Raw genomic sequence first — 41,826 nt, forward strand, 5'->3', positions numbered from 1 at the left:
TTCCGTTTGGACTACGCCCTGCAGGACGGCCCGCTGAAAGGCCTGGGTTTCTCCTGGCGTAATGCGACCTTCCGCAGCAACGCCGCGACCGATCTGGACGAGAACCGCCTGATCGTCAGCTACAGCCTGCCGCTGCTCTAAGGCCGGCCTGCAATAACACATCCCAGTGTGTACCGGCCTGACCACAGGCCGGTTTTATTGACGCTTTATCCTGACCTGAAGTGCCCGTCCACGGGTCGACAGGCGACAACCCCAAGCAGAGGAAAGGACCATGAGTCTGTTCAATCTGCGTCGGGGGCTGACCGCCCTGTTTGTGGCGATTCTGCCTGCCGGCGCCTATGCCGAAACACCCAAAGAAGTCCGCCTGGACTACGCCTATTACGCCCCCACCAGCCTGGTACTCAAGCAACAAGGCCTGCTTGAAAAAGCCCTCGCGCCGCAAGGCATCAGTGTCAAATGGGTATTCAGCCAGGGCAGCAACCGCTCGCTGGAATACCTCAATGGTGGCAGCACCGACTTTGCCTCCACTGCCGGTCTAGCCGCTGTACTGAGCCGCGCCAATGGCAGCCCGATCAACACCGTCTACGTGGCCAGCCGTCCGGAATGGACCGCCCTGGTCGTGCCCAAAGATTCGCCGATCAACAGCCTGGCTGATCTGAAAGGCAAGAAAATCGCCGCCACCAAAGGCACCGATCCCTTCCTGTTCCTTCTGCAAAGCCTGCAGAAAGCCGGGTTGGACAAGAACGCCGTGGAAATCGTCCACCTGCAGCACCCTGATGGCCGCACCGCCCTCGAACGTGGCGATGTCGACGCCTGGGCCGGGCTTGATCCGCTGATGGCCGCCAGCCAACTGCAAGCCGGTTCGCGCCAGCTGTACCGCAACCTCGATTTCAACAGCTACGGCGTGCTCAGCGTGACCGAGAAATTCGCCGCCACTCAACCTGAGCTGATCAAGCAGGTGATCGCTGCCTACGAACAGGCCCGCGAGTGGGCCATTGCCAACCCGGATGCCCTGGCCCAGCTGCTCGCCGACGAAGCCAAGCTGCCGCTGGAAGTGGCCAAGCTGCAACTGTCGCGTACCGACTTCAGCAACTCGCAGCCCGGCGCCGAGCATATCGCCGCACTGAAAGCCGCCGCGCCGATCCTGCTGGACGAGCAACTGGTTCGCCCAGGCACTGACGTGGCCAAGGTGGTGGATCAACTGATCAGCCCGCAACTGGCTGCCAGCGTGATCAAGCAAGCCGTCGCCAAGGCGAGCCACTAAGTCATGGGTACCCTCAACCTCAGGCTTAGCCGTTGGGCCGAGCGCTTACCCAGCCTGCGTCCATCGCTGGCCAATCTGCGTGGTTGGGCGGTACCCCTGGCGCTGCTGCTTGGCCTGGAAGCGCTGGTGCGTTTCGGCGTGTTGCCCTCGCACCAGATGCCCGCCCCCACTCAAGTGGCGCAAACCCTGTTCAACCTGGCCGTCAGTGGCGAATTGCTGCGGCATATCAATGCCAGCCTGCTGCGGGTGGCTGCCGGCTTTCTGATCGGTGCCAGTCTGGCTATCGTGATTGGCACCTGGGTCGGCCTTAGCCGCCGCGCCGAGGCCTACCTGGAGCCAACCTTTCAGGCGCTTCGGGCGATTCCCAGCCTGGCCTGGGTACCGCTGCTGCTGCTCTGGCTGGGCATTGATGAAACGCCCAAGGTGGTGCTGATCGCCCTGGGTGCATTCTTTCCGGTGTACCTGGCGCTGCTGGCCGGTATCCGCAATATCGACCGCAAGCTGGTCGAGGTCGGCCAGCTGTATCAGCTCAGCCGCTTTGCCCTGGTGCGGCGGATTCTTCTGCCGGCCGCTCTGCCCAACCTGTTTACCGGGCTGCGCGGGGCGCTGAGCCTGAGCTGGATGTTCCTCGTGGCGGCCGAGCTGATTGCCGCCACCCGTGGCCTTGGCTACCTGCTCAGTGATGGCCGGGAAACCTCGCGACCGGACCTGGTGATTGCCGCCATTCTCCTGCTGGCGGTGTTCGGCAAGCTTAGCGACAGCCTGCTCAAGTACTGGGAAACCCGCGCCCTGAGCTGGCGCGACAGTTATCAGGGCGGGGAGAACTGAGCATGAGCGCACTCCTGCAACTGCAGAACATTCACAAAGCCTACGACGGCCTGCGCGTACTCGACGATGTCAGCCTGAGCCTGGCGCCCGGCGAAATCGTCAGCCTGCTCGGCCCCAGCGGTTGCGGCAAAAGCACCCTGCTGCGCATCGCCGCCGGGCTCGATCAGGACTTCAGCGGCGCGCTGGAATTCAACCCACTGCTGCAGTTCGGCCGTGGCACCGGCATCGGCGTGGTGTTTCAGGAGCCGCGGCTGATGCCCTGGCTGAATGTCGCGCAGAACGTCAGCTTCGCTGATGGCTGGATTGCCGATGAAAAATGGGTGCAGCAACTGCTGCGCGATGTCGGCCTCAGCGGCCATGCCAACGCCCTGCCCAAACAGCTTTCCGGCGGCCAGGCGCAGCGCGCGGCGATTGCCCGCGGGCTGTATGGCAGGCCTCACATATTGCTGCTCGATGAGCCGTTCAGCGCGGTGGACGCCTTCACCCGCATGAAACTGCAGGACCTGCTCAGCGAGCTGGCCGAGCGCTATGAAATCGCCGTACTGCTGGTTACCCACGATCTGGACGAGGCGTTCTACCTGAGCGACCGCGTACTGATCCTCGGCGGCACACCCAGCCGCCTGCAACGCGAACTGGCGGTGCCGCTGGCGCGGCCACGGGATCGGCGCTCGGCCGAACTGGCCTACCTGCGTGGCGAGGCCCTGACCGAGCTGTACCAGTCCCACGCGATATAACCAGATTCCTCAGGTGGAATATTTACCGGGCGCATGCCCGGTTTTTTTGTCTGCGTGCCCATTAGGTGTTGCACAGCGCTTTTGTAGGGTGGGTTAGCGGCGCTGGGGTTGGTTATAGGGGCACCACGCAATTGAGTGCCGCGTAACCCACCATCGTGGTTTGCCGGTAGATCGCCATGGTGGGTTATGGCGCGTTGAGAGTCGATGGTGTTTGTCTGATCCCGGTTCGCGCCTGGCCCACCCTACGCATTACTGCCTCACCAATCGCATATTCTTTTAAGTGCTAAATAAATGGTTATTTATTCTTTTTAAAATCTAAAAAGCCTAAGCATAGTGAGCACCACGTAACGACCTACCCAAGGAGAACACACATGACCATCCGCCTCGGCGATATCGCCCCCGACTTCGAACAGGACTCCAGTGAAGGCCGCATTCGCTTCCACGAATGGCTGGGCAATAGCTGGGGCGTGCTGTTCTCCCACCCGGCTGACTTCACCCCGGTGTGCACCACCGAACTGGGTTTCACCGCCAAGCTCAAAGAGCAGTTCGCCGAACGCGGCGTCAAGGCCATTGCCCTGTCGGTTGACCCGGTGGACTCGCACCTGAAGTGGATCGACGACATCAACGAAACCCAGAACACCAAGGTCAACTTCCCGATCCTGGCCGACGCTGATCGCAAGGTCTCCGACCTCTACGACCTGATCCACCCGAACGCCAACGACACCCTGACCGTGCGCTCGCTGTTCATCATCGACCCGAATAAGAAAGTGCGCCTAACCATCACCTACCCGGCCAGCACCGGGCGCAACTTCCACGAGATCCTGCGGGTGATCGACTCGCTGCAACTGACCGACAACCACAAGGTCGCCACCCCAGCCAACTGGGTGGATGGTGATGAGGTGGTGATCGTGCCGTCGCTCAAGGATGAGGACGAAATCAAGCAGCGCTTCCCCAAAGGCTACCGCGCCGTGAAACCTTATCTGCGTCTGACCCCGCAGCCGAACCGCTAAGAACCTGTTTACGATCTGCTGCGCGTCGGCCCTGCTGCGTTAAAAACAGACTCGGAATGCTCATGTACAAAAGTACACTCCGCGTCCTCGCCTGTTTTTGCCTTGCATTGCTCTAGCTCGCGAGATCGTAAATAGGCTCTAAGGAGCCCGAATAATGCTGGTCGTATCCCTGGGCGGCAGCCCGAGCCTGAAATCACGCAGCAATATCCTGCTTGATCGCGCCAAACACTGGTTACAACTGCGCGGGGTTGAAGTGATCAGCTACCAGGTGCGTGATTTCAATGCCGAAGACCTGCTGTTTGCCAATTTCGGCAGCCCGGCCGTGCAGCAACTGATTGAACAGGTAGAGCGCGCCGACGGCGTGATCGTCGCCACACCGGTGTACAAGGCGTCGTTTTCCGGCGCACTGAAGACCCTGCTCGATGTGCTGCCCGAACGCGCGCTGAACCACAAGGTGGTGCTACCCATTGCTACCGGTGGCAGCAGCGCGCACATGCTGGCCGTGGACTACGCGCTCAAGCCGGTATTGGCGGCGCTGAAAGCCCAGGAAATGCTGCACGCGATCTTTGCTGACGACAGCCAGATTGCCTACGGCGAGAACGGCGCACCGGCGCAACTGGCACCGGCCCTGGAACAGCGTTTGGATGATGCCTTGCAGCACTTCCAGCAGGCCCTGGCGCGCCGTCCGGCACCGATTGATCCAGGCGTGCTGAATGATCGGCTGATCAACGCCCGCTGGAGTATCTGACACACCGCAACACGCTTCACCCCACCTTACTCGCCCGCCAACGGGCAAGCAGGTCGCAAGCCAATAACCCCAACAGCAAAGGAGAGCGCTATGCGCACTGTTACTTTGCGTCGGAGTCTGGTCGCCCTGTTTGCCGCGGCCATTTCTTTCGGCGCCATCACCCAAGCACAAGCTACTTCTCAGGATAAAAGCGTCTTGCGAATCGGCTATCAGAAATACGGCACCCTGGTGCTGCTCAAAGCCAAGGGCACCCTGGAAAAACGGCTGGCTGACAAGGGCATCGACGTTAAATGGACCGAGTTCCCCGGCGGCCCGCAGCTGCTCGAAGGGCTGAACGTCGGCTCGGTGGACTTCGGCACAACCGGCGAAACTCCACCGGTATTTGCCCAGGCCGCCGGCGCGGACCTGCTGTATGTCGCCTATGAGCCACCGGCGCCGACCAGCGAAGCCATTCTGGTGCCGAAAGACTCGCCGCTGAAATCGGTCGCCGATCTCAAGGGCAAGAAAATCGCCCTAAACAAAGGCTCCAACGTGCACTACCTGCTGGTACGCGCCCTGGAAGACGCCGGCCTGAAATACAGCGACATCCAACCGGTGTACCTGCCGCCTGCCGATGCCCGCGCCGCCTTCGAGCGTGGCAGCGTCGACGCCTGGGTGATCTGGGACCCCTTCCAGGCCGCCGCCGAAAATCAGCTGCAAGCACGCACCCTGCGTGATGGCCAAGGCCTGGTGAACAACCACCAGTTCTACCTGGCGACCAAGCCCTACGCCGAGAAAAACCCGGAAGTGGTTGAAGTGCTGATCGACGAAATTCGCGGCATTGGCGAATGGACCAAAAACAACAGCGCTGAAGCCACCGCCCAGGTCGCGCCACTGCTGGGTCTGTCGGCAGAAATTACCCGCGTTGCCGTCGAGCGCCAGAGCTATGGCGCCCAGCTGATCACCCCGCAAGTGATCGAGGCGCAGCAGAAGATCGCCGACACCTTTACCGATCTGAAGCTGATCCCCAAGCGCCTGGTCATCAAGGATGTGATCTGGAGCCCGGCCAGCAAAGTCGCAACAGCCCAATAACCCCCGTAGCCCGGATGCAATCCGGGAGGTCTCGACACCTACCCCGGATTACATCCGGGCTACAGGTCAGTAATTCACTAAGGAGACCACTCCATGAGCTTGAATATTTTCTGGTTCCTGCCCACCCATGGCGACGGCAAATACCTGGGCACCGCCGAGGGCGCACGCGCCGTCGATCACGGTTACCTGCAGCAGATTGCCCAAGCAGCCGACCGCCTTGGCTTTGGCGGTGTACTGATCCCGACTGGACGTTCCTGCGAGGACTCCTGGCTGGTGGCAGCATCGCTGATTCCCGTGACCCAGCGCCTGAAATTCCTTGTCGCCCTGCGCCCCGGGATCATTTCCCCGACGGTGGCGGCGCGTCAGGCCGCGACCCTTGATCGCCTCTCTGGCGGCCGCGCGCTGTTCAACCTGGTGACCGGTGGCGACCCGGATGAGCTGGCCGGCGATGGCCTCAACCTGTCCCACGCCGAACGCTACGAAGCCTCGGTGGAATTCACCCGCATCTGGCGCCGCGTGCTGGAAGGTGAAGTGGTCGACTACGACGGCAAACATATTCAAGTCAAAGGCGCCAAACTGCTCTACCCGCCTATTCAACAACCGCGTCCGCCGCTGTATTTCGGCGGCTCGTCGGACGCTGCGCAGGACCTGGCCGCCGAGCAGGTCGAGCTGTACCTGACCTGGGGCGAGCCGCCGGCCGCCGTGGCCGAGAAGATTGCAGCAGTGCGTGAAAAGGCCGCCGCTCAAGGCCGTGAAGTGCGCTTCGGCATCCGCCTGCATGTGATCGTGCGCGAAACCAATGCCGAGGCCTGGGCTGCCGCCGACAAGCTGATCAGCCATGTCGACGACGACACCATCGCCCGCGCCCAGGCCTCCCTGGCGCGCTTCGACTCGGTCGGCCAACAGCGCATGGCCGCCCTGCACGGCGGCAGCAAGGACAATCTGGAAGTGTCCCCCAACCTCTGGGCCGGGGTCGGCCTGGTGCGCGGCGGTGCCGGCACGGCACTGGTTGGCGATGGCCCGACCGTGGCCGCGCGGGTCAAGGAATACGCCGAGCTGGGCATCGACACCTTCATCTTCTCCGGCTATCCGCACCTGGAAGAGTCGTACCGGGTTGCCGAGCTGCTGTTCCCGCACCTGGACGTCAACCGCCCACAAGCTCCGACTGGCGCCGGCTATGTCAGCCCGTTCGGCGAGATGGTCGCCAACGACATTCTGCCCAAGGCGGCTTCGGCCAGTTGATGCAATGCCGTAGGAGCGGGCCATGCCCGCGAACCATAAATACCTCGCGGGCATGGAACTAGTCGTCCCCCCCCGCTCCTACAAAGACCTGATGGGGTTTGCAATGAGCAATACAACCTTACACAACCTGGCCCTGCGCCTGGCCCCCTGGGCCTTGCCGGTGGCACTGCTGACGGCCTGGCAACTGGCGGTGGTCAGCGGCCTGCTGTCCACGCGCATTCTGCCGGCCCCCAGCGCGGTGCTGAGCGCCGGCTGGGAGCTGCTGCGCAGCGGCGAAATATGGACCCACCTGGCCATCAGCGGCTGGCGTGCCGGTATCGGCTTTGCCATCGGTGGCGGCCTGGGCCTGTTGCTGGGTTTTATCACTGGCCTGTCGAAATGGGGCGAGCGCTTCCTCGACAGCTCGGTGCAGATGATCCGCAACGTGCCGCACCTGGCGCTGATTCCGCTGGTGATCCTCTGGTTCGGCATTGATGAGAGCGCAAAGATCTTTCTGGTCGCCCTCGGCACCCTGTTCCCGATCTACCTGAATACCTACCACGGCATCCGCAACGTCGACCCGGCGCTGGTGGAAATGGCGCGCAGCTATGGCCTGTCCGGCTTCAGCCTGTTCCGTCAGGTGATCCTGCCCGGCGCCCTGCCGTCGATCCTGGTCGGTGTGCGTTTCGCCCTGGGCTTTATGTGGCTGACCCTGATCGTCGCGGAAACCATTTCCGCCAGCTCCGGCATCGGCTACCTGGCGATGAACGCCCGCGAATTCCTGCAAACCGATGTGGTGGTACTGGCCATTCTGCTCTACGCCGTACTCGGCAAGCTGGCGGATGTGGCTGCGCGCACGCTTGAGCGAATCTGGCTGCGCTGGCACCCGGCCTATCAGGTCAAGGGAGGTGGACAATGACTGCGCTGCACACACTCAAACGTGGCCTGCCGCTGGCGATCAACGGCATTCACAAGGCCTTCGGCGAACGCGAAGTGCTGAAGCATGTTCAGCTGAACATTCCCGCCGGGCAGTTTGTCGCCGTGGTCGGTCGCAGCGGCTGCGGCAAGAGCACCCTGCTGCGCCTGCTCGCCGGTCTGGATGTGCCCACACAAGGCGAACTACAAGCCGGTAATGGCTCGCTGGCCGCCTCACGCGAAGACATTCGCCTGATGTTCCAGGACTCGCGTCTGCTGCCCTGGAAGCGAGTGATCGACAACGTCGGCCTGGGCCTGTCCGGCAACTGGCGGCTGCAAGCGCAACAGGCGCTGGAAGCCGTTGGCCTGGCGGATCGCGCCAATGAATGGCCTGCCGCTTTATCTGGCGGACAGAAACAACGTGTAGCCCTGGCCCGTGCGCTGATCCACCAACCGCGCCTGCTGCTGCTCGACGAGCCGCTCGGCGCACTGGATGCCCTGACCCGCATCGAGATGCAGCAACTGATCGAACGCCTGTGGCAACAGCACGGTTTCACCGTACTGCTGGTGACCCACGATGTCAGCGAAGCGGTGGCGATTGCTGACCGGGTGATTCTGATCGAAGACGGCCAGGTCGGCCTGGATATCAACGTCGACCTGCCCCGTCCGCGTCAACGCGCCTCGGCCCGCCTGGCGGCTGTTGAGGAACAGGTGCTTAACCGCGTGCTGTCGCTGCCCGAACTGCCACCGCAACCCGAACCCATTTCACCCTTGCCCACGCAGTTGCGCTGGGCGCTTTAAACCAGCCCGTGCCCGGATGCAATCCGGGAGCGGTGCAAAATACTCCCGGATTGCATCCGGGCTACTTAAGACCTGAAAGGAGCATCACCATGACCATTAAAGCCATTAACGTACGCAACCAGTTCAAAGGCACCATCAAGGAAATCGTGCTGGGCGACGTACTCTCGGAAATCGACGTACAGACCGCCTCGGGTATCGTCACCTCGGTGATCACCACCCGTTCGGTAAAAGAGCTGGAACTGGGTGTGGGCAGCGAAGTGATTGCCTTCGTCAAATCCACCGAGGTGTCGATCGCTAAGCTGTGAGCGGCAAACCCAGCGCAGGTCGGAAAGGTTCCGACCTGCGGTTGCCTGCTTTCGACAAGATCAGCAAGGGCTGCAGATCAGCTAGCGGGCATCAGCGTTGCGAGGCCATGTCCTGGCTGATGATGATTTCCACCCGCCGATTCATCTGCCGGCCTGAAGCCGATTCATTTCCGGCAACCGGCATGCTTTCGCCTTTACCTGATGCGCCCAGACGGCTTGGGGAAACACCCTGGCTGGTCAGGTAATGCATCACCGAGTCGGCCCGGCGCTGCGACAGGCTGAGGTTCATTTCTTCGCTGCCGACGCTGTCGGTATGCCCTTCAATCAGCACCTGACGCTCGGGATTCTGATTGAGAAAAATCGCCAGTTTGCCCAGGTTATTCGCCGTGCCCGCACGCAACTCGGCGCGCCCCGTGGCGAACAGCAGATCGCCCAGGGTCATCACCAGGCCACGCTCGGTCTCTTTAGCATTTAACTCATCAATCTGTTGCTGCAGCTGGCTGTTCTGCCGCTGCGCCTGATCGGCCTCGCGGGTGCGTGAATCCAGGCGTGCGCCTTCGCGTTGTTCGCTCAAGGTCCTGCGCTGGTCTTCATAGAGGCGCGTCTGCGCCAGGGCCATGGCGATTTCCACCTTACGGTCAGCCATCACCACCAGGTGCTGGCCCAGGGCCTGTTCCTCGGCCTGTTCCTTGCGCGGCTGTTCGGCAACGATCACCGCATCTTCGGCGGCCTTGAGTGCTACCGGCGCGCGGGTATTGAGCTGTGGATCGGCTTGCAAGCGGGTGAGCTTGCCGCGCACATCGGCGGCGCCTTGCGGCATGCTCGGTTGCGCAGCGCAACCAGCCAACGCCAGGCTGATGGCGCTGACCAGCAGCAGGTGCTTGGCGTTATGAGCAAGGTTCATTGTTGAGCTCCCGTGTTGCGTTGCATTTCCTGTTTCAGGCTGTTGGTACTTTTCTGCATTTCGTCATTGACCACCTTGGCCTTGGTCGCCTGCGACTTGGCCAGGGCCAGCTCGGCCTCAACCCGCGACTGATCGGCCAGGCGCTCGGCCAGCAGCATCTCTTCACGCACGACCGCGGCATTGGCGGCGGTAAGTTTCTCCCGCGCGACGCCCAGCTCCGGCGAGGCGTAATCGGCCACACGGGCCTGTTCGGCATTGCTGATCGCCGACTCAGCAGCTTGCAACGCCTGGCTCGGCGGCAGCGGTGGTGAGGCGCAGGCGCTGAGCATCAGCAGCCCGGCGCAGAGGCCGGCAAAACGCAACGCAGCCACGCCATCAACGATGGATGAAGTCCTGTTCATAGGAATGTCCTCAAAAACAATTACGGATAAGCACGTCGCAGCGTTCGCCGCGTGCGCGCCCAGGTGGGCTAAGCCACAGCGCTCGATCAGCGCTGCAGACAGCATTCTCGGGTGTCGGGGTCTATGGCATGGCGCTCTGCGCCAGGCTCATGGCAATCAGCAGGCTGCACACGGCGAGGACGGCATAAGCAATGGCAAACGCCAGCAAGAGCGGGCGGTACTGGATTTTCATCACGCATCTCCGACGATTAATGCACAGGCAAGTGCAGGCTGACCGCCAACTTGAAACACGGCACTCACGCCACGGCTGCAGCTCGCCGGGAGCGACAATCGCAGCTCGGCGAAGGCCTGTCGGTACGCTGGCGCGCATAGCCGCCTGCCGCAGTTCAGCCTGCGTACGCCGGCGCACAGACACGCCCATAAGCGGCGCCTAAGCTGGCGTTTCAACCGTCGACGACGGTTCAGGATCAGGAGCAACACCATGGATCTCTACCGTCACCACGTCTCAGGCTTCTTTACCCAGCGCAGCACCGCCGAACAGGCGTTGGCCCAGTTGATTCAGCGCGGCATGCACAGCGAACAACTGCAGATAGTCGCCGGCAACGCCGATGCCCCACCTGCCCCGGCGCCACAGGCGAAAAGCAACAGGGTGCTCAGGGACATGCTGATCGACATCAGCATCGGCGCAGGGATTGGTATCGGCATTGGCGCCTTGATCGCGGTAGCGCTGATTGTCAGTGACGTCAGTCTGTTCCACGCCAGCCCGATGCTTGCGCCCTTCTCCCTGATGGGCATGGGTGGCTTTATCGGCGGTTTTCTCGGCAGCGTAATTGGCGCCTCAGCGGCCCCGGGGCAGCATCAGGGGCGCTTTGCCAAGCTGGTGAGCAACGCCATTACCCACAGTGATGTGGTGCTGGTGGCACAGACCCACAACGAGCAGGAAACCAGCATGGCCCGTGAGGTGATCAAGGCCACGGCAGGCTTGGTCAAGGACATCAATATGGCCCCGGCGCCCGAGCTGCAGACGCAACGTTGAGCTCAGGGCTCTACTCAGTCAGGGTCAGCAGAATATCGGCATACCAGGTGCAGTTGAGCCCCAGGGCCTCGTCCACCTCGACATCCCGACTACCCAGATCGAGCCGCGCCGAATGCACGCCCAGCAGCACCCAAGGCAACTCATCCGTCTCACTGTTCGCTATGCGCATCACCACTGGCGCGCCACTGGTGCCGCGGTGCGTGCGGGCATCGGTAAGAAAGTAGCCCTGGCCCTGAAAACGCAGGCCGAATGACGACGCCACCACGGCATGCCGTACCACCGCGATATGGTGCAGGGTATCGTGAAAACCCAGGGGGAAACCCACCACCAGCAACGAGGTGCCGACCTCCACCGGGGTTTGCGGCTGCAGCAGGTGCTGCGGGGTAAAGGCGTGATAGACCATGCTCTCAGGCAGCGCCGCACGCTTGATCTCCAGCACCGCCACATCCACCTCACCGGCGCCATCGCAGCCCTGCCGCCAAAGGCTCAGGCCATCGCGATAAAGCGGCATGGAAAAGCCGGTGGTCTGCGCCACATTGTGCAGATCGGTGTGCACTTCGATCTCGATGCGATCAGGAAAATGCTGGCTCGGCTCATCGATCATCACGTGCCGGCTGGTCACCAGAAACAGGCGCTCATCTCGGGCGAAGTAAAAGCCGCTGGCGTTGGTCAGCAACTGCTCACCGGCAAAGGTACAGACGCGTGCAGCCGTCAGCAGCACAGGTTCGATCATCGACATTGCGGCATATCCTTGAGGTGGCGAAAGGCGTCCAGAACAGGCCCATGAGGCTCTAAACAGAGCAATTGCCACGCCACATAAGCTGCGGCGCGGCAAGCAGGCTAGCGGCGCAGCACCATGGCGTCGGTACGCCAGCCCGCATAAGCGCTGTAGCGCACCGACTGGCTGTGCCAACCATGACAAGCTCGTCTGAGGACAATGCCGTTCTGACCGTACAACCGGCCCAGACTGGCCACCTCAGGAGCACCACACATGAGCAGACCCCTTGCCGAAATCATCCAGAAAAACTGGCGCAAACTGGCCGGCCTGGCCCTGATCGTCTGGGACGAGCTGACCCTGGATGAACTGATCAAATCCGAAGGCGATGAACAAAAACTGACCAACCTGGTGCAGCAGCGCTACGACATGCCCCGCGAGGACGCCAGCAAGCAGGTCATAAGCTTCTTTGAAAGGCACCGCACCAGCTGACAACGCGCCGCCTCACTTCAAGCGGTAGCGCGCCAGCTCAGCCGGCGTCAGCACACGCATGCGCCGTGGCTCGGTGCTGTTGATCGCCTCAAGCAGCTCGGGCGGGATCTGCATTTCTTTGAAGTAAGCCGCCTGAGTGGCCCGGCTCGGCCCGAAGGCAGATGCCGAATGCACCGAATCACTGCCTGCATAATACGGCCGGTGAATCCCCACATAGCCGCGCACGGTTTTAGCGTGCCCCGCCGCCAGCAGGTACACACAACTGCCCTGGCATACCCCGGTGGACGGCACCAGGGCATCGAAGCCGGTCTCACGCAGCAAGCGCCCCATACGAATGGCCTCGGATACGCTGCCGCCGATGCTGTCGAGCATGACGATCTTCTTCGCGTACTTGCCCGGGTTAGCCTTGATGCCCTTGAGCAGCGCCTCGTAATCGCCCGGCGCAATATCCTCGGAGACCTTGGCGACGAGAATCCGCCCAAGGCTCTTATGCTGCCCGGCCTGCACCTCGACCTTGGCCAACGCGGCGCCCGCACACAGCGCCGCCGCGCAAAAAATCACAGCCTGAAACACAGTACGCCTCATAAACCCGGTAAATCCTTAAGCGATGCAGTCAACGGATGGGCGAAGATACCTGTTGCCGGGCAATCGCGCATAATTTGCAGCGTTTGGCAGGCCGTTGAAAAACGTAGGCGAGGCAGGCAAGACAAGGCAAAAACAGGCGAGGAAGCGGAGTTTACTGGTGTAAATGAGCATTCCGAGCCTGTTTTTAACGCAGTATTGCCAACGCAGGTAGTTTTTCAACGGTCTGCTAGCGCATGCCTCAGCAAACCCGCATGCCCTTAAGCAACGCCGCTACCACCCGCACAAGTGAGAATTCCCGTGGCCCCGATGTTCGAAATCCAGCAGCGCACTCCTGAAACCTACCGCCAGCAAACCCGCCGCAGCACCCTGACCATCGCCGCAATCTTCGTCGCCTTGGCCATGCTGCTGTCGAGCAGCGCGGTGCTGCTGTTCGGCACGCCGGGTGGCGACAACTTCCGCTGGAACCTCGGCGGGGTTATCGCCGCACTAGCGCTGACCGCAGTCCTGGTGCGCGTGCTGCTCTGGCCACAGCCCTTTATGGCGGCCGCCGTATACGGCTGGCGTCTGAAACGCAGCCTGATGCGCGTGACCAACCTGATGCACCACGTCAAAGCCGGCGTCGCCGCCCGCGACCCCGCCGCCATGCAACTGCTGCGCTTCTACCACCTGGGCCTGACCCAGATGCACCAACTGGACGGCAACACCAGCGCCCTCAGTGAAGCGGTGGCGGAAATCAATAAACACAAAGAGCGCATGGAAGAACTGGGCATGCCGACCGACCAGCCGCGACTCAATCCGGACTGGCTTGAGGCCGTGAAAAAGATCCAGCCCCTGCCCCGCTAAAGTTGATATCGGTCGGCATGCGCTGCTCGGAAGCACTTTTTGCGGAGACACACCATGAAGCCACTTATAAACCCGCCACATGGCTGCCTCATCAACTCTTGGCAACGCGCATGGCACAACCTGAATCTGCCTGCAGCGGACGGTTTGTTCGAGCGCCTGCTGGCCGCGTATAACGAGCCGCATCGCCACTACCACACGCAACAACATCTCGCTGAATGCCTCGAGCATTTCGACGCGGTGCTTGCCCTTGCGGTCGAGCCGGGTGAAGTGGAAATCGCCCTGTGGTTTCACGATGCAATCTACGCACTGCGCGGATCAGACAATGAACTGCGCAGCGCCGACTGGGCCGTGCAGGCATTGGCGGCAAGCGGAGCCACAACGCAAGTGCAGACGCGGGTTCACAGCCTGATCATGGCCACCCGCCACAACGCCACGCCCAGCGATGCCGACCAGCAACTGCTCGTCGACATTGACCTGGCCATACTCGGCGCCGCCCCTGAGCGCTTTAGCGAATACGACCGCCAGGTACGCGCGGAATATAGCTGGGTGCCTGGCCTGCTCTATCGCATCAAACGCAAGGCAGTGCTCAAGCACTTCCTCACACGCGACCACCTCTACAGCACAAGCCACTTCCGAGATCGGTACGAGCAACAGGCCAGGGTCAATCTGCTGGCGGCGATTGGATAAGCGCAAGCAAAGGGTTGCTTCATTGCCCACAAACAAAAGGCCCTGAAACCTTTAACGTTTTCAGGGCCTTCGGTATTTCGATATGACAGGAAGGTAGGGATTTTGAACCCGTCTGTGAGCGTTTCAGTACGTGCCAAACCCGTTCAATACCGGGCTTACGCCTACATCACCAGCTCGTTTCGGTTCAATTCGGCACAGTGTTTCGACACTTTGTCGACACACGAGCCTGCCATATCTACTCACTGCAACATCAATTTTCGTACCTGAGAATGCTGCACAAGCGGGCGGGGCCAACATACGTTGCAGCAGGAATGATGACTTTGCCGTCAGCCTGGATGCTTATTCTGTTTGGGCTATCCTGGGCTCCAGCATGGTCGTAATGAGCAAACCCGTTCACCCCAAAGCTAGTGACCAGCGCACCGGTTGTGTCTGCCTTGAAGGTCAGCAGATCCTTGGAAACAGTCGTGCCGAGAGACGAATACCCAGCTGCAATAGTTTCCCCAGAAGGATGTGCTGCTATGTCGAGCACTTCATCCTTCAGGATTGGAGAGTCGAACTCAACATAGCCGGCGCCATTGCCGTATGTGGTATCAAGAGGCGAGGCACCTGTAGGATTCAAGCGCGCGATAAAGGCATTCGATCCCTTCCTACCGGCGACAAGCAACTTACCATCAGCTTGTACGACTGCAGTTTGTATGACAGTACCGGTTCCAATATTCAGGGTATAGAGGCCGCTCGCTCCAAAATTCACACCGGACGTGCCGGGGGCTGGAAGCTTCTTAATTTTATTGCCTGTAAGAACTCCGAACGTGGTCAAATCCGGTGAGAGGGCAATATCCATTAGCGTACCCGCGGCAAACGTCGCACGACCTTTGGGTACCGAGGTATCAAAAGTACCGTTCTCTCTTATTCTCGTGATAGTGGCAGAAAAAGTTATATTGGTAGTTGGACTCATATTGGAGGTCGACCCAACAATTAAACGCCCATCAGGCAAAACCTCCAGCTCTACCGGGCGATCTTCTTTAGGCCCCTCAGGCTCAACGCTGACATATTGAGAATAAGATATATAGCCCAAGCCACCATTAAACCCAGCATCCAAACTGCCGTTAGGCAAAAGCATTGCAACGTAAATATCGTTATAAACAACATTGGTAGATCGAGCTAAAGCCAGCACTGCAATCTTTCCGTTATAAAGCGTCTCCGCATCCAAAACAGTTAACGAGTAACCACCTACGGGCCTAGGAAGATCGGCAACTCCAGCATTCCCAAAAGAAGTATCTAACGCCAAGCCATTCGAGTCGTATTTTTTGACAAATCCATCGCCGGCTGATGTTGTGCCAGCAAGCAGAAGCCCATCAGACGCAGGAATTGTTTTCGCTACACCGCTACAGGAAGGCACATTCAAAACCCCACTAGTACCGAATGTGTTATCTAAATCCCCCGGTGCCGAATATGCTCCCGCAGAAGCGATGAGCGAGCAAATAGCCAAGCATAACTTTCCTTTTTTAAACATAATGCTTCCTTCTTCTGGTTGATTTACTTATCTATTAACAGATACCTAGCCCATCGGGCTAAAACTGCTCGACGCTGAACAATAACGCTGCTTCATACGATCACTATGATCCTGGCGATCATTTTCGTAGCGCGCTCGCCATGCTCTGCACTCATCGTGGTAATGCTGTTTGGCGGCTTTGCGGCATTCGCGGTAGTCGATTGAGCCTTTGCTGTGGTTGGCGCATACGCTACTGCTGTCGATGTAATTATTAACGGCTACCCACTCTGCCAGGTAGTTTGTGCCGCCATTCCAGCTTTTGATCCACTTCAAGGTGTGCTCTCGCCTTACGGCGTTGGTCTTTCTTTCGTTACTGGTGCTGGCCGCTGCAACCTGTGTGTAGGTTGGCGGTGTGTAGGTGCTGGCCGGCTGTTTGGGGGTGTAGTTGTTGTCGTTGAATGAGTTCTGGCTTCGCTGTACCGCTAGCGCGGCTTGCTGCTCTGACCATTCAATATCAGCTTGGTTAGGCGATGGCTGGGCAACCTGTGGGGCGGGCTCGAAATGCGCAGGGGCCTCTTGGATGGAGTGCGGGGGTTCGCTGTAGGTTTGGGCTGGCTGCTCGCTGAAAACCGGCTGACCGCCAATACGGATGGCCTGTTTAAGCTGGTTAACATCGATCACGATTGGCTTGGCAAACAGCGCGATCAATCCCCATGTAATCGCTGAGCCAACGCCCAGGATAACGACGGTACGCCAAGGGGATTGCTTCTTGTTGTTGCGTATATAGTCCGGCGCATCATCCCAGTCTGAGTTCATTAATGCTTCCTTGCCGCCCACCTAGTTACTGGAAGTAGCTTTGTTCTCTTTTATGCATGGTGGAAATACCACACGGATAGTGACGGAACGAACATGGAACGGGAAGAGCTGGAACCTTCGACGCTGATAGGCCCGCAACAGGACGTTAAAACCGTCGAATCCTGGGCGGAGCGCAACGGCCTTGGCTGAGGCGCATTCCGCATCTTAGCCATGACGGTGGCTACGGAAGATGGATACGCGCATGCCTTCATCGGTGATTGTTTAGCCTTGCACTAGCCAGATTTCGCCCCAGCCTACCGCCTTTGATCGCAAGCATCTGAAAGTATGTGAAAAATTTCAAACCAGGGGTTCGCCAAACGCACTTCAGCTGTTATCATGCGCGCCGCCACGGGAAGATGCCGGAGTGGCCGAACGGGACGGATTCGAAATCCGTTGTGTTAGCGATAGCACCTAGGGTTCAAATCCCTATCTTCCCGCCATATCGCAGTACTGAAGCCCCTGAAACTCCTAGAGTTTCGGGGGCTTTTGCTATCTGCGGCATGCAAACGCTCGAAAAGGTGTCGAAAGTGGGCTGAGGCTAGCCCTGGAGCGGCGGCCACATTCTGGCGACATGCACCAGGGCGAGAATCCAGACCGCGTCAGTCTCAGCCTGATAAACGAGGCGATAGTTTTCGTGGGGAATCAGCTCACGAGTACCGGCAACCGATCCCAGCCGCCCCTTTTGGGGAAAGTCAGCAGGGGTGGATGCAGCCGCGCTGAACAGTTTATCCATGTGCACGGCAGCGCTAGGGCTCTCAGTGGCGATGTATTCCCAGATATCCAGACGATCCTGCAGGGCCTCGGGCGCCCAAATAACCTTCATTCGTGGCCTTGAGCCTTAGCACGGCGAGCGGCGAATTCAGCTTCTACATCATCGTTAGATCGCCCACGACCGGCCTCTACCGAGGCCCTGGCTACCGCAACCTTGCGTTGCACGAATTCATCATGCTCTTTGGCCTGTTGCTGCTGGCGGATGAAATCGCGCATAAGGTCACGCATGACCTGAGAGGCCGGCAGGTGTGCAGCTTGGGCGGCTGCCATAAATCCTTCGCGTAGCTCGGGTTCCAACTTCAAATTGAAAACGGCTTCTTTGGCCATGGTGCGCCCCCCAAGTAAATTCGTATCTACAACGTATATACGTTGTATGTATGCTAAACAATGCACGCCGCATAGGAAAGCACAGGTCATCGGCTATGGCTGAGGTGCGATGATGCTTAGAAAGCGCTGATGATCGCTAGCCGGGCCGAATTTGACGGCATTCTGCAGGTGATCGGGTGCCAGGGTATATAGCGCATGGCCATGACCAAGGTGGTATACCCCAGGCTCTTCTGCAAGGTCAAAGTGCTCCCGCCAGTCATGACGAAATGGCTGGCGAATGTGCGTTGCAGTACGCGCGAGGACTGGCCAGCAGGAGCGGCCAGGGGTTTTTGCGTTTCAGGGCGATCAATAAATGTCGCAAGCGCGATGCAGGCTGAAAGGCACAAAAAAATGCCCGCAGATCGCGGGCATTATTGTTTAGCCATCTACTTAGTAGTAGGCGTTTTCCTTGTTGGTGTGGTCCGTTACGTCACGCACGCCTTTCAATTCAGGAATGCGTTCAAGCAGGGTTTTCTCGATGCCTTCCTTGAGCGTCAGGTCAACCTGGCCGCAGCCCTGGCAGCCACCGCCGAATTTCAATACGGCGATGCCGTCATCAACCACGTCGATCAGGCTGACTTCGCCGCCATGACTGGCCAGACCGGGGTTGATCTCGGTCTGCAGGTAGTAGCTGATGCGCTCGTTGATCGGGCTGTCTTCATTGACCATCGGCACTTTGGCGTTCGGCGCCTTGATGGTCAGCTGGCCGCCCATGCGGTCGGTGGCGTAGTCGACCACGGCATCTTCCAGAAACGGCTCGCTAACGGCATCGATCCAGGCGGTGAAACTGGCCAGACCGAGCGCGGTGTCTTCGGCCTTTTGCTCGCCCGGCTTGCAGTAGGCAATGCAGGTTTCGGCGTACTGGGTGCCCGGCTGGGTGATAAATACGCGGATGCCGATGCCCGGGGTGCTCTGCTTGCTCAGCAGGTCAGCCAGATAATCGTGGGCAGCGTCGGTAATGGTAATGGTGCTCATGGCAACTCCTCGCAAACATGCGCGCAGTGTACGCCACTCGCCAGCGCCGGCAAAGTCCTAGTGTTTTAGTAGGAATAGCACTTATTCGCTAAACGCCAGTCGCCACGGGCTTATGCGCAGAGAAACTGCGCAATCGCATCGGCCGCCGCTTGCATGTGCTGTTGATGAGTAAAGCCTGAGCTTTTCAGCGGTTTGAGGTCATGGTCGCCCGCTGTCAGCCAATGCAATTTGATTGTCTCAGACAACACATAGCCCGCCACCGCCTGGCGATTCCCCAGAGCATCACGCTCACCTTGGATAATCAGCGTTGGCGTGCGCAGCTCGGCTAGGTGTGAGACCCGCGGCTTTTCCGGCTTGCCGACGGCATAGAAGGGATAACCCAGGCACACCAGCGCATCGGCGCCCAACTCATCGGCCAGCAAGCTGGCCATGCGTCCGCCCATGGATTTGCCGCCAATGGCCAGCGGCCCTGCGACCTGTTGGCGCACCTGGCCGTACACCTCACGCCACTGTTCTAGGAGTTTGGCCTGGGGGTTGGGTGGGCGCTTCTTACCGTCCAGCCGCCGCGCCGCCATGTAGTCAAACTCGAAGCGCAGTACGGCAACTCCATGCACGGCAAGGCTTTGCGCCATGGTTTGCATGAACTCGCTGTCCATTGGCGCACCGGCGCCATGGGCCAGAATCAAGGTAGCGCGCGTCTCACCAAGCGGGCGATCCCACAACCAACTGCCATCACCCTGCCACTGCGCGCATTGATCCCCGTCAATACCCGCCTCACGCCCTTTGCTCATGCTTGCCTCGCTTAAAAACCATTCGGACTGCGACGCTGATCGTACAGGCGCGCAGCCATGGATTTTCGATGATTGGTCTATAACCGTGGATGGAAGCCCCCTGAAATGAACATAACCAGGAACACAGCAACCAGTTCCGCCTACAACTACAAGGTGGTTCGCCAATTCGCCATCATGACGGTGGTGTGGGGCATTGTCGGGATGGGGCTCGGCGTGTTTATCGCCGCGCAACTGGCCTGGCCCGAACTCAACTTCAACCTGCCGTGGACCAGCTTCGGCCGCCTGCGCCCGCTGCATACCAACGCGGTGATCTTCGCCTTCGGCGGTTGCGCGCTATTCGCCACCAGCTATTACGCCGTGCAACGCACCTCGCAGGCCACCCTGTTCGCACCCAAGCTTGCGGCCTTCACCTTCTGGGGCTGGCAACTGGTGATCGTCCTGGCGGCCATCAGTTTGCCCATGGGCTGGACCAGCTCCAAGGAGTACGCCGAGCTGGAATGGCCGATCGACATTCTGATCACCATTGTCTGGGTCAGCTACGCCGTTGTGTTCTTCGGTACGGTGATCAAGCGTAACGTCAGCCACATCTACGTGGGCAACTGGTTTTTCGGTGGTTTTATCCTCACCGTCGCGCTGCTGCACCTGGTCAACAACCTGGAAGTGCCGGTCACCCTGACCAAGTCCTACTCGGCCTATGCCGGGGCCACGGACGCGATGATCCAGTGGTGGTATGGCCACAACGCCGTGGGCTTTTTCCTCACTGCGGGCTTTCTGGGGATGATGTATTACTTCGTGCCCAAGCAGGCCGGTCGCCCGGTGTACTCCTACCGGTTGTCCATTGTGCATTTCTGGGCGCTGATTGCCGTGTACATCTGGGCCGGCCCGCATCACCTGCACTACACCGCGCTGCCGGACTGGGCGCAGAGCCTGGGCATGGTGATGTCGCTGATTCTGCTGGCGCCAAGCTGGGGCGGCATGATCAACGGCATGATGACCCTCTCCGGAGCCTGGCATAAGCTGCGTACCGACCCGATTCTGCGCTTCCTCGTTGTATCGCTGGCGTTCTACGGCATGTCGACCTTTGAAGGTCCGATGATGGCGATCAAAACCGTCAATGCCCTATCCCACTACACCGACTGGACCATCGGCCACGTACATGCCGGTGCGCTGGGCTGGGTGGCCATGGTGTCGATCGGCTCGCTCTACCACATGCTGCCGAAAGTCTTCGGTCGCGACGAAATGCACAGCATTGCTTTGATTAACGTGCACTTCTGGTTCGCCACCATTGGCACCGTGCTGTACATCGCCTCGATGTGGGTCAACGGCATCGCCCAGGGCCTTATGTGGCGCGCGGTCAACGAAGACGGCACCCTCACCTACTCCTTTGTCGAAGCACTGGAAGCCAGCCACCCCGGCTTTGTGGTGCGGGTCATCGGCGGCGCGATCTTCTTCGCCGGCATGTTGGTGATGGCCTGGAACGTCTGGCAGACCGTGCGTCACACCAAGGCTGCAGAGATGGACGCCGCCGCACAGTTTTCGCTTGAGGGAGCCCACTGATGAGACACGAAATACTCGAGAAGAACATCGGCCTGATGGCGCTGATGATGGTGCTGGCTGTGAGCATCGGCGGCCTGACGCAGATCGTCCCGCTGTTCTTTCAGGACGTCACCAATGAACCGGTGGCCGGCCTCAAGCCCTACACCGCGCTGCAACTGGAAGGCCGTGACATCTATATCCGTGAAGGCTGCGTCGGCTGCCATTCGCAGATGATCCGGCCGTTCCGCGCCGAAACCGAGCGCTACGGCCACTACTCGGTGGCTGGCGAAAGCGTCTACGACCACCCCTTCCTCTGGGGCTCCAAGCGCACGGGGCCTGACCTGGCTCGGGTTGGCGGGCGCTACTCGGATGAATGGCACCGCGCGCACCTGTACAACCCACGCAACGTGGTGCCGGAGTCAAAGATGCCTGCCTATCCATGGCTGGTGGAAAGCACCCTGGATGGCCAAGACATCGCCAAGAAAATGCAGGCCCTGCGCTTTCTCGGCGTTCCGTACAGCGAGGAAGACATCGCCGGCGCCGCCGCAGCCGTAAAAGGCAAGAGCGAGATGGATGCCATGGTCGCCTACCTGCAAGTGCTCGGCATTGCCGTGAAGAACAAGAGGTAGAGCCATGTCATTCGATTTTTTTGATATCGGCGCTCTGGATATTGGAACCGTGCGCGGCATCGGTACGGCACTGGTTCTGCTGTCGTTTGTCTGCGTCACCCTGTGGGCTTACAGCGGCAAGCGCCGCACGGCGTTCGATGAGGCCGCCCTTCTGCCCTTTGCCGATGAACCCAAGCTGGCTGCACCGAGGAGCAAGACCCCATGAGCACGTTCTGGAGCTGGTACATCACAGTGCTGACCGTCGGCACCCTGCTCGCCCTGTTCTGGCTGATTTTCGCCACCCGTAAAAGCGAAGTGCACAAGAACCCCACCGAGCAGACCATGGGGCATTCCTTCGACGGCATCGAGGAATATGACAACCCGCTGCCCAAGTGGTGGTTCATGCTGTTTATCGGCACCATCGTCTTTTCGATTGCCTACCTGGTCTTGTACCCCGGCCTGGGCAACTGGAAAGGCCTGCTGCCGGGCTATGAAGGCGGCTGGACCCAGGTCAAGCAATGGCAGCGCGAAGTGAACAAGGCTGACGAGCTGTATGGGCCGATCTTCGCCAAATATGCGGCCATGCCCCTGGAAGAAGTGGCCAAAGACGAGCAGGCGCTGAAAATGGGCGGGCGTATGTTTGCCACCTACTGCTCGGTCTGCCACGGCTCCGACGCCAAGGGCGCAGTGGGCTTCCCTAACCTCACCGACAACCACTGGCGCTGGGGCGGCGAGCCTAATGTGATCAAGACCAGCATCCTCAATGGCCGCATCGGTGCCATGCCGGCCTGGGCGGCGATCATTGGTGAAGACGGCGTGCAACAGGTTGCCGCTTATGTGCGCAAAGACCTAGCCGGCCTGCCGCTGCCCGCCGACAAAAGCTTCGATCTGCAGCAAGGCGCCGCCATCTATGCCGCCAACTGCCTGGCCTGCCACGGTGCACAAGGCAAAGGCATGGCCATGCTCGGCGCGCCTGACCTGACCAGCCCCGCTGGCTGGATCTACGGCAGCAGCCTGGTGCAGTTGCAACAGACCATCCGCCACGGCCGCAACGGCCAGATGCCAGCGCAAGAGCAGTATCTGGGCAACGACAAGGTGCATCTGCTGGCCGCTTATGTCCTAAGCCTGAGCCAGCAACAACAGAACGCCGCCGCACAGTAATCGCTAAAACCGCAGCAACCGGCTGGCGACCCCAGGTCGCCAGCCACTCAAGCAAGCCTCTTCCGCGCCCGGACAGCCGTCCGAGCCATGCGACCCAAGGTCGCACCCTTCCGACCAAGTGCATGCGCGACCTTTGACTTGAGCTAATCTTGTCGACAGTCGCCACCTGTCATAACTCCAAGGCGATTCCCATCTTTGCGCTACGCCTGTTTAAGGCGTTTTATGCTCGCGGCAATGCCCTGCATAAGCGACCATGCATGCTTGCCAACAGCCCTGAAAGCCTTATCGCGCCGGCTTGTGTCGTTGCAATGAGAACCTGCTTTCTCCATACTTGCCGCCGATTTTTGCCCCTAAAAAATCCATTAACCGTGGAACCCATAATGAGCACAGCAATCAGTCCGACTGCTTATAACTACAAGGTGGTTCGCCAGTTCGCCGTAATGACGGTGATTTGGGGAGTCATTGGCATGAGCCTGGGTGTTTTCATCGCCGCACAGCTGGTGTGGCCTGAACTCAACCTGGGTATGGAATGGACGAGCTTCGGCCGTCTGCGTCCGCTACACACCAACGCGGTGATCTTCGCCTTCGGCGGCTGCGCGCTGATGGCCACCTCGTTCTATGTGGTGCAACGCACCAGCCAGGCACGCCTGATCTCTGATGGCCTTGCCGCATTCGTATTCTGGGGTTGGCAAGCCGTGATCGTCGCTGCGGTGATCACCCTGCCAATGGGTTTCACCGGTTCCAAGGAATACGCCGAGCTCGAGTGGCCAATCGATATCCTCCTGGGCATCGTCTGGGTCGCCTATGCGGTGGTGTTCTTCGGCACTATCGTCAAGCGCCAGACCAAGCACATCTATGTGGGTAACTGGTTCTACGGTGCCTTCATTCTGGTTACCGCGATGCTGCACATCGTCAACAGCGCGGCCGTTCCGGTCAGCCTGTTCAAGTCCTACTCGGCTTACGCCGGTGCGACTGACGCGATGATCCAGTGGTGGTACGGCCACAACGCCGTGGGCTTCTTCCTGACCACGGGCTTTCTGGGGATGATGTACTACTTCGTGCCCAAGCAGGCCGAGCGTCCGATCTACTCGTATCGCCTGTCCATCGTGCACTTCTGGGCGCTGATCACCCTGTACATCTGGGCCGGTCCGCACCACCTGCACTACACCGCACTGCCGGATTGGGCGCAGTCCCTCGGTATGGCGATGTCGATCATCCTGCTGGCACCAAGCTGGGGCGGCATGATCAACGGCATGATGAGCCCGTCGGGCGCCTGGCATAAGCTGCGCACCGACCCAATCCTGCGCTTCCTGGTGGTATCGCTGGCGTTCTACGGCATGTCGACCTTCGAAGGTCCGATGATGGCGATCAAAACCGTCAACGCCCTGTCGCACTACACCGACTGGACCATCGGCCACGTTCACGCCGGCGCGCTCGGCTGGGTGGCGATGATCTCCATTGGCGCGCTGTACCACCTGCTGCCTAAGGTTTTCGGTCGTCCACAGATGCACAGCGTTGGCCTGATCAATGCGCACTTCTGGCTGGCCACCATCGGCACCGTGCTGTACATCGCCTCGATGTGGGTCAACGGCATCACCCAAGGCCTGATGTGGCGTGCAGTCAACGAAGACGGCACCCTCACCTACTCCTTCGTTGAAGCGCTGGAAGCCAGCCACCCGGGTTACGTGGTGCGCATGATTGGTGGCGCCTTCTTCGTCGCCGGCATGCTACTGATGGCTTACAACACCTACCGCACCGTGCGTGCCGCCAAGGCTTCGGAATACGAAGCAGCCGCACAGATTCCTGCCGCCCAACTCACAGCAGGGAGCGCGCACTGATGAAACACGAAATCCTTGAGAAGAATATTGGCCTGATGGCGCTGCTGATGGTTCTGGCCGTCAGCATCGGCGGCCTGACTCAAATCGTTCCGCTGTTTTTCCAGGACGTTACCAACGAGCCGGTGGAAGGCCTCAAGCCTTACACCGCGCTGCAACTGGAAGGCCGCGATGTGTACATCGCCAACGGCTGTGTCGGCTGCCACTCGCAGATGATCCGTCCGTTCCGTGCTGAAACCGAACGTTACGGCCACTACTCGGTAGCCGGTGAAAGCGTCTGGGACCACCCCTTCCTGTGGGGTTCCAAGCGTACTGGTCCGGACCTGGCCCGCGTCGGCGGTCGTTACTCGGATGAATGGCAACGTGCGCATCTGTACAACCCGCGCAACGTGGTGCCGGAGTCGAAGATGCCGGCATACCCCTGGTTGGTCGAGCACAAACTCGACGGCAAGGACACCGCCAAGAAGATGGAAGTCATGCGTGGTTTTGGCATCCCTTACACCGATGAAGACATCGCTGGGGCCAAGGACGCAGTAAAAGGCAAGACCGAAATGGACGCACTGGTTGCGTACCTGCAGGTTCTCGGCACATCCATCAAGAACAAACGGTAACGCACATGGATATCGGGATGATTCGCGGCATAGGCACAGCAGTGGTGTTCGTTGCCTTTATTGGCGTGGTGCTCTGGGCCTATAGCAGCAAGCGTAAATCCAGCTTCGACGAGGCCGCTAACCTGCCCTTCGCCGACGATCCCAAACCCAATGAGCGTGACGAGCAATCTTCCAGGAGCAATAACCAATGACCACGTTCTGGAGTTGGTACGTAACCATTCTGTCTCTGGGCACCATCTTTGCCCTGACCTGGCTGATCTTCGGCACCCGTAAGGGCCAGCGCGAAGAAACCACCGAAGAAACCGTTGGGCATGAGTTCGACGGTATCGAAGAGTTCGACAACCCGCTGCCCAAGTGGTGGTTCATGCTGTTTGTCGGCACCATCATCTTTGCCCTCGGCTACCTGGCGCTCTACCCGGGCCTGGGTAACTGGAAAGGTCTGCTGCCGGGCTACGACTACCTCGACAGCGAGGCCAAGACCCCCTTCGCCACCAATATCCAAATTGCCGGTGGTGTAGAGCGCAATGCAGGCTGGACCGGTGTGCACCAGTGGGAAAAGGAGATGGCCAAGGCTGAAGGCCAGTACGGGCCGATCTTCGCCAAATATGCCGCCATGCCAATCGAGCAAGTGGCCCAGGACGAGCAAGCGTTGAAAATGGGCGGTCGCCTGTTTGCTTCCAACTGCTCGGTCTGCCACGGCTCCGACGCCAAGGGCGCTTATGGCTTCCCGAACCTGACCGACAATGATTGGCTGTATGGCGGCGAGCCAGAAACCATCAAGACCACCATCATGGGCGGCCGTCAGGCAGCCATGCCAGCGTGGAAAGACAGCATCGGCGAAGAAGGCATCCGCAACGTGGCCGGTTACATCCGCAGCCTGTCCGGTTTGAAAAACCCGGAAGGTATCGCGGTTGATCTTGCCGCAGGTCAAGACATCTTCGCGACCAATTGTGCAGTCTGTCATGGCGCTGAAGGTAAGGGCCAACAGGCCATGGGCGCCCCCAACCTGACCGACAAAGTCTGGCTTTACGGCTCCAGCTTTGCTCAGGTGCAACAAACTCTGCGCTATGGCCGCAACGGCAAGATGCCCGCCCAGGCTGACTTCCTGGGCAACGATAAGGTGCATCTGCTGGCGGCTTACGTGTACAGCCTGTCGCACGCAAAAACCGAGAAGTAATTCTCCTGCCTGACAGGCGCGACCGCAGGTCGCACCTGTCAGGCAATCGTCAGGCGTACCATAGCGCAAGAGCCCGTATGACCCCGGCCGGCACGTATCGACCAGGGCAGCCAATCAACCGCCGTGGTACGAACTGATGAGTGCACAGATTCCAGTTAAAGACGTCACCCCTGCCCCGGCCAAGGTCGAAGTTGTTGACCTGTACGCCAACCGCGAAAAAATCTACACCCGCTCCTTCACTGGCATCTTCCGCAACTTGCGCATGCTCGGTGGCGCAGCCCTCTTCCTGTTGTACTTCGGCACCGTATGGTTGACCTGGAATGGCCGTCAGGCCGTCTGGTGGAACCTGCCGGAGCGCAAATTCTATATTTTCGGCTCCACCTACTGGCCGCAGGACTTCGTTCTGCTCTCGGCGCTGTTGATCATTGCCGCCTTCGGTCTGTTCTTTATCACCGTGTTCGCCGGCCGCGTGTGGTGTGGCTACACCTGCCCGCAAAGCGTATTCACCTGGGTATTCATGTGGGCGGAAAAGGTCACCGAAGGTGATCGCAACCAACGCATGAAGCTCGACAAGAGCCCGATGACCACGCAGAAATTTCTGCGCAAACTGGCCAAGCACGGCATCTGGGTCGGCGTATCGCTGGTTACCGCGATCACTTTCGTCGGCTACTTCACGCCAATCCGCGAACTGATCCCCGAGCTGTTCAGCCTGCAAGCAGGCGGCTGGGCGCTGTTCTGGGTCGGCTTCTTTACTGTCGCTACTTACGGCAACGCTGGCTACCTGCGCGAGCAGGTGTGCATCTACATGTGCCCCTATGCGCGCTTCCAGAGCGTGATGTTCGACCAGGACACCCTGATCGTCTCCTACGACCCGCGGCGCGGCGAACACCGTGGCCCACGCAAGCGCGATGCCGATTACAAGGCCGAAGGCCTGGGCGACTGCATCGACTGTAAAATGTGCGTGCACGTCTGCCCTACCGGCATCGACATCCGCGACGGCCTGCAGATCGAATGCATCGGCTGCGCGGCCTGCATCGACGCCTGCGACAGCATCATGGACAAGATGAACTACCCCAAAGGGCTGATCAGCTACACCACCGAGCACAACCTCTCCGGGCAGAAAACCCAACTGGTACGACCACGCCTGATTGGTTACGCCGTAGCTTTGGTCGCGATGTTCTGCGTATTTGCCTGGGCAGTTGCCGACCGCTCGCTGGTGGAACTGGATGTGCTCAAGGACCGCGTGCTTTACCGCGAAAACGAAGAGGGCCGGATCGAGAACGTCTACACCCTGAAGATCATGAACAAGGCCCAGCACGAGGTCACTTACCTGATCGAAGCCGACGGCCTTGACGGCCTGGTGTACGAAGGCAAGCGCGAGATCAAGGCAATCGCTGGCGAGGTGCTGTCGCTGCCTGTCGAGCTGTCCATCGACCCGGAAAAACTACCTTCGAGCACCAATGAAATCACCTTCCGCCTGCACTCGGCGGATGACCCAAGCATCAAAACCGACGCCGCCAGCCGCTTTATCGGCCCCAGCGTGCGCTGATTAGAGAAGACCATGTCTGAACCCATAGCTGAAAAGAACGCCGAAATCATCAAGCCCTGGTACAAGCAATTCTGGCCCTGGTTCCTGATTGGCCTGCTGGCCTATTCAGTGGTCCAGGGGCTGACCCTGCTGACCATCGCCACGAAGAACCCGCCAGGGCTGATCTCCGATGACTATTACGACGTCGGCAAGGGCATCAACCAGTCGCTGGAGCGGGAAAACCACGCCATTCGCCTGAAGCTGCACGCCAGCCTGCTGCTCAACGATGACAACGGCACCGCCACCCTGCAGCTGAGCGGCAATAGCCGTCCGCAGCAGCTGGTGCTCAATCTGATATCGCCGACCCAACCCGAGCGCGACCGCCGGGTGATCCTGCAACCTCAGGCCGATGGCAGCTACAGCGGACAGATGATCGACGCCGTGCAAGGCCGGCGCTTTGTCGAGCTGATCGGCCAGGAAGGTGGCAAGGACTGGCGCCTGTTTGAGGAAGAAAACGTGCAAAGCGGGCAGAACATCCTTCTCGGGGATGCTCAATAAGCGCACCGATGGCCAGCCCGACTCCCTGCTATCACTGTGGTCTGCCGGTTCCCGCCGGCAGCCGTTTCCAGGCCCAGGTACTGGGCGCGACCCGCGAGATGTGCTGCCCGGGCTGTCAGGCAGTGGCCGAAGCCATCGTCAGCGGCGGCCTGGAGCATTACTACAAGCACCGCAGCGAAAGCGCCGCCAACCCGCAAAGCCTGCCCCAAGCGCTGCCCGATGAGCTGGCGCTGTATGACCGCAGCGACGTGCAGCAGCCGTTTGTCGAGCATGACGGCGAACTCAGCGAAACCTGCCTGCTGATCGAGGGCATCAGCTGCGCGGCCTGTGGCTGGCTGATTGAAAAGCACCTGCGCGCTCTGCCCGGCGTCAGCGAGGCGCACCTCAACCTGTCCAACCACCGCCTGCAGGTGCGCTGGGCTGACAGCCAACTGCCGCTCAGCAGCCTGCTCAAGGCACTGCGCAAAATCGGCTACGCCGCCCACCCCTGGCAGGCCGATGCCGCCGCAGAACAGCTGCAGCGCGAGAACCGCCGCGCCATGCGCGAACTGGGCGTGGCCGGCATGCTGTGGATGCAGGTGATGATGGCGACCATGGCCACCTGGCCGGAATTCAACATCGACCTCAGCCCTGAGCTGGACAAGATCCTGCGCTGGGTCAGCCTGTTTCTCACCACGCCGATTGTCTTCTACTGCTGCGGCCAGTTCTTCCGTGGTGCGCTGCGTGACCTGCGCACCCGCCACCTGACCATGGATGTGTCGGTGTCCTTGGCGATTGGCGGTGCCTATATCGCCGGCATCTGGTCGACGGTGACCGGCCAGGGCGAGCTGTATTTCGATGCAGTAGGCATGTTCGCCCTGTTTTTGCTGGCCGGCCGCTACCTGGAGCGCCGCGCCCGCGAACGCACGGCCGCCGCCACCTCACAGCTGGTCAACCTGCTGCCAGCCTCCTGTCTACGCCTGGCTGCCGACGGTCAGAGCCAGCGCATTCTGCTCAGCGAACTGCGTATCGGCGATCAGGTGCTGGTGCCGCCTGGCGCTCTACTGCCGGCTGACGGACGGATTGTTCAGGGCCAGTCGAGCGTCGATGAATCGCTGCTCACCGGCGAATACCTGCCGCAGCCGCGCAAGGCCGGCGATGCCGTTACCGCCGGCACTCTGAATGTCGAAGGACCATTGAGCGTCGAAGTGCAGGCCTTGGGCGATGCCACGCGGCTGTCGGCCATCGTTCGCCTGCTGGAGCGCGCGCAGAGCGACAAACCGCGCTTGGCGGTACTGGCCGATCAGGTCGCGCAGTGGTTCCTGCTGATCGTCCTGGTGGTGGCAGCCATCGTCGGCCTGGTCTGGTGGCAGCTCGATCCCTCCCGCGCGTTCTGGATCGTCCTGGCCCTGCTGGTGGCCACCTGCCCTTGCGCGCTGGCGCTGGCCACACCCACGGCACTGACGGCAGCGACCGGCTCACTGCACAAGCTGGGTATGCTGCTGACCCGTGGCCACGTGCTGGAAGGGCTGAACCAGATCGACACCCTGGTGCTGGACAAGACCGGCACCCTCACCGAAGGCCGCCTGACTCTCAGCGCCATTCACCCTTTGCGCGAGCTGGATGCCGACAGCTGCCTGGCCCTGGCCGCTGCGTTGGAAAATCGCTCCGAACACCCGATTGCCCGCGCCTTCGGCCAGGCTGCAGAAGCCGCAGAAGCGGTCGACAGCCATCCGGGCTTGGGCCTGCAAGGACGGGTTAGCGGCCGCGTGCTGCGCATCGGCGAGGCGGGCTTTGTCTGCGCGCTGAGTGCGCAACCCGCGCCGACGATTGCCGGTGAGCACGGCCAATGGCTGCTGCTGGGCGATGAGCAAGGGCCGCTGGCCTGGTTCGTGTTGAATGACCGCCTACGCGAAGACGCGCCGCAACTGATCGACATGGCCAAGGCCAAAGGCTGGCAGATTATGCTGCTGTCCGGCGACAGCTCGCCGATGGTCGGCGAAGTGGCGCGCCAGCTAGGCATCATTGACGCCCGTGGCGGCCTCACCCCAGATGCCAAGCTGGACGTATTGAAGCAGCTGCACAGCCAGGGCCGCCGGGTATTGATGCTCGGTGATGGGGTTAACGATGTGCCGGTATTGGCCGCCGCCGATATCAGCGTGGCCATGGGCAGCGCCACCGACTTGGCGAAAACCAGCGCCGACGCCGTGCTGCTCTCCAACCGCCTAAGCAGCCTGGTGCAGGCGCTACACATGGCGCAACGAACCCGCCGCATCATCATCGAGAACCTCACCTGGGCCAGCCTGTACAATGGCCTGGTGCTGCCCTTCGCCGCTATTGGCTGGATCACCCCCATCTTGGCCGCGCTGGGTATGTCGGTCAGCTCATTGCTGGTGGTGGTTAACGCCCTGCGCCTGACTCGCACGTAGGGTGGATCACGCTTCACCGATCCACCACAACGTTGCTCCGGTGGATGTAAAAAGCGACAGCTACGCGCCCCGATCCACCCTACACCCAAGCCGTACCCGGAGACCTTATGCCCGCGCTCTATATCCTGATCCCGGTGGCCATTGCCCTGGTCGGCTTCGCCATCTGGCTGTTCTTCTGGGCGGTGGACAGTGGCCAGTACGACGACCTCGACGGTCCAGCCCACAGCATCCTGTTCGACGACGAAGACCCCAAGCACACTGCAGCCGTAAGCCAGGTGCAGCAACTCGACGAGCCTCAGGCCGAACAGGACAAGCGCGGTGCTTGAGCTGCTGCCACTGCTGGTTTCAGCGCTGATCCTCGGCCTGCTCGGTGGCGGCCACTGCCTGGGCATGTGTGGCGGCCTGATGGGCGCACTGACCCTGGCCATCCCACCCGAGCGGCGCGCACAGCGCTTTCAGCTGCTGCTGGCCTATAACCTGGGGCGCATTTTCAGTTACAGCCTGGCCGGCCTACTGCTCGGCCTGGCCGGCTGGGCAGTTGCCAATAGCCCTTTGGTCATGGGCCTGCGCGTGATTGCGGCGTTACTGCTGATTGCCATGGGCCTGTACCTGGCCGGTTGGTGGAGCGGCCTGACCCGTATTGAAGCCCTCGGTCGTGGCCTGTGGCGCTATATCCAGCCACTGACCCGGCGTTTTATGCCGGTCACCAGCCTGCCGCGTGCCCTGGTGCTCGGCAGTCTGTGGGGCTGGCTGCCCTGCGGCCTGGTCTACAGCACCCTGCTGTGGGCCGCGAGCCAGGGCAATGCATTGAGCAGCGCAGCGCTGATGCTGGCCTTCGGCCTCGGCACCCTGCCAGTGCTGCTTGCCACTGGCATGGCTGCCGAACGCCTGACCGCCCTGCTGCGCAGACAAGGCGTGCGCATGGCCGGCGGTATTCTGGTAATCCTCTTCGGCCTGTGGACAATGCCCGGCCCGCACCAGCACTGGCTGATGGGCCACTGAGACGAGAAGGGTGTAGCCCGGATGCAATCCGGGGATCGCCGGCACCTTGTTCCCGGATTGCATCCGGGCTACGGAGTCACAACACCCCAGCGCTCGACGCACCCTTGATTCAGGTCAAGGCCCCCGCCCATCTGCCTCCCTAGACTGGCCCCACTGCCTTTCCAGGATTTTTTCCATGCTCAACGCCATCCAGTGGGACAGCACTCTGATCCGCCGCTACGACCAGGCCGGCCCGCGCTACACCTCCTATCCGACCGCCGTGCAGTTTCATGAGCGCGTCAGCCAGTTCGACCTGCTGCATGCCCTGCGCGGCAGCCGCAAGGCGCTGCGGCCGCTGTCGCTGTATGTGCACATCCCGTTCTGTGCACACATCTGCTACTACTGCGCCTGCAACAAGGTGATCACCAAGGATCGTGGCCGCACCCAGCCCTACCTGGAAAAGCTCGAACGCGAAATCGAGATCATTAGCCGTCATCTCGACCCGCAGCAGAAGGTCGAGCAGCTGCACTTCGGCGGCGGTACGCCGACCTTTCTTAGTCACTATGAACTGCGCCACCTGATGGGCCACCTGCGCCAGCACTTCAATCTGCTGGATGACGACAGCGGCGATTACAGCATCGAGATCGACCCGCGCGAAGCCGACTGGTCGACCATGGGCCTGCTCCGCGAGCTGGGCTTCAACCGCGTCAGCCTGGGCGTGCAGGATCTCGACCCAGCCGTGCAGCGAGCAGTCAATCGCTTACAGACCCTGGAAGAAACCCGCGCCATCGTCGAAGCTGCGCGTACCCTGCAGTTCCGCTCGATAAACATCGACCTGATCTACGGCCTGCCGCTGCAAACCCCGGAGCGCTTTGCCCACACCGTGGCTGAAGTGATTGCCTTGCAGCCTGATCGTCTCTCGCTGTTCAACTACGCCCACCTGCCGGAGCGCTTTATGCCGCAGCGGCGAATCAACACCAGCGACCTGCCCAACCCCGGTGACAAGCTGGCCATGCTGCAGGCCAGCATCGAGCAACTGAGCGCCGCCGGTTACCGCTATATCGGTATGGATCACTTCGCCCTGCCCGACGACGAACTGGCCAGCGCCCAGGAAGATGGCAGCCTGCAACGCAACTTCCAGGGCTACACCACCCACGGCCACTGCGACCTGATCGGCCTGGGGGTGTCATCGATCAGCCAGATTGGCGATCTCTACTGTCAGAACAACAGCGACCTGAGCAAATACCAGGACAGCCTCGGCCACAGCGAACTGGCCACCGTGCGCGGCCTGCACTGTGACGCAGACGACCGTTTGCGCCGTGCCGTGATTCAGCAGTTGATCTGTCATTTTCAGCTGCGTTTTGCCGCTATCGAACAGACCTACGCCATCGATTTTCGCAGTTACTTTGCCGAGGTCTGGCCGCAACTGCAGCAGATGGCCAGTGACGGGCTGATCGAATTGAATGCCCTGGGCATCGAAGTACGGCCAGCGGGCCGTCTGCTGGTGCGCTCGCTGTGCATGCTGTTTGATCGCTACCTCAGCGAATTAAACCAGCAACGTTTTTCCCGGGTGATCTAGCAGGCTGCCGACTATACGAGCCGAGGCTTATTTCATCACCAGGCCGGCCACTTCCTGCATCTGTTGATCACTGAGGTCCTGCTCACGCATAGTCTTGATCAGCGTCGCGTTGGCGCTGCTCAGGGCGCCCTGCAGCGAGGCCAGTTCACCCTGCAGCGCTTCGATCCTTATGCGTTTAGCCTCGGGATCGAGGCTCTGGTCCTGCATGACCTCTTGTAACTCGGCTTTCTTCGCCTCGATCTGCGCCTTGATCTCACGGATTCGCTTGAGCAGGTCCTTGAGCACATCCGGCAGGCTGCTCTCATCAATATCGCGGTTCTTCTCTGCGGCGGCGGAGCGTGCCTTGCCCAGCTCCGACAGGCTTACCCGCAGGCTGTCGCGCAACGCCTGCTTGTCCGCCTCGCTGCTCTCCACACCGCTTTCGGCCGCAGCGCTCTTGCGCTCCAGCGACAGGTTCATGCGGGTGCTTAATTGGGTCGATTCCAGACGCATACGAACGCTCCTTGCAGATATTCAAAGCCGCCTGGTTTATCGGCCGCACCGATTAAAACTTGAACATTCGATCAGACTGCGTCTTAGTGGCCCTGCCCTGCCCCCTGCTGTAACCTTACAGCTATTGTGTGTTTACCCTCAGGATCGCCAGCGATGTCCGAAAGCATCAAGTTGCATAGCCCACACCAAGCCCATTGCAAGGATTGCAGCCTGGCGAGTTTGTGCCTGCCGCTGTCCCTGAACCTGGAAGACATGGACGCCCTCGACGAAATCGTCAAACGCGGCCGCCCACTGAAAAAGGGCGAATTCCTGTTCCGCCAGAGCGATGCCTTCAACTCTGTCTTCGCCGTGCGTTCCGGGGCGCTGAAAACCTTCAGCCTGAGCGACAGCGGTGATGAGCAGATCACCGGTTTCCACCTGCCCAGCGAACTGGTCGGCCTGTCCGGCATGGACAGTGACGCGTACCCGGTGTCAGCCATGGCATTGGAAACCACCTCGGTGTGCGAAATCCCCTTCGAGCGCCTCGACGAGCTGTCGGTGCAACTGCCGCAACTGCGCCGCCAGTTGATGCGCGTCATGAGCCGCGAGATCCGCGACGATCAGCAAATGATGCTGCTGCTGTCGAAGAAAACCGCCGACGAGCGCATCGCCACCTTCCTGGTCAACCTCTCGGCGCGCTTCCGCGCCCGTGGTTTCTCGGCCAATCAGTTCCGTCTGGCCATGTCGCGCAACGAAATTGGTAACTATTTGGGCCTTGCGGTGGAGACCGTATCGCGGGTATTTACCCGCTTCCAACAGAACAAGCTGCTCGAAGCCGAAGGCAAGGAAGTGCATATCCTCGATCCCATCGAGCTGTGCGCATTGGCCGGCGGCAACCTTGAGGGCTGATCGACCCGCATAGCGCAGGACCTAGCCGATGATCTTCGACGAATTCAGCATCAAAACCCTGATCCGCCCGGTGGTGGACTTCCCCAAGCCGGGGGTGATCTTTCGCGACATCACCCCGCTGTTCCAGTCACCACGTGCCCTGCGTATGGTCGCCGACAGCTTTATCCAGCGTTACGTCGAAGCAGATTTCAGCCATATCGGCGCCATGGATGCGCGCGGTTTTCTGATCGGTTCGATCATCGCCTATGAGCTGAACAAACCGCTGATCCTGTTCCGCAAGCAAGGCAAGCTGCCCGCCGACGTACTCAGCGAGAGCTACCAGACCGAGTACGGCGAAGCCAAACTGGAAGTGCACGCCGACAGCCTCTGCGAAGGCGACAAGGTGCTGATTTTCGATGACCTGATCGCCACCGGTGGCACCCTGCTGGCTGCTGCACAGCTGGTACGGCGTATGGGCGCGAGCATCATCGAAGCCGCCGCAATCATCGATCTACCCGAGCTGGGCGGCTCACAGAAACTGCAGGACCGTGGCATCCCGACTTTCGCCCTGACCAGTTTCGCTCTCAACGACCAATAAAACCGCCCCAAGGCCCTGACGACAGCGCTGCATGTCCGGGCCTGGCGGACCTTCGCGAACTACTCGCCCACTGTTTACACAAGTACCCTACACGCCATGAATGAAACCCCAATAAGCCCCACGCCCAGCCACTGGCGTCTGCGCCTCGGCGCGCTGATGGAAAGCACAGCCATCACCCGCCTGGTCACCACCCTGATCATCCTCAACGCAGCGATTCTCGGCATCCAGACCTACCCTGGGCTGATGGCCAACTGGGGCGAGTTGCTGCTGATGCTGGATAAACTGATTCTCGCGGTGTTTATCCTGGAACTGGCGCTGCGCTTTATCGCTCGCGGCCTGGGCCTGCTGCGTGATCCCTGGGCGGTATTCGACTGCCTGGTGGTGGGCGTGGCGCTGGTGCCGTCCAGCGGGCCATTCGCCGTGCTGCGTGCGCTGCGCGTGTTGCGCGTGCTGCGGCTGATTTCGATCAACCCGAACATGCGCCGGGTGGTCGAGGCGCTGCTGTCCTCGCTACCGGGCATGGGCAGCATCGCCATGCTGCTCGGCCTGGTGTTCTACGTAGCGGCAGTAATGGCCACCCAACTGTTTGGCGCAGCCTTCCCCGAGTGGTTTGGCAGCCTCGGTGCCAGCCTCTACACCCTGTTTCAGGTGATGACGCTGGAAAGCTGGTCGATGGGTATCGTGCGCCCGGTGATGGAGCAGTTCCCGCTGGCGTGGCTGTATTTCCTGCCATTTATCCTGATTGCCACTTTTATGATGCTCAACCTGTTTATCGCCGTGGTGGTCAATGCCATGCAGACCACCCATGAGCAGGAAGCCAAACTGGCGCCACCTTCACCCACCGAGCAATTGCTGCTCGATGAACTGCGCGCCCTGCGCGCCGAAGTCGCCGAGCTGCGCCAGCAACGCTGAGGCACAGTTCCCGGATAAGCCTCTTGAGGTTGTGGGCTCAGGGAATTTGTAGGAGCGGCCCATGGCCGCGAATGGCATGTTCGGCAAAGCCATCGCGGGCACGGCCCGCGCCTACGCCCGGCAAGACTGCGTAGCATCCACTCGGCGAGATTACAGGCCCTCGGGATCAGCACCGGCTGCTGCGTCATAGACGCGATCCCTCGCAGCCAACTGTCCGACAACTATCCATAAGTTGGCGCAATTCCGGCTGCCCTGGCCAGGAATGACCTCGCGCCAAAAACGCCCTCGGCTAAAGATAAATCACGGCCCAAGACAGCCCAGCCTGTCGTCCCAAGCCCCATAACAAGAGCGGTCGCGAACCGCGACCAAGATGCCGAGGAGTCGCCCTTATGACAGCCAAAACCAGCACCCCAACCGCCAGCTTTCCCGTGCGTCGCATGGACTTCACCTTTGATGAAAGCCAGAAGTTCTGGTTTGCCGGCGACCCCTTTATGAGCCACTTCATGAACAACCTGTCGTCGCTGTTTCCCTATGGCGAAAAGTTCTTCGTCGACAGTGTGCGCGCCGTGCGCGAACAGGTGAGCGAGCCGCAGCTGAAGAAGGACATCAGCGCCTTTATCGGCCAGGAAGCCATGCACTCCAAGGAACACGCGGCCTATAACGACTACGCCGCCGAGCACAATATCGACCTGGAACTGCTGGAACTGCGCATCAAGGTGCTTCTGGAGTGGGTCACCAAGATCACCACCAAGAAACAGCGCCTGGCCGCCACCTGCGCCCTGGAGCACTTCACCGCAACCATGGCCGAGCAACTGCTGCAGCGCGAAGACCTGACCACCCAGATGAACGATCCCAAGCTGTACCAGCTGTGGATGTGGCATGCGATTGAAGAGAACGAGCACAAGGCGGTCTGCTACGACGTGTACCAGAAGGTCTACGGCGGCTATTTCACCCGCGTCGGCATGATGGCGATTGCCACCGTGATCTTCTTCGGCGTGATCGGCTGGTTCCAACTGCACCTGCTGCGCAAAGACGGCCAACTGTTCAACTGGCGCAGCTGGGGCAAGGGTTTGAAGATGCTGTTCGGCCCACGCAATGGCTTTCTGACCAAGCTGATTCCATCGTACCTGGACTACTACCGCCCCGGCTTCCACCCCTTTGACCACGACAGCAAAGCACTGGAACTGCGCTGGCGGCAGCGTTTGGGCTTTAACAACTGATACCCGACAGATGCCGGGGGCTCTGCAGCCCCCGCATCAACCTTCCCCGGCAAAACGCGGCAAATCGTCGGCCAGCTCAAACCAGGGTAAGCGCGACGCATACCAAATGTGTTTCTGCGGCGCAAACCACTCGGGATGGTCAAGCGTCACGCTATTGAGTCCAACCTCTTCACGGCCCTGCTCGCGATACTCCAACGGAGTACCACAATCACGACAGAAGCGCCTTTCTCCACGGGTGCTGGAACGGAATACACCGATATCACCACTCAGGTAATGCAGTGCCGCACCAGGCACCATGGCCCAGGGCATGGCAGGTGTAGCACCTGATTTCTGGCAGATACGGCAATGGCAGTAACCAGTCTCGGTGGGCAGACTTTCCAGGCGGTAGCGCACACTGCCGCACGCGCAGCCGCCGAACAGAGGCAATGACACCATGCTGCCGATCTCCATTGAAATTTAATCCACCGGCAACTTGAGCTGCCCCAGCCCCTGCAACACGCTGGCCCCGGTAAACAGCATAACGACCTGCTCCTCGGCCAGTGCACAGATTGCCGCTTGCCGCTCGGGTTGGCCGATATAGTCCAGCGACAGCTGGAACAGGTTGCGGCTGATCAGGTTCGACACCTGCAGCACCACCGCTGGGTTGACCATTTCCGGCAGCAGCTTGAAGGCGATGATGTCCTCGGCCATGTCCGCGCCAAACTCATCCATCACCTCCTGCAGCGCCGCGCGCAGCACGGCCGAGGCGCCATGCAGCTCGCGCACGCCGATGATAAAGGCCTCGGGGTTTTGCGCGACGAAATCAAAGAACAGCTGCACGGTTTCATGGCACACCCGCCGACCGCGTTGCAGGTCGATGCCAAACAACATCGGCGAGCTTGCCTGAGTCGACTGCACAGCCCGCTCAGCGGCTTCACGGCGCAGATCGCGCAGCGGTTGACGCAGCTGGGTGGAGATCTGGCGGATCACGGTCAGCCCCAGGTCATCGACATCCTTGAAGTGCCTATAGAAGGTATTGGGATTGAGCCCGGCCTCACGGGCCAGCTCACGCAGGCCCAGATTGCTCAGGCTGCGGCTGGTTGAGGTGAGACGTAACGCGGCCTCCAGTAACAGGGTCTTGCCTGGGGCCTCGCTGGCTTTTTCTGCGGCTGGCTGCTGCTCGCTGGCATCTGCCTGCATGACGAACCCTACCTAAAAGTTGGCTTGTGAGAATGCTGCTTGTTGGCGAGTATACATTTGTCTACCTTGGTATACAGCTGTATACGCCAGCAATAAACATAACAGGAGCTTGGCCATGAATGCACCCGTCTCACCCCCTTCTGCCACCCGCCACTGCAAGGTCGCCATTATCGGTACGGGCTTCTCCGGCCTGGGCATGGCCATCCGCCTGAAGCAGGCCGGTGAACATGACTTCCTGCTGTTCGAGAAAGAAGCCGGCGTCGGCGGCACCTGGCGGGTGAACAATTACCCGGGCTGTGGCTGTGACGTGCAATCGCATCTGTATTCCTTTTCGTTCGAGCAGAACCCCAACTGGACGCGCATGTTTGCCAAGCAGCCAGAAATCCAGGGTTACCTGGAAGGCTGCTGGAGCAAGTACCGCCTGCAGAATCACACTCAGCTGAACACCGAGATCACCCGCCTGGCCTGGGATGAGCAGCAGGAGCTGTGGCAGATCAGTGACCGCGCCGGCAACAGCTACACCGCGCAGTTTGTGGTCTCCGGCATGGGTGCGCTGTCCACCCCATCGATTCCGGCGCTCAAGGGCCTGGGCGACTTCACCGGCAAGGTCTTCCACTCGCAGCAGTGGGATCACAGCTACGACCTCACCGGCAAACGCATTGCGGTGATCGGCACCGGCGCCTCGTCGATCCAGTTCGTGCCGCAGATTCAGAAGCAGGTCAGCCAGCTCGATCTGTACCAGCGCACCGCGCCGTGGATCATGCCCAAGCCAGACCGCGCTATCAGCGAGCGTGAACGCAACCGCTTCAAGCGCTTCCCGCTGCTGCAAAAACTCTGGCGCGGCACCATCTACGCCCTGCTGGAAAGCCGGGTGATCGGCTTTGCCATGCTGCCCAAGGTGATGACCATCGCCCAGAAGGTCGGCAAGTGGTATATCAACAAGCAGATCAAGGACCCGGTCCTGCGCGCCAAGGTCACCCCGGATTATCTGATGGGCTGCAAACGCGTGCTGATCTCCAACGATTACTTCCCGGCGCTGACCCAGCCCAACGTCGACCTGATCACCGACGGCATCGAGGAAATCCGCAGCGGCAGCATCCGCACCGTGGATGGCAAAGAGCGCGAGATTGACGCGATCATCTTCGGCACCGGCTTCACCCCAAGCGACCCATTGCCACGTGGCGTGGTGTTTGGCCGTGGCGGCGTCGACCTGCTCGACACCTGGCCGGAAGGCCCGCAGGCCTACAAAGGCACACTCACTGCCGGTTTCCCCAACCTGTTCTTCCTGATGGGGCCAAACACCGGTCTGGGCCACAACTCGATGGTCTATATGATCGAGTCGCAGATCCATTACGTGCTTGGCGCGCTCAAGCTGGTTGGTGAGCAAGAATTGCAAAGCCTGGAAGTCAAACAGGCGGTGCAGGATAAATTCAACGGCAAGCTGCAGGGCAGCCTGGGCAACACCGTGTGGAATGCCGGCGGCTGCACCAGCTGGTACCTGCATCCGGTCAGTGGCCGCAACTGCACGGTATGGCCGGGCTTTACCTGGCGCTTCCGTCTGCTGACGCGCAACTTTGACCCAGCGGCCTATCATTTCAGCCGTAAACACGCGGCACACCCGGCGCAGAACAGCGCTATCCAGTTGACTGCCCAGGAGGCCAGCGCATGAAGTCGTTTGAAAACAAGGTAGCCGCCATCACCGGCGCCGGTTCCGGCATCGGCCGCGCCCTGGCCTTCGGTCTGGCCCGCCAGGGTTGCCAGTTAGCGCTCTCCGATGTGAATGCTGAAGGCCTGGCGGAAACCGCCGCCCAGGCGCGCAAGCTCGGTGTGCAGGTCAGCGAAACCCTGGTCAACGTTGCCGACCGTGAAGCGGTGCATGCCTGGGCGGACCAGGTGGTGGCCGAGTTCGGCCGGGTCAACGCGATCTTCAACAACGCCGGCGTAGCCCAGGGCGGCACCGTGGAAGGCAATGACTACGCCGACTACGAGTGGATCATGAACATCAACTTCTGGGGCGTGGTCAATGGCACCAAAGCCTTCCTACCGCATATCAAGGCCAGCGGTCAGGGCCATATCGTCAACGTTTCCAGCGTGTTTGGTCTGTTCGCTCAACCGGGCATGAGCGCCTACAACGCCAGCAAATTCGCCGTGCGCGGCTTTACCGAGGCGCTACGCCAGGAGCTGGACATGGCCGATTGCGGCGTATCGGCCAGCTGCGTGCACCCCGGCGGGATCAAGACCAATATCGCCAAGACCGCGCGGATGAACGCCAGCCTGAGCAGCGTCACCGGTCAGGATGCTGATAAGGCACGCCAGCAGTTCAACGACCAGTTGCTGCGCACCACGCCGGAGAAAGCTGCCCAGGTGATCATCAACGGCGCATTGGCAAACAAGAGGCGCATCCTGATCGGCCCGGATGCCTACGCCCTGGATGGCATGCAGCGCCTGTTTCCAGCCTTCTACCAACGCCTGGTAACCGCCTCCATGCGCCTAGCCGCCCGCTTTGCGCCAAAAGGCTCAAGCAAGAAAGCCCAAGCTGCCGTGGAGTAACCGGCCAACCCACAAGCCCCAGCGCCGCCGGTGTCTGGGGCTTTTTTGGTTCATCGCGCTTTCCCGGGGAAGGCGGCCTTGATTTTCAGGAAGAAGTAGTCCGAGTCCCTGAAGCCATAGGCCATACGCTTGATCACCTTGATGCGGTTGTTCACCCCTTCCAGCAAGCTGGTATGCATGCGGAAGCGAGCACTGGCGAGGATTCCTCGGGCATAG

Annotated in this window: 50 protein-coding genes and 1 tRNA gene; 36 read left to right on the forward strand and 15 right to left on the reverse strand. The window is 60.5% G+C overall.

Annotated features, from left to right (window positions below; translation table 11 throughout):
* The 11 genes from Q8M42_RS11650 to Q8M42_RS11700 form a co-directional block, all read left to right on the forward strand.
* Window positions 1-141: OprD family outer membrane porin (locus tag Q8M42_RS11650; RefSeq protein ID WP_305284044.1), on the forward strand; the 141-nt coding region annotated here is incomplete at its 5' end.
* Between the two features lie 130 nt (window positions 142-271).
* On the forward strand, window positions 272-1,264 hold the full coding sequence (locus tag Q8M42_RS11655; RefSeq protein ID WP_304866256.1) for an aliphatic sulfonate ABC transporter substrate-binding protein: 993 nt from the start codon (window positions 272-274) through the stop codon (window positions 1,262-1,264).
* Window positions 1,265-1,267: 3 nt separating this feature from the next.
* Window positions 1,268-2,092: an ABC transporter permease gene (locus Q8M42_RS11660; protein WP_304866259.1), complete on the forward strand. Its 825-nt coding sequence runs from the start codon at window positions 1,268-1,270 to the stop codon at window positions 2,090-2,092.
* 2 nt (window positions 2,093-2,094) lie between these two features.
* Complete coding sequence (locus Q8M42_RS11665; RefSeq protein ID WP_304866262.1) at window positions 2,095-2,826, forward strand: ABC transporter ATP-binding protein; 732 nt, start codon at window positions 2,095-2,097, stop codon at window positions 2,824-2,826.
* A gap of 371 nt (window positions 2,827-3,197) precedes the next feature.
* Window positions 3,198-3,836, forward strand: coding sequence for a peroxiredoxin (locus tag Q8M42_RS11670; protein WP_282876218.1), 639 nt, complete (start codon window positions 3,198-3,200; stop codon window positions 3,834-3,836).
* Between the two features lie 154 nt (window positions 3,837-3,990).
* Window positions 3,991-4,584 carry an NADPH-dependent FMN reductase gene (ssuE, locus tag Q8M42_RS11675; RefSeq protein WP_304866269.1) on the forward strand — a complete coding sequence of 198 codons (594 nt, stop codon included), beginning with the start codon at window positions 3,991-3,993 and terminating at the stop codon, window positions 4,582-4,584.
* Window positions 4,585-4,674: 90 nt separating this feature from the next.
* Window positions 4,675-5,655, forward strand: coding sequence for a sulfonate ABC transporter substrate-binding protein (locus Q8M42_RS11680; protein WP_304866272.1), 981 nt, complete (start codon window positions 4,675-4,677; stop codon window positions 5,653-5,655).
* A gap of 93 nt (window positions 5,656-5,748) precedes the next feature.
* Complete coding sequence (gene ssuD, locus Q8M42_RS11685; protein WP_304866274.1) at window positions 5,749-6,897, forward strand: FMNH2-dependent alkanesulfonate monooxygenase; 1,149 nt, start codon at window positions 5,749-5,751, stop codon at window positions 6,895-6,897.
* Between the two features lie 103 nt (window positions 6,898-7,000).
* Complete coding sequence (ssuC, locus tag Q8M42_RS11690; protein ID WP_304866276.1) at window positions 7,001-7,795, forward strand: aliphatic sulfonate ABC transporter permease SsuC; 795 nt, start codon at window positions 7,001-7,003, stop codon at window positions 7,793-7,795.
* Complete coding sequence (ssuB, locus tag Q8M42_RS11695; protein WP_304866278.1) at window positions 7,792-8,592, forward strand: aliphatic sulfonates ABC transporter ATP-binding protein; 801 nt, start codon at window positions 7,792-7,794, stop codon at window positions 8,590-8,592. The genes ssuC and ssuB overlap by 4 nt, the downstream gene beginning before the upstream one ends.
* 89 nt (window positions 8,593-8,681) lie before the next feature.
* The gene (locus Q8M42_RS11700; RefSeq protein WP_056842174.1) at window positions 8,682-8,897 is read left to right on the forward strand and encodes a molybdopterin-binding protein; all 216 of its coding nucleotides are present in this window, start codon (window positions 8,682-8,684) and stop codon (window positions 8,895-8,897) included.
* A 91-nt stretch (window positions 8,898-8,988) separates the two neighbouring features.
* Here the strand turns inward: Q8M42_RS11700 and Q8M42_RS11705 are convergent, their stop codons facing one another.
* Together Q8M42_RS11705 and Q8M42_RS11710 are read right to left on the reverse strand one after the other, a co-directional pair.
* Entirely contained in the window at window positions 8,989-9,801 is an 813-nt protein-coding gene (locus Q8M42_RS11705; RefSeq protein ID WP_304866291.1) for an OmpA family protein, read from the reverse strand.
* The gene (locus tag Q8M42_RS11710) at window positions 9,798-10,202 is read right to left on the reverse strand and encodes a DUF4398 domain-containing protein (RefSeq protein WP_304866293.1); all 405 of its coding nucleotides are present in this window, start codon (window positions 10,200-10,202) and stop codon (window positions 9,798-9,800) included. Before Q8M42_RS11710 ends, Q8M42_RS11705 begins: the two co-directional genes overlap by 4 nt.
* Window positions 10,203-10,683: 481 nt before the next feature.
* On the opposite strand from Q8M42_RS11710, the gene Q8M42_RS11715 reads away from it, so the two are divergent.
* Entirely contained in the window at window positions 10,684-11,238 is a 555-nt protein-coding gene (locus tag Q8M42_RS11715; RefSeq protein WP_304866295.1) for a hypothetical protein, read from the forward strand.
* A gap of 10 nt (window positions 11,239-11,248) precedes the next feature.
* Here Q8M42_RS11715 and Q8M42_RS11720 read toward each other — a convergent pair whose 3' ends face one another.
* Together Q8M42_RS11720 and Q8M42_RS11725 are read right to left on the reverse strand one after the other, a co-directional pair.
* On the reverse strand, window positions 11,249-11,977 hold the full coding sequence (locus Q8M42_RS11720; RefSeq protein WP_304866298.1) for a serine protease: 729 nt from the start codon (window positions 11,975-11,977) through the stop codon (window positions 11,249-11,251).
* 101 nt (window positions 11,978-12,078) lie between these two features.
* A complete protein-coding gene (locus Q8M42_RS11725; RefSeq protein ID WP_304866301.1) occupies window positions 12,079-12,231 on the reverse strand; it encodes a hypothetical protein in 153 nt (50 codons plus the stop codon).
* Here Q8M42_RS11725 and Q8M42_RS11730 point away from each other — a divergent pair.
* Window positions 12,230-12,445 (forward strand): general stress protein CsbD, encoded by a 216-nt coding sequence (locus Q8M42_RS11730; RefSeq protein ID WP_275963543.1) that lies wholly within the window; start codon window positions 12,230-12,232, stop codon window positions 12,443-12,445. The two genes, Q8M42_RS11725 and Q8M42_RS11730, sit on opposite strands and share 2 nt — an antisense overlap.
* 12 nt (window positions 12,446-12,457) lie before the next feature.
* On the opposite strand, the gene Q8M42_RS11735 is transcribed toward Q8M42_RS11730, so the two are convergent.
* Window positions 12,458-13,030 (reverse strand): hypothetical protein, encoded by a 573-nt coding sequence (locus tag Q8M42_RS11735; protein ID WP_304866308.1) that lies wholly within the window; start codon window positions 13,028-13,030, stop codon window positions 12,458-12,460.
* Window positions 13,031-13,336: 306 nt separating this feature from the next.
* Between Q8M42_RS11735 and Q8M42_RS11740 the strand changes: the two genes are divergently transcribed.
* Both Q8M42_RS11740 and Q8M42_RS11745 read left to right on the forward strand, forming a co-directional pair.
* Complete coding sequence (locus tag Q8M42_RS11740) at window positions 13,337-13,873, forward strand: DUF3087 domain-containing protein (protein ID WP_304866349.1); 537 nt, start codon at window positions 13,337-13,339, stop codon at window positions 13,871-13,873.
* A 144-nt stretch (window positions 13,874-14,017) separates the two neighbouring features.
* Window positions 14,018-14,560 (forward strand): N-methyl-D-aspartate receptor NMDAR2C subunit, encoded by a 543-nt coding sequence (locus tag Q8M42_RS11745; RefSeq protein ID WP_304866311.1) that lies wholly within the window; start codon window positions 14,018-14,020, stop codon window positions 14,558-14,560.
* A 250-nt stretch (window positions 14,561-14,810) separates the two neighbouring features.
* Here the strand turns inward: Q8M42_RS11745 and Q8M42_RS11750 are convergent, their stop codons facing one another.
* Window positions 14,811-16,073, reverse strand: a complete 1,263-nt coding sequence (locus tag Q8M42_RS11750; protein WP_304866314.1) for a hypothetical protein — start codon at window positions 16,071-16,073, stop codon at window positions 14,811-14,813.
* Window positions 16,074-16,118: 45 nt separating this feature from the next.
* Complete coding sequence (locus Q8M42_RS11755; RefSeq protein ID WP_304866317.1) at window positions 16,119-16,868, reverse strand: hypothetical protein; 750 nt, start codon at window positions 16,866-16,868, stop codon at window positions 16,119-16,121.
* A 389-nt stretch (window positions 16,869-17,257) separates the two neighbouring features.
* On the opposite strand from Q8M42_RS11755, the gene Q8M42_RS11765 reads away from it, so the two are divergent.
* Window positions 17,258-17,347: transfer RNA gene (locus Q8M42_RS11765), tRNA-Ser, on the forward strand.
* Between the two features lie 98 nt (window positions 17,348-17,445).
* On the opposite strand, the gene Q8M42_RS11770 is transcribed toward Q8M42_RS11765, so the two are convergent.
* The 4 genes from Q8M42_RS11770 to Q8M42_RS11790 form a co-directional block, all read right to left on the reverse strand.
* Window positions 17,446-17,730: a type II toxin-antitoxin system RelE/ParE family toxin gene (locus Q8M42_RS11770; protein WP_304866320.1), complete on the reverse strand. Its 285-nt coding sequence runs from the start codon at window positions 17,728-17,730 to the stop codon at window positions 17,446-17,448.
* Window positions 17,727-18,005: an antitoxin of toxin-antitoxin stability system gene (locus Q8M42_RS11775; protein WP_304866323.1), complete on the reverse strand. Its 279-nt coding sequence runs from the start codon at window positions 18,003-18,005 to the stop codon at window positions 17,727-17,729. Before Q8M42_RS11775 ends, Q8M42_RS11770 begins: the two co-directional genes overlap by 4 nt.
* 429 nt (window positions 18,006-18,434) lie before the next feature.
* Window positions 18,435-19,019: a Fe-S biogenesis protein NfuA gene (gene nfuA / locus Q8M42_RS11785; protein WP_304866329.1), complete on the reverse strand. Its 585-nt coding sequence runs from the start codon at window positions 19,017-19,019 to the stop codon at window positions 18,435-18,437.
* 110 nt (window positions 19,020-19,129) lie between these two features.
* Window positions 19,130-19,810, reverse strand: coding sequence for an alpha/beta family hydrolase (locus Q8M42_RS11790; protein ID WP_304866332.1), 681 nt, complete (start codon window positions 19,808-19,810; stop codon window positions 19,130-19,132).
* Window positions 19,811-19,915: 105 nt separating this feature from the next.
* On the opposite strand from Q8M42_RS11790, the gene ccoN (Q8M42_RS11795) reads away from it, so the two are divergent.
* The 14 genes from ccoN (Q8M42_RS11795) to hemN all read left to right on the forward strand — a co-directional run bounded on the left by ccoN (Q8M42_RS11795) (window position 19,916) and on the right by hemN (window position 33,792).
* The gene (ccoN, locus tag Q8M42_RS11795) at window positions 19,916-21,367 is read left to right on the forward strand and encodes a cytochrome-c oxidase, cbb3-type subunit I (protein WP_304866335.1); all 1,452 of its coding nucleotides are present in this window, start codon (window positions 19,916-19,918) and stop codon (window positions 21,365-21,367) included.
* Window positions 21,367-21,975 carry a cytochrome-c oxidase, cbb3-type subunit II gene (ccoO, locus tag Q8M42_RS11800; protein WP_304866338.1) on the forward strand — a complete coding sequence of 203 codons (609 nt, stop codon included), beginning with the start codon at window positions 21,367-21,369 and terminating at the stop codon, window positions 21,973-21,975. Before ccoN (Q8M42_RS11795) ends, ccoO (Q8M42_RS11800) begins: the two co-directional genes overlap by 1 nt.
* A gap of 4 nt (window positions 21,976-21,979) precedes the next feature.
* Window positions 21,980-22,180 carry a cbb3-type cytochrome c oxidase subunit 3 gene (locus Q8M42_RS11805; RefSeq protein ID WP_304866340.1) on the forward strand — a complete coding sequence of 67 codons (201 nt, stop codon included), beginning with the start codon at window positions 21,980-21,982 and terminating at the stop codon, window positions 22,178-22,180.
* A complete protein-coding gene (ccoP, locus tag Q8M42_RS11810; RefSeq protein WP_304866343.1) occupies window positions 22,177-23,115 on the forward strand; it encodes a cytochrome-c oxidase, cbb3-type subunit III in 939 nt (312 codons plus the stop codon). Before Q8M42_RS11805 ends, ccoP (Q8M42_RS11810) begins: the two co-directional genes overlap by 4 nt.
* A gap of 380 nt (window positions 23,116-23,495) precedes the next feature.
* On the forward strand, window positions 23,496-24,953 hold the full coding sequence (ccoN, locus tag Q8M42_RS11815) for a cytochrome-c oxidase, cbb3-type subunit I (RefSeq protein WP_305284042.1): 1,458 nt from the start codon (window positions 23,496-23,498) through the stop codon (window positions 24,951-24,953).
* Entirely contained in the window at window positions 24,953-25,561 is a 609-nt protein-coding gene (gene ccoO / locus Q8M42_RS11820; RefSeq protein WP_304882710.1) for a cytochrome-c oxidase, cbb3-type subunit II, read from the forward strand. The genes ccoN (Q8M42_RS11815) and ccoO (Q8M42_RS11820) overlap by 1 nt, the downstream gene beginning before the upstream one ends.
* A 5-nt stretch (window positions 25,562-25,566) precedes the next feature.
* The gene (locus Q8M42_RS11825; RefSeq protein ID WP_304882708.1) at window positions 25,567-25,752 is read left to right on the forward strand and encodes a cbb3-type cytochrome c oxidase subunit 3; all 186 of its coding nucleotides are present in this window, start codon (window positions 25,567-25,569) and stop codon (window positions 25,750-25,752) included.
* The gene (ccoP, locus tag Q8M42_RS11830; RefSeq protein ID WP_304882706.1) at window positions 25,749-26,738 is read left to right on the forward strand and encodes a cytochrome-c oxidase, cbb3-type subunit III; all 990 of its coding nucleotides are present in this window, start codon (window positions 25,749-25,751) and stop codon (window positions 26,736-26,738) included. The genes Q8M42_RS11825 and ccoP (Q8M42_RS11830) overlap by 4 nt, the downstream gene beginning before the upstream one ends.
* 136 nt (window positions 26,739-26,874) lie before the next feature.
* Entirely contained in the window at window positions 26,875-28,287 is a 1,413-nt protein-coding gene (gene ccoG, locus Q8M42_RS11835) for a cytochrome c oxidase accessory protein CcoG (protein WP_304882704.1), read from the forward strand.
* 12 nt (window positions 28,288-28,299) lie between these two features.
* The gene (locus Q8M42_RS11840; RefSeq protein ID WP_304882702.1) at window positions 28,300-28,824 is read left to right on the forward strand and encodes a FixH family protein; all 525 of its coding nucleotides are present in this window, start codon (window positions 28,300-28,302) and stop codon (window positions 28,822-28,824) included.
* 8 nt (window positions 28,825-28,832) lie between these two features.
* Window positions 28,833-31,232, forward strand: a complete 2,400-nt coding sequence (locus Q8M42_RS11845) for a heavy metal translocating P-type ATPase (RefSeq protein WP_304882701.1) — start codon at window positions 28,833-28,835, stop codon at window positions 31,230-31,232.
* Window positions 31,233-31,339: 107 nt separating this feature from the next.
* Window positions 31,340-31,558, forward strand: coding sequence for a cbb3-type cytochrome oxidase assembly protein CcoS (gene ccoS / locus Q8M42_RS11850; protein ID WP_304882699.1), 219 nt, complete (start codon window positions 31,340-31,342; stop codon window positions 31,556-31,558).
* On the forward strand, window positions 31,551-32,234 hold the full coding sequence (locus Q8M42_RS11855) for a sulfite exporter TauE/SafE family protein (protein WP_304882697.1): 684 nt from the start codon (window positions 31,551-31,553) through the stop codon (window positions 32,232-32,234). The genes ccoS and Q8M42_RS11855 overlap by 8 nt, the downstream gene beginning before the upstream one ends.
* 175 nt (window positions 32,235-32,409) lie before the next feature.
* The gene (hemN, locus tag Q8M42_RS11860) at window positions 32,410-33,792 is read left to right on the forward strand and encodes an oxygen-independent coproporphyrinogen III oxidase (RefSeq protein WP_304882696.1); all 1,383 of its coding nucleotides are present in this window, start codon (window positions 32,410-32,412) and stop codon (window positions 33,790-33,792) included.
* Window positions 33,793-33,819: 27 nt separating this feature from the next.
* Here hemN and Q8M42_RS11865 read toward each other — a convergent pair whose 3' ends face one another.
* A complete protein-coding gene (locus Q8M42_RS11865) occupies window positions 33,820-34,284 on the reverse strand; it encodes a hypothetical protein (RefSeq protein WP_304882694.1) in 465 nt (154 codons plus the stop codon).
* A gap of 153 nt (window positions 34,285-34,437) precedes the next feature.
* Here Q8M42_RS11865 and fnr point away from each other — a divergent pair, with 153 nt between their 5' ends.
* From fnr to Q8M42_RS11885, 4 genes are all read left to right on the forward strand, one after another.
* Window positions 34,438-35,172, forward strand: coding sequence for a fumarate/nitrate reduction transcriptional regulator Fnr (gene fnr / locus Q8M42_RS11870; RefSeq protein WP_304882693.1), 735 nt, complete (start codon window positions 34,438-34,440; stop codon window positions 35,170-35,172).
* Between the two features lie 28 nt (window positions 35,173-35,200).
* Window positions 35,201-35,749 carry an adenine phosphoribosyltransferase gene (locus Q8M42_RS11875; protein WP_304882691.1) on the forward strand — a complete coding sequence of 183 codons (549 nt, stop codon included), beginning with the start codon at window positions 35,201-35,203 and terminating at the stop codon, window positions 35,747-35,749.
* A 96-nt stretch (window positions 35,750-35,845) separates the two neighbouring features.
* Entirely contained in the window at window positions 35,846-36,661 is an 816-nt protein-coding gene (locus tag Q8M42_RS11880) for an ion transporter (RefSeq protein ID WP_304882689.1), read from the forward strand.
* A gap of 389 nt (window positions 36,662-37,050) precedes the next feature.
* Window positions 37,051-37,881 carry a metal-dependent hydrolase gene (locus Q8M42_RS11885; protein WP_304882687.1) on the forward strand — a complete coding sequence of 277 codons (831 nt, stop codon included), beginning with the start codon at window positions 37,051-37,053 and terminating at the stop codon, window positions 37,879-37,881.
* 36 nt (window positions 37,882-37,917) lie between these two features.
* On the opposite strand, the gene Q8M42_RS11890 is transcribed toward Q8M42_RS11885, so the two are convergent.
* On the reverse strand, window positions 37,918-38,316 hold the full coding sequence (locus Q8M42_RS11890) for a GFA family protein (protein WP_305284043.1): 399 nt from the start codon (window positions 38,314-38,316) through the stop codon (window positions 37,918-37,920).
* Between the two features lie 21 nt (window positions 38,317-38,337).
* Window positions 38,338-39,060, reverse strand: a complete 723-nt coding sequence (locus tag Q8M42_RS11895) for a TetR family transcriptional regulator (protein WP_304882684.1) — start codon at window positions 39,058-39,060, stop codon at window positions 38,338-38,340.
* A 115-nt stretch (window positions 39,061-39,175) separates the two neighbouring features.
* On the opposite strand from Q8M42_RS11895, the gene Q8M42_RS11900 reads away from it, so the two are divergent.
* A complete protein-coding gene (locus Q8M42_RS11900; RefSeq protein WP_304882682.1) occupies window positions 39,176-40,729 on the forward strand; it encodes an NAD(P)/FAD-dependent oxidoreductase in 1,554 nt (517 codons plus the stop codon).
* Entirely contained in the window at window positions 40,726-41,610 is an 885-nt protein-coding gene (locus Q8M42_RS11905; RefSeq protein WP_304882681.1) for an SDR family oxidoreductase, read from the forward strand. Before Q8M42_RS11900 ends, Q8M42_RS11905 begins: the two co-directional genes overlap by 4 nt.
* Window positions 41,611-41,660: 50 nt before the next feature.
* Here the strand turns inward: Q8M42_RS11905 and Q8M42_RS11910 are convergent.
* Window positions 41,661-41,826 (reverse strand): transposase (locus tag Q8M42_RS11910; protein ID WP_305284032.1); only part of this gene is annotated, 166 nt, incomplete at its 5' end.

Origin of the sequence: Pseudomonas sp. (assembly GCF_030684895.1) — a bacterium.
Taxonomy (GTDB): domain Bacteria; phylum Pseudomonadota; class Gammaproteobacteria; order Pseudomonadales; family Pseudomonadaceae; genus Aquipseudomonas.

Coding starts and splice junctions, on each gene's coding strand:
- Q8M42_RS11655 (WP_304866256.1), top strand. CDS start 272: ATGAGTCTGTTCAATCTGCGTCGGGGGCTGACCGCCCTGTTTGTGGCG.
- Q8M42_RS11660 (WP_304866259.1), top strand. CDS start 1,268: ATGGGTACCCTCAACCTCAGGCTTAGCCGTTGGGCCGAGCGCTTACCC.
- Q8M42_RS11665 (WP_304866262.1), top strand. CDS start 2,095: ATGAGCGCACTCCTGCAACTGCAGAACATTCACAAAGCCTACGACGGC.
- Q8M42_RS11670 (WP_282876218.1), top strand. CDS start 3,198: ATGACCATCCGCCTCGGCGATATCGCCCCCGACTTCGAACAGGACTCC.
- ssuE (WP_304866269.1), top strand. CDS start 3,991: ATGCTGGTCGTATCCCTGGGCGGCAGCCCGAGCCTGAAATCACGCAGC.
- Q8M42_RS11680 (WP_304866272.1), top strand. CDS start 4,675: ATGCGCACTGTTACTTTGCGTCGGAGTCTGGTCGCCCTGTTTGCCGCG.
- ssuD (WP_304866274.1), top strand. CDS start 5,749: ATGAGCTTGAATATTTTCTGGTTCCTGCCCACCCATGGCGACGGCAAA.
- ssuC (WP_304866276.1), top strand. CDS start 7,001: ATGAGCAATACAACCTTACACAACCTGGCCCTGCGCCTGGCCCCCTGG.
- ssuB (WP_304866278.1), top strand. CDS start 7,792: ATGACTGCGCTGCACACACTCAAACGTGGCCTGCCGCTGGCGATCAAC.
- Q8M42_RS11700 (WP_056842174.1), top strand. CDS start 8,682: ATGACCATTAAAGCCATTAACGTACGCAACCAGTTCAAAGGCACCATC.
- Q8M42_RS11705 (WP_304866291.1), bottom strand. CDS start 9,801: ATGAACCTTGCTCATAACGCCAAGCACCTGCTGCTGGTCAGCGCCATC.
- Q8M42_RS11710 (WP_304866293.1), bottom strand. CDS start 10,202: ATGAACAGGACTTCATCCATCGTTGATGGCGTGGCTGCGTTGCGTTTT.
- Q8M42_RS11715 (WP_304866295.1), top strand. CDS start 10,684: ATGGATCTCTACCGTCACCACGTCTCAGGCTTCTTTACCCAGCGCAGC.
- Q8M42_RS11720 (WP_304866298.1), bottom strand. CDS start 11,977: ATGTCGATGATCGAACCTGTGCTGCTGACGGCTGCACGCGTCTGTACC.
- Q8M42_RS11730 (WP_275963543.1), top strand. CDS start 12,230: ATGAGCAGACCCCTTGCCGAAATCATCCAGAAAAACTGGCGCAAACTG.
- Q8M42_RS11725 (WP_304866301.1), bottom strand. CDS start 12,231: ATGTGTGGTGCTCCTGAGGTGGCCAGTCTGGGCCGGTTGTACGGTCAG.
- Q8M42_RS11735 (WP_304866308.1), bottom strand. CDS start 13,030: ATGAGGCGTACTGTGTTTCAGGCTGTGATTTTTTGCGCGGCGGCGCTG.
- Q8M42_RS11740 (WP_304866349.1), top strand. CDS start 13,337: ATGTTCGAAATCCAGCAGCGCACTCCTGAAACCTACCGCCAGCAAACC.
- Q8M42_RS11750 (WP_304866314.1), bottom strand. CDS start 16,073: ATGTTTAAAAAAGGAAAGTTATGCTTGGCTATTTGCTCGCTCATCGCT.
- Q8M42_RS11755 (WP_304866317.1), bottom strand. CDS start 16,868: ATGAACTCAGACTGGGATGATGCGCCGGACTATATACGCAACAACAAG.
- Q8M42_RS11770 (WP_304866320.1), bottom strand. CDS start 17,730: ATGAAGGTTATTTGGGCGCCCGAGGCCCTGCAGGATCGTCTGGATATC.
- Q8M42_RS11775 (WP_304866323.1), bottom strand. CDS start 18,005: ATGGCCAAAGAAGCCGTTTTCAATTTGAAGTTGGAACCCGAGCTACGC.
- nfuA (WP_304866329.1), bottom strand. CDS start 19,019: ATGAGCACCATTACCATTACCGACGCTGCCCACGATTATCTGGCTGAC.
- Q8M42_RS11790 (WP_304866332.1), bottom strand. CDS start 19,810: ATGAGCAAAGGGCGTGAGGCGGGTATTGACGGGGATCAATGCGCGCAG.
- ccoN (WP_304866335.1), top strand. CDS start 19,916: ATGAACATAACCAGGAACACAGCAACCAGTTCCGCCTACAACTACAAG.
- ccoO (WP_304866338.1), top strand. CDS start 21,367: ATGAGACACGAAATACTCGAGAAGAACATCGGCCTGATGGCGCTGATG.
- Q8M42_RS11805 (WP_304866340.1), top strand. CDS start 21,980: ATGTCATTCGATTTTTTTGATATCGGCGCTCTGGATATTGGAACCGTG.
- ccoP (WP_304866343.1), top strand. CDS start 22,177: ATGAGCACGTTCTGGAGCTGGTACATCACAGTGCTGACCGTCGGCACC.
- ccoN (WP_305284042.1), top strand. CDS start 23,496: ATGAGCACAGCAATCAGTCCGACTGCTTATAACTACAAGGTGGTTCGC.
- ccoO (WP_304882710.1), top strand. CDS start 24,953: ATGAAACACGAAATCCTTGAGAAGAATATTGGCCTGATGGCGCTGCTG.
- Q8M42_RS11825 (WP_304882708.1), top strand. CDS start 25,567: ATGGATATCGGGATGATTCGCGGCATAGGCACAGCAGTGGTGTTCGTT.
- ccoP (WP_304882706.1), top strand. CDS start 25,749: ATGACCACGTTCTGGAGTTGGTACGTAACCATTCTGTCTCTGGGCACC.
- ccoG (WP_304882704.1), top strand. CDS start 26,875: ATGAGTGCACAGATTCCAGTTAAAGACGTCACCCCTGCCCCGGCCAAG.
- Q8M42_RS11840 (WP_304882702.1), top strand. CDS start 28,300: ATGTCTGAACCCATAGCTGAAAAGAACGCCGAAATCATCAAGCCCTGG.
- Q8M42_RS11845 (WP_304882701.1), top strand. CDS start 28,833: ATGGCCAGCCCGACTCCCTGCTATCACTGTGGTCTGCCGGTTCCCGCC.
- ccoS (WP_304882699.1), top strand. CDS start 31,340: ATGCCCGCGCTCTATATCCTGATCCCGGTGGCCATTGCCCTGGTCGGC.
- hemN (WP_304882696.1), top strand. CDS start 32,410: ATGCTCAACGCCATCCAGTGGGACAGCACTCTGATCCGCCGCTACGAC.
- Q8M42_RS11865 (WP_304882694.1), bottom strand. CDS start 34,284: ATGCGTCTGGAATCGACCCAATTAAGCACCCGCATGAACCTGTCGCTG.
- fnr (WP_304882693.1), top strand. CDS start 34,438: ATGTCCGAAAGCATCAAGTTGCATAGCCCACACCAAGCCCATTGCAAG.
- Q8M42_RS11875 (WP_304882691.1), top strand. CDS start 35,201: ATGATCTTCGACGAATTCAGCATCAAAACCCTGATCCGCCCGGTGGTG.
- Q8M42_RS11880 (WP_304882689.1), top strand. CDS start 35,846: ATGAATGAAACCCCAATAAGCCCCACGCCCAGCCACTGGCGTCTGCGC.
- Q8M42_RS11885 (WP_304882687.1), top strand. CDS start 37,051: ATGACAGCCAAAACCAGCACCCCAACCGCCAGCTTTCCCGTGCGTCGC.
- Q8M42_RS11890 (WP_305284043.1), bottom strand. CDS start 38,316: ATGGTGTCATTGCCTCTGTTCGGCGGCTGCGCGTGCGGCAGTGTGCGC.
- Q8M42_RS11895 (WP_304882684.1), bottom strand. CDS start 39,060: ATGCAGGCAGATGCCAGCGAGCAGCAGCCAGCCGCAGAAAAAGCCAGC.
- Q8M42_RS11900 (WP_304882682.1), top strand. CDS start 39,176: ATGAATGCACCCGTCTCACCCCCTTCTGCCACCCGCCACTGCAAGGTC.
- Q8M42_RS11905 (WP_304882681.1), top strand. CDS start 40,726: ATGAAGTCGTTTGAAAACAAGGTAGCCGCCATCACCGGCGCCGGTTCC.